The organism is Beggiatoa alba B18LD, assembly GCF_000245015.1.
Lineage (GTDB): Bacteria > Pseudomonadota > Gammaproteobacteria > Beggiatoales > Beggiatoaceae > Beggiatoa > Beggiatoa alba.
The window spans coordinates 2,746,079-2,803,749 of sequence record NZ_JH600070.1 but is presented as its reverse complement, the minus strand read 5'-3'; the positions used below and the strand labels follow the sequence as shown (position 1 = coordinate 2,803,749).

General features: G+C 40.0%; 48 protein-coding genes (1 of these 48 cut by a window edge). 7 read left to right on the top strand and 41 right to left on the bottom strand.

Annotated elements, in window-relative coordinates; translation table 11 throughout:
- The 6 genes from BEGALDRAFT_RS11395 to BEGALDRAFT_RS11370 all read right to left on the bottom strand — a co-directional run.
- Nucleotides 1-969, bottom strand: partial view of a cytochrome c peroxidase gene (locus BEGALDRAFT_RS11395; RefSeq protein ID WP_002690117.1) — the 5' portion only. It extends 825 nt beyond the left edge of the window; only the first 969 of its 1,794 coding nucleotides appear in the window; the start codon lies at nt 967-969; its stop codon lies off the left edge, out of view.
- Nucleotides 959-1,285, bottom strand: coding sequence for a FliH/SctL family protein (locus tag BEGALDRAFT_RS11390; protein ID WP_002690116.1), 327 nt, complete (start codon nt 1,283-1,285; stop codon nt 959-961). The genes BEGALDRAFT_RS11395 and BEGALDRAFT_RS11390 overlap by 11 nt, the downstream gene beginning before the upstream one ends.
- Nucleotides 1,286-1,404: 119 nt before the next feature.
- On the bottom strand, nt 1,405-1,866 hold the full coding sequence (locus tag BEGALDRAFT_RS19550) for an RpnC/YadD family protein (protein ID WP_002690114.1): 462 nt from the start codon (nt 1,864-1,866) through the stop codon (nt 1,405-1,407).
- A complete protein-coding gene (locus tag BEGALDRAFT_RS19545) occupies nt 1,844-2,449 on the bottom strand; it encodes an Rpn family recombination-promoting nuclease/putative transposase (RefSeq protein WP_002690113.1) in 606 nt (201 codons plus the stop codon). Before BEGALDRAFT_RS19545 ends, BEGALDRAFT_RS19550 begins: the two co-directional genes overlap by 23 nt.
- A 3-nt stretch (nt 2,450-2,452) precedes the next feature.
- Nucleotides 2,453-2,830, bottom strand: coding sequence for a hydrogenase maturation nickel metallochaperone HypA/HybF (locus BEGALDRAFT_RS11375; RefSeq protein ID WP_002690112.1), 378 nt, complete (start codon nt 2,828-2,830; stop codon nt 2,453-2,455).
- Between the two features lies 1 nt (nt 2,831).
- Nucleotides 2,832-3,071 carry a HypC/HybG/HupF family hydrogenase formation chaperone gene (locus BEGALDRAFT_RS11370; RefSeq protein ID WP_002690111.1) on the bottom strand — a complete coding sequence of 80 codons (240 nt, stop codon included), beginning with the start codon at nt 3,069-3,071 and terminating at the stop codon, nt 2,832-2,834.
- Between the two features lie 312 nt (nt 3,072-3,383).
- Here BEGALDRAFT_RS11370 and BEGALDRAFT_RS11365 point away from each other — a divergent pair, with 312 nt between their 5' ends.
- Nucleotides 3,384-3,641, top strand: a complete 258-nt coding sequence (locus BEGALDRAFT_RS11365; RefSeq protein WP_002690110.1) for a hypothetical protein — start codon at nt 3,384-3,386, stop codon at nt 3,639-3,641.
- A 138-nt stretch (nt 3,642-3,779) separates the two neighbouring features.
- Here BEGALDRAFT_RS11365 and BEGALDRAFT_RS11360 read toward each other — a convergent pair whose 3' ends face one another.
- Nucleotides 3,780-5,213 carry an FAD-dependent oxidoreductase gene (locus BEGALDRAFT_RS11360; RefSeq protein WP_002690108.1) on the bottom strand — a complete coding sequence of 478 codons (1,434 nt, stop codon included), beginning with the start codon at nt 5,211-5,213 and terminating at the stop codon, nt 3,780-3,782.
- A gap of 69 nt (nt 5,214-5,282) precedes the next feature.
- A complete protein-coding gene (gene gltB / locus BEGALDRAFT_RS11355) occupies nt 5,283-9,746 on the bottom strand; it encodes a glutamate synthase large subunit (RefSeq protein ID WP_002690106.1) in 4,464 nt (1,487 codons plus the stop codon).
- A gap of 548 nt (nt 9,747-10,294) precedes the next feature.
- Between gltB and BEGALDRAFT_RS11350 the strand changes: the two genes are divergently transcribed.
- On the top strand, nt 10,295-11,512 hold the full coding sequence (locus tag BEGALDRAFT_RS11350) for an ABC transporter ATP-binding protein (RefSeq protein ID WP_002690104.1): 1,218 nt from the start codon (nt 10,295-10,297) through the stop codon (nt 11,510-11,512).
- A gap of 57 nt (nt 11,513-11,569) precedes the next feature.
- On the opposite strand, the gene nadA is transcribed toward BEGALDRAFT_RS11350, so the two are convergent.
- Nucleotides 11,570-12,670, bottom strand: coding sequence for a quinolinate synthase NadA (gene nadA, locus BEGALDRAFT_RS11345; protein WP_002690102.1), 1,101 nt, complete (start codon nt 12,668-12,670; stop codon nt 11,570-11,572).
- Between the two features lie 295 nt (nt 12,671-12,965).
- Nucleotides 12,966-13,643: a phytanoyl-CoA dioxygenase family protein gene (locus tag BEGALDRAFT_RS11340; protein ID WP_002690100.1), complete on the bottom strand. Its 678-nt coding sequence runs from the start codon at nt 13,641-13,643 to the stop codon at nt 12,966-12,968.
- 152 nt (nt 13,644-13,795) lie between these two features.
- Here BEGALDRAFT_RS11340 and BEGALDRAFT_RS11335 point away from each other — a divergent pair, with 152 nt between their 5' ends.
- Nucleotides 13,796-14,701, top strand: coding sequence for a type IV toxin-antitoxin system AbiEi family antitoxin domain-containing protein (locus tag BEGALDRAFT_RS11335; protein ID WP_002690099.1), 906 nt, complete (start codon nt 13,796-13,798; stop codon nt 14,699-14,701).
- Entirely contained in the window at nt 14,676-15,566 is an 891-nt protein-coding gene (locus BEGALDRAFT_RS11330) for a nucleotidyl transferase AbiEii/AbiGii toxin family protein (RefSeq protein WP_002690098.1), read from the top strand. The genes BEGALDRAFT_RS11335 and BEGALDRAFT_RS11330 overlap by 26 nt, the downstream gene beginning before the upstream one ends.
- On the opposite strand, the gene BEGALDRAFT_RS11325 is transcribed toward BEGALDRAFT_RS11330, so the two are convergent.
- Nucleotides 15,559-19,044, bottom strand: coding sequence for an FAD-dependent oxidoreductase (locus BEGALDRAFT_RS11325; RefSeq protein WP_002690096.1), 3,486 nt, complete (start codon nt 19,042-19,044; stop codon nt 15,559-15,561). The two genes, BEGALDRAFT_RS11330 and BEGALDRAFT_RS11325, sit on opposite strands and share 8 nt — an antisense overlap.
- A gap of 168 nt (nt 19,045-19,212) precedes the next feature.
- Between BEGALDRAFT_RS11325 and BEGALDRAFT_RS11320 the strand changes: the two genes are divergently transcribed.
- Entirely contained in the window at nt 19,213-20,205 is a 993-nt protein-coding gene (locus BEGALDRAFT_RS11320; protein ID WP_002690094.1) for a Fe(3+) ABC transporter substrate-binding protein, read from the top strand.
- A gap of 54 nt (nt 20,206-20,259) precedes the next feature.
- Nucleotides 20,260-21,978 carry a PP2C family protein-serine/threonine phosphatase gene (locus BEGALDRAFT_RS18305; RefSeq protein WP_002690092.1) on the top strand — a complete coding sequence of 573 codons (1,719 nt, stop codon included), beginning with the start codon at nt 20,260-20,262 and terminating at the stop codon, nt 21,976-21,978.
- A 51-nt stretch (nt 21,979-22,029) separates the two neighbouring features.
- On the opposite strand, the gene BEGALDRAFT_RS18300 is transcribed toward BEGALDRAFT_RS18305, so the two are convergent.
- Nucleotides 22,030-23,985 (bottom strand): diguanylate cyclase domain-containing protein, encoded by a 1,956-nt coding sequence (locus BEGALDRAFT_RS18300; protein WP_002690090.1) that lies wholly within the window; start codon nt 23,983-23,985, stop codon nt 22,030-22,032.
- A gap of 155 nt (nt 23,986-24,140) precedes the next feature.
- Here BEGALDRAFT_RS18300 and BEGALDRAFT_RS11305 point away from each other — a divergent pair, with 155 nt between their 5' ends.
- Nucleotides 24,141-26,321, top strand: coding sequence for a PAS domain-containing hybrid sensor histidine kinase/response regulator (locus tag BEGALDRAFT_RS11305; protein ID WP_002690088.1), 2,181 nt, complete (start codon nt 24,141-24,143; stop codon nt 26,319-26,321).
- Here BEGALDRAFT_RS11305 and BEGALDRAFT_RS11300 read toward each other — a convergent pair.
- The 29 genes from BEGALDRAFT_RS11300 to BEGALDRAFT_RS11160 form a co-directional block, all read right to left on the bottom strand.
- Nucleotides 26,318-26,500, bottom strand: a complete 183-nt coding sequence (locus BEGALDRAFT_RS11300; protein ID WP_040294946.1) for a hypothetical protein — start codon at nt 26,498-26,500, stop codon at nt 26,318-26,320. The genes BEGALDRAFT_RS11305 and BEGALDRAFT_RS11300 overlap by 4 nt on opposite strands.
- 75 nt (nt 26,501-26,575) lie before the next feature.
- On the bottom strand, nt 26,576-27,316 hold the full coding sequence (locus tag BEGALDRAFT_RS18295; protein WP_002690087.1) for a class I SAM-dependent methyltransferase: 741 nt from the start codon (nt 27,314-27,316) through the stop codon (nt 26,576-26,578).
- Nucleotides 27,313-28,263: a glycosyltransferase family 2 protein gene (locus tag BEGALDRAFT_RS11290; protein ID WP_002690086.1), complete on the bottom strand. Its 951-nt coding sequence runs from the start codon at nt 28,261-28,263 to the stop codon at nt 27,313-27,315. The genes BEGALDRAFT_RS18295 and BEGALDRAFT_RS11290 overlap by 4 nt, the downstream gene beginning before the upstream one ends.
- A 19-nt stretch (nt 28,264-28,282) precedes the next feature.
- A complete protein-coding gene (locus tag BEGALDRAFT_RS18290) occupies nt 28,283-29,020 on the bottom strand; it encodes a class I SAM-dependent methyltransferase (RefSeq protein ID WP_002690085.1) in 738 nt (245 codons plus the stop codon).
- 28 nt (nt 29,021-29,048) lie between these two features.
- Complete coding sequence (locus BEGALDRAFT_RS11280; RefSeq protein WP_002690084.1) at nt 29,049-30,224, bottom strand: glycosyltransferase family 4 protein; 1,176 nt, start codon at nt 30,222-30,224, stop codon at nt 29,049-29,051.
- A complete protein-coding gene (locus BEGALDRAFT_RS11275; RefSeq protein ID WP_002690083.1) occupies nt 30,221-32,077 on the bottom strand; it encodes a hypothetical protein in 1,857 nt (618 codons plus the stop codon). Before BEGALDRAFT_RS11275 ends, BEGALDRAFT_RS11280 begins: the two co-directional genes overlap by 4 nt.
- Nucleotides 32,078-32,080: 3 nt before the next feature.
- Complete coding sequence (locus BEGALDRAFT_RS11270; RefSeq protein ID WP_002690082.1) at nt 32,081-32,908, bottom strand: FkbM family methyltransferase; 828 nt, start codon at nt 32,906-32,908, stop codon at nt 32,081-32,083.
- A 23-nt stretch (nt 32,909-32,931) separates the two neighbouring features.
- Nucleotides 32,932-33,963, bottom strand: coding sequence for a CgeB family protein (locus BEGALDRAFT_RS11265; protein ID WP_002690080.1), 1,032 nt, complete (start codon nt 33,961-33,963; stop codon nt 32,932-32,934).
- A 3-nt stretch (nt 33,964-33,966) separates the two neighbouring features.
- On the bottom strand, nt 33,967-35,226 hold the full coding sequence (locus tag BEGALDRAFT_RS11260; RefSeq protein WP_002690078.1) for a hypothetical protein: 1,260 nt from the start codon (nt 35,224-35,226) through the stop codon (nt 33,967-33,969).
- A 6-nt stretch (nt 35,227-35,232) separates the two neighbouring features.
- Nucleotides 35,233-36,417, bottom strand: a complete 1,185-nt coding sequence (locus BEGALDRAFT_RS11255) for a glycosyltransferase family 4 protein (protein WP_002690076.1) — start codon at nt 36,415-36,417, stop codon at nt 35,233-35,235.
- Nucleotides 36,418-36,433: 16 nt separating this feature from the next.
- The gene (locus tag BEGALDRAFT_RS11250) at nt 36,434-37,453 is read right to left on the bottom strand and encodes an SDR family NAD(P)-dependent oxidoreductase (RefSeq protein ID WP_002690074.1); all 1,020 of its coding nucleotides are present in this window, start codon (nt 37,451-37,453) and stop codon (nt 36,434-36,436) included.
- A gap of 28 nt (nt 37,454-37,481) precedes the next feature.
- Nucleotides 37,482-38,681: a glycosyltransferase family 4 protein gene (locus tag BEGALDRAFT_RS11245; protein ID WP_002690072.1), complete on the bottom strand. Its 1,200-nt coding sequence runs from the start codon at nt 38,679-38,681 to the stop codon at nt 37,482-37,484.
- Nucleotides 38,682-38,696: 15 nt separating this feature from the next.
- Nucleotides 38,697-39,470 carry an FkbM family methyltransferase gene (locus BEGALDRAFT_RS11240; RefSeq protein ID WP_002690070.1) on the bottom strand — a complete coding sequence of 258 codons (774 nt, stop codon included), beginning with the start codon at nt 39,468-39,470 and terminating at the stop codon, nt 38,697-38,699.
- A gap of 7 nt (nt 39,471-39,477) precedes the next feature.
- Nucleotides 39,478-40,425: a UDP-glucuronic acid decarboxylase family protein gene (locus BEGALDRAFT_RS11235; protein ID WP_040295552.1), complete on the bottom strand. Its 948-nt coding sequence runs from the start codon at nt 40,423-40,425 to the stop codon at nt 39,478-39,480.
- Nucleotides 40,426-40,463: 38 nt separating this feature from the next.
- The gene (locus BEGALDRAFT_RS18285) at nt 40,464-41,342 is read right to left on the bottom strand and encodes a glycosyltransferase family 2 protein (protein WP_002690066.1); all 879 of its coding nucleotides are present in this window, start codon (nt 41,340-41,342) and stop codon (nt 40,464-40,466) included.
- A 7-nt stretch (nt 41,343-41,349) separates the two neighbouring features.
- Entirely contained in the window at nt 41,350-42,231 is an 882-nt protein-coding gene (locus tag BEGALDRAFT_RS11225; RefSeq protein ID WP_002690063.1) for a glycosyltransferase family 2 protein, read from the bottom strand.
- 11 nt (nt 42,232-42,242) lie between these two features.
- The gene (locus tag BEGALDRAFT_RS11220; protein WP_002690062.1) at nt 42,243-43,766 is read right to left on the bottom strand and encodes an oligosaccharide flippase family protein; all 1,524 of its coding nucleotides are present in this window, start codon (nt 43,764-43,766) and stop codon (nt 42,243-42,245) included.
- Nucleotides 43,763-44,365 carry a hypothetical protein gene (locus BEGALDRAFT_RS11215; RefSeq protein WP_002690060.1) on the bottom strand — a complete coding sequence of 201 codons (603 nt, stop codon included), beginning with the start codon at nt 44,363-44,365 and terminating at the stop codon, nt 43,763-43,765. The genes BEGALDRAFT_RS11220 and BEGALDRAFT_RS11215 overlap by 4 nt, the downstream gene beginning before the upstream one ends.
- A 12-nt stretch (nt 44,366-44,377) precedes the next feature.
- Nucleotides 44,378-45,142: a cephalosporin hydroxylase family protein gene (locus tag BEGALDRAFT_RS11210; protein WP_002690058.1), complete on the bottom strand. Its 765-nt coding sequence runs from the start codon at nt 45,140-45,142 to the stop codon at nt 44,378-44,380.
- On the bottom strand, nt 45,139-46,044 hold the full coding sequence (locus BEGALDRAFT_RS11205) for an NAD-dependent epimerase/dehydratase family protein (RefSeq protein WP_002690057.1): 906 nt from the start codon (nt 46,042-46,044) through the stop codon (nt 45,139-45,141). The genes BEGALDRAFT_RS11210 and BEGALDRAFT_RS11205 overlap by 4 nt, the downstream gene beginning before the upstream one ends.
- Nucleotides 46,041-47,237, bottom strand: coding sequence for a class I SAM-dependent methyltransferase (locus BEGALDRAFT_RS11200; protein WP_002690055.1), 1,197 nt, complete (start codon nt 47,235-47,237; stop codon nt 46,041-46,043). Before BEGALDRAFT_RS11200 ends, BEGALDRAFT_RS11205 begins: the two co-directional genes overlap by 4 nt.
- Before the next feature lie 34 nt (nt 47,238-47,271).
- Nucleotides 47,272-47,811: a dTDP-4-dehydrorhamnose 3,5-epimerase gene (rfbC, locus tag BEGALDRAFT_RS11195; protein WP_002690053.1), complete on the bottom strand. Its 540-nt coding sequence runs from the start codon at nt 47,809-47,811 to the stop codon at nt 47,272-47,274.
- 18 nt (nt 47,812-47,829) lie between these two features.
- Nucleotides 47,830-48,729, bottom strand: a complete 900-nt coding sequence (locus BEGALDRAFT_RS11190; protein WP_002690051.1) for an RpnC/YadD family protein — start codon at nt 48,727-48,729, stop codon at nt 47,830-47,832.
- Nucleotides 48,730-49,962, bottom strand: coding sequence for a class I SAM-dependent methyltransferase (locus tag BEGALDRAFT_RS11185; protein ID WP_002690050.1), 1,233 nt, complete (start codon nt 49,960-49,962; stop codon nt 48,730-48,732).
- Nucleotides 49,963-49,991: 29 nt separating this feature from the next.
- Nucleotides 49,992-50,609 (bottom strand): hypothetical protein, encoded by a 618-nt coding sequence (locus BEGALDRAFT_RS11180; protein ID WP_002690049.1) that lies wholly within the window; start codon nt 50,607-50,609, stop codon nt 49,992-49,994.
- Between the two features lie 20 nt (nt 50,610-50,629).
- A complete protein-coding gene (rfbG, locus tag BEGALDRAFT_RS11175; protein ID WP_002690048.1) occupies nt 50,630-51,712 on the bottom strand; it encodes a CDP-glucose 4,6-dehydratase in 1,083 nt (360 codons plus the stop codon).
- A complete protein-coding gene (rfbF, locus tag BEGALDRAFT_RS11170) occupies nt 51,697-52,467 on the bottom strand; it encodes a glucose-1-phosphate cytidylyltransferase (protein ID WP_002690047.1) in 771 nt (256 codons plus the stop codon). The genes rfbG and rfbF overlap by 16 nt, the downstream gene beginning before the upstream one ends.
- 207 nt (nt 52,468-52,674) lie before the next feature.
- The gene (locus tag BEGALDRAFT_RS11165) at nt 52,675-54,924 is read right to left on the bottom strand and encodes a TolC family protein (protein ID WP_002690046.1); all 2,250 of its coding nucleotides are present in this window, start codon (nt 54,922-54,924) and stop codon (nt 52,675-52,677) included.
- 89 nt (nt 54,925-55,013) lie between these two features.
- The coding region (locus BEGALDRAFT_RS11160) for an SdrD B-like domain-containing protein (protein ID WP_002690045.1) at nt 55,014-57,671 on the bottom strand (2,658 nt) is incomplete at its 5' end.

Sequence of the window (57,671 nt, the reverse complement as noted above, 5' to 3'; positions counted from 1 at the left end):
GTATAAAGTGGGCGAATTACGGCGCACGGTGCGCCCCTCTACACCAACTGCTGTTTTTAATTCATTTGCGGTAAAGCCTTGTTCTGGTATATGACACATGCCGCAAGACATGGTGTTATTTAATGACAAACGACGGTCATAAAATAACTTACGTCCCAATTCAATTTTTTCACGGGTTAAAGGATTCTCCGCAGGAACAGGCAAAGGCGGTAAACCTAACGGTGGGTTTTGCGCAAGAGCAAGTAAATCAAGTTTGGGCTGAACAATCGCCGTATTAGCAGAAACGTAGCGGTTATCTTCTGTATTAGCAATAATATTTTGTTCTTCTAATAATAAAGTTTTAACATCATTTAATAATAAATCAGGGTTTAAAAAAGAAACACTGTAAATATTGCGAATTTGTTGTTGACGGTCAATTAAAAAAACTTTTAAAACATGGGTATAAGTCCCTATAAAACGACCATTTTCATCATAATCTTGTAAAATAGTTTGTCCGTAACCATTTAAAATAGGACGTAATTTATCTAAAGAGGCGGTGGTTAAAAATTGCCAATTTGCTTCTTTTGCAATATCGCCACCTGCATATAAACGCATAATTTCAGGGGTATCATGCAAGGGGTCAAAACTTAAGGTGAGCAAGCGTAAATTAGCTGCTAACTTAGGATTTTTCTGCATTTGCGCGTGAATTTTATGCAGGGTTGCAAACGCAAGTGGGCAACCATTGACATCATTGCAGAGGGTGTACATAAAACTCAGTAAAATAACTTTTTGCGCAAAAACATCATGCAACGCGGTTGTGTCGCCCAAAGCGGTTAAGACTTCGCCATCTGGAGCTGATTTAATCACAGGCAATTGATAACTAGCAGGCTCAGGCAGAGCATAAACGGATTTTTGTGCATAACTACAAACAGAAAACCCGTAAAAGAGGGCGATAAAAAAAATACGGATTGTTTTATTATTAATGCGCATCAATTTCCCGCCAAAATGCGCTGATATTCTCAATACTGTAGAATTTGACCAATAAAGCTATTAATTTCTCATCGCTGAGTTGAAACAGGCGTTCTTTTTCTTCCACCATCAAGGGCGCGAAACGGTTTTCTAACAACACGATTAAGGCTTCGGCTTTGCCTTCCGCTTTACCTTCCACTCTCCCCTTGAAAATCCCCTCTTCGAGTCCTTCTATTCTTCCCTTGAAAATCCCTTCTTCCAGTCCTTCAGCTTTACCTTCGGCTCTGCCTACAGCTCTTTCCTGTTGCCGTATTTGTTGAATCGCATTATCTAACATGGCTTTTGCCTCATATTTATCGTGATAGACCTGTTCTAAACTTTGGTAGTCTTCTGCTTGCCATTGTATAAGACGATGGGAAAAATCGGCGGGAGTTTTTCACTTTAGAAAGAAATTACTTAATGAGTTTCAATTTCTCGCCAAAATGCGCTGATATTCTCAATGCTGTAGAATTTGACCAATAAAGCTATTAATTTCTCATCGCTGAGTTGAAACAGGCGTTCTTTTTCTTCCGTCATCAAGGGCGAGAAACGGTTTTCTAATAGCACGATTAAGGCTTCGGCTTTGCCTTCTGCTTTACCTTCCACTCTCCCCTTGAAAATCCCCTCTTCGAGTCCTTCTATTCTTCCCTTAAAAATCCCTTCTTCCAGTCCTTCGGCTCTGCCTACAGCTCTTTCCTGTTGCCGTATTTGTTGAATCGCATTATCTAACATGGCTTTTGCCTCATATTTATCGTGATAGACCTGTTCTAAACTTTGGTAGTCTTCTGCTGAACGTCGTCCGTGTAGCATTAATTGTGCAAACCAATTGGCTAATAACGAAACGCCTTCTTGTTGTTCAGTCTTGTTGTTCAGTTTCAAATAAGTTTAGTACTTGTGTAATGAGTAGTTCTATATCGTTGGGGTAGGTTTCTGCGAGGAATAGCGTTGAAACCAGATTTTTGATTTGTAGTAGTTGTTCTTGACTATATTCATTTTCAGCGATTTTGAAAAAACGGAAATCAGGGGTATAGCCTTTTAATAAGTCAGGTTCTTCTAAAATTTCTCGTAATCGGGTGGGCTTATTCCATTTCTCTTCGCCATTGTATAAAACAACAGGAAAAATCGGCGGGAGTTTTTTTACTTTGGGACGAGTTTCTGCATAGTCTAGCCAGAAGCTACAGAGGTAGTGCAGAACGCGCAACGCCATGAACCATACAACGGATGATTGAAATTCTAAGAGCACATAAATATAGGCTTCTTGTTCTTTAAATTTAACTTTGTAAATTAAATCGCTTTCGGTTTCTTTGTAGTGTTCAGAGATGAAAGATTTATCGAGACGTTCAGCGGTTTCAAAGTCAATTTCTTGAACCCAAGGTTCTGGGACGAAGGTTTGTAGGAGTTGGCGGAAAAAGGTTTTATTGGAAAAGAGCTTTTTGTAGCCTCGGTCGTGAAGGGTTTGCATGGTTTAATCAGCTTTATTCTCTGGCTGTGCTGAATTATCTGTGATGAGTTCCACGCTGGCTAATAGCATTTCATCGCCGCTAATAACTTGGGTTTGCCACGCGCCACAGTGGGCGCAAAGTAGGCGATTAATACTAACTTCACTTTCAGCTTGGCACTGTTGGCAACGCACTTTAACGCCTAAGGTTTGGCAGATTAATGTCGCTTGTTCGGCAACTGTTCCTGCTTGGGCGATGCTGAAGGCTTGGCGGAGTAGTTCAGGCTCAACCCCGCTTAATACGCCAATTTGTAGGGTAATGCTGGCAACACGTCGGGCTTGATGCGTTTGGGCAATTGCTTCTACTTGATTTAATAAGCTGTAACAGATTGATAATTCGTGCATATTAAAAGGGTTCGTTCGCTTGGGCGTTGGCGATTTCGTCTAATAATTCCCATGTTGTTTGTGCATCTTGTTCGGTCATTTTTTGCAACGCATAGCCTACGTGTACCATGACGTATTCGCCAGCGACTGGCATATCATGTTGTAACATAAATAAATTAATGTCACGTTCGACACCTTTTGCTTGACAGCGGGCATTAAAGCCATTGATTTCTACAACTTGCATGGGAATACCTAAACACATAAAAAAACCTCAGTTTGTTTGCTTAAAAACCCTGTAGAGAGGGAGTGATTGAATTCATAACAGGGCTGTCAAAATTATCACGCTTTACTTATTTTATTTATTTTAATAGATAAATTTTTATAATCATGCTGAAACCGAGAAATTAATATTGCGGTCTCTCTAGCAATTTACATCTGTATTTCGTCAACTTCTCATCTCATTTTGTTTTAACTGTATATTTTATAATGAGTTAGTTTGTAAAAATGATGTTGGTATATCTTTTGCGCTATAGAAAGTAACCCTAAAAATAATTGTGCAAGGAGATATACTAAAATGTATTTAAAAGCTTTTTTCGTTGGTGCTATTGGTTTTTGTTCAGCGCAAGTGGGCTGGGCTGGGGAAGCACAAACGTTAAACACTGTTCCGCAATTTTCGGCTGTTCCACAAATAACAAGCCGTGTGCCATCAATAGAAACAGAGTTGCGGGCGGATATCCCTGATTTTCAAACCTTTCAAGAACGCACCCGTCGCCATTCTGAAGATGTTACGGTCATTGCAGCAGCGAAAAAAAACGTTAAAGAGCCTGTCTAACGATTTCACCTTTGTTTTTGTTTGAAGTGTCATTTTTATGACAGGTAGGTGTAAGATGCAACGACCACGTAATAAAAAAGCCATTCAGGCTACACTCCTCCTGAATGGCTTCCTGATTATCTAATGCCTTTCATCCGTTTACACGCCTAAATAATTTAAAATCCCTTCTGCTGCTTGACGACCTTCATAAACAGCAGTCACGACTAAATCTGAGCCGCGCACCATATCCCCACCCGCAAACACTTTTTTATTGGTCGTTTGGAAAGCAAACTCTTGGCTTGCTGGGGCTTTAACCCGTCCATTGCTTTCTACGTCGATATTAAAGTCTTTAAACCAAGTCGCTGGACTAGGACGGAAACCAAAGGCGATTAATACCACGTCGGCTGGAATAACTTCTTCACTGCCTTGAACGACTTGCGGGCTACGGCGACCGCGTGCATCGGGTTGACCGAGTTCTGTTGTGACGACTTTTACACCTTCTGCTTGTCCTTCGCCGACAATGCTAACAGGTTGACGATTCCATAAAAATTGTACGCCTTCCTCTTTTGCATTCGCAACTTCGCGTTTAGAACCAGGCATATTGGCTTCATCTCGACGATAAGCACAAGTGACGCTCGCCGCGCCTTGACGGATAGCGGTACGATTGCAGTCCATCGCGGTGTCACCGCCACCTAAAACGACAACATGCTTACCTTTCAGATTAATATAACCATCTTGCATTTCTAAGCCTGCGCGAATATCGGCTTTGGTTTCCCAGTTTTCTACATGGCTGATATTGCCGACTAAATACGGTAAGGCTTTATAGACTCCTTTAAGGTTTTCACCCGCAAAACCGCCTTGCATGTAGTTATAAGTACCCATGCCTAAAAAGACGGCATCGTATTCATTCAATAATTGTTGAAAACTGATGTCACGACCAATTTCTGTATTGAGAATGAACTTAATGCCCATGCCTTCCATGATTTGGCGACGAACACGGACGACTTGTTTTTCTAATTTAAAGGAGGGAATGCCGAAAGTCAGTAAGCCACCAATTTCGGGATAGCGGTCATAAACGACGGCTTTAACCCCATTACGGCTTAAAATATCTGCACAGGCTAAACCTGCAGGGCCTGCGCCAACAATCGCGACTTTTTTCCCTGTTTGTACTACTTTAGACAAATCAGGTCGCCAGCCTTGTTTATAGGCTTCGTCGGTAATGAATTTTTCAATAGAACCAATCGTAACCGCGCCAAAGCCATCGCCTAAGGTGCAAGCACCTTCGCATAAGCGGTCTTGAGGACAGACTCGCCCGCAAATTTCAGGCAGTGAGTTGGTTTTATGGGATAATTCTGCCGCTTCAAATAAATTGCCTTCTCTTATCAGTTTCAACCAGTTAGGGATGTAGTTATGAACGGGGCATTTCCATTCGCAATAGGGATTACCACATTCTAAACAACGTCCTGCTTGGTTGCCTGCCTCTGAGTTGTCGAATTGTCCATAAATTTCGTTCCATGTATGAATCCGAACTCGACTTTCGGTTTTTTCAGGGTCTAGGCGGGGTAAATTAAGAAATTGAAAATTGTCGCTCATTGTTGCAAATACCAAATTGAATACGTTCAAAAAGGGGAGCGGGGCGAGGGTTTCGCCCCAACAAACACGTTACGCCGCTTTATTGACCAAACTGTCTAACAGCGAGCCGATTTCGCTTGCCCGTGGTTTAACCAGCCAGAATTTACCCACGAAACTGCTATAGTCGTCTAATAGCGTTTGTCCCCATTGGCTACCCGTTTCGCGGACAAAATCACTAATCATGCCGTATAAATGCGCACTGTGGGCTTGCATGAATTCGGGCGCGAGACGATGCACGTCGATAAGCTCATGATTGTATTTATCAACAAAGGTATTGTTTTGGTCTAGGACATAGGCAAAACCGCCTGTCATCCCCGCGCCAAAGTTAAAGCCTGTTTCGCCTAAAACAACGACAATCCCGCCTGTCATGTATTCGCAACCATGGTCGCCTACGCCCTCAACAATGGCATGTGCGCCAGAGTTACGCACGGCAAAGCGTTCACCTGCTATCCCTGCGGCGTAAAGTATGCCACCCGTCGCGCCATATAAGCAGGTATTGCCAATAATGGCGGTTTTTTGGGATTCAAAACGGCTATTTGCAGGTGGATAAATCACGATTTTGCCTGCTGCCATGCCTTTGCCCACGTAGTCATTGGCATCGCCTTCAAGGTGTAAATGCAAGCCACCCGCATTCCACACGCCAAAGCTTTGCCCTGCTGAACCTTTTAAGCGCACAGTGACTGGTTTGTCGCTCATGCCCAGATTGCCATGACGACGGGCAATTTCTCCAGAAATCCGTGCTCCAATTGAGCGGTTGACGTTACGAACAAGGTAAGAGAATTCACCGCCTAATTTACCCTCTATCGCGGGGAGTATGTCTTTTACCATTTGCTCGGCAAGTTCACCTTTATCAAAGGGTTTATTGGCAGGATGTACGCAGAATTGTGGTTTATCCGCAGCCACATTGGCATCGCTGAGAATCGGGCTTAAATCTAAATGTCTTTGTTTTTCAGTAATACCTTCTAAACGGGTGAGCAAATCGGTACGCCCGATTAAGTCGCTCATGCGTTTAATCCCTAATTGCGCTAATAATTCGCGGGTTTCCATTGCGACGAAACGGAAGTAATTCATGACCATTTCGGGCAAGCCGATGAAGTGTTCCCGACGGAGGACTTTATTTTGCGTCGCAACACCCGTCGCGCAGTTGTTCAAGTGACAAATCCGTAGATATTTACAACCTAATGCCACCATTGGCGCAGTGCCAAAACCGAAGCTTTCCGCGCCTAAAATTGCGGCTTTAATCACGTCTAAGCCTGTTTTTAATCCGCCATCGGCTTGAATCCGCACTTTATCGCGTAAATCATTTGCCCGCATAATTTGATGGGTTTCGGTCAAGCCTAATTCCCAAGGGCTACCCGCATATTTTACGGAGGTTAATGGGCTTGCGCCTGTGCCACCGTCGTAGCCTGCAATGGTGATTAAATCGGCGTAGGCTTTGGCAACACCTGCGGCAACCGTGCCGACCCCTGCTTCTGCGACTAATTTAACGGAGACTAACGCGCTGGGATTGACTTGTTTTAAGTCAAAAATCAATTGGGCTAAGTCTTCAATCGAGTAAATGTCGTGATGCGGTGGCGGAGAAATCAGCGTAACCCCAGCGGAGGAATAACGTAAGGTCGCAATCATTTCATTGACCTTATGCCCTGGTAATTGTCCGCCTTCACCTGGTTTAGCCCCTTGTGAGACTTTAATTTGCAACACTTCGGCATTGACGAGATAAGCAGGCGTGACTCCAAAACGTCCAGAGGCGACTTGTTTAATTTTCGACATCCGTTCCGTGCCATAACGAGAGGGGTCTTCGCCCCCTTCGCCAGAGTTAGAACGCCCGCCTAAACGGTTCATGGCAATGGCTAAGGCTTCATGGGCTTCAGGGGATAACGCGCCTAAAGACATGCCTGCACTGTCAAAACGCGGGAGAATGGCTTCAACAGGTTCAACGTCATCAATAGATATTGCCGTGACATCTGAACGGAGCGCGAGCAAATCGCGGAACGTCATCGGGTCGCGCTCATTCACTAATCGGCTAAACCGTTGATACTCTGAATAATCGCCCGTTTTTACAGCGGTTTGTAAGGCTTGCACAACATCGGGGTTATAAGCGTGATATTCGCCATCATGTACAAATTTTAATAACCCGCCTTGGTCTAAAGGCTTGCGTGGATTCCATGCAAGTTTATGTAATTTGCGTTGGTCGTTTTCTAAATCGTCAAACGTCGCGCCTTGAATCCGACACGTCGTATCTTTAAAGCATAAATCGACCACATCGCTATGTAAGCCAACGGCTTCGAAGAGTTGCGCACCACGATAGCTGGTAATCGTAGAAATCCCCATTTTGGAGATAATTTTGTACAAGCCTTTATTAATCCCATTACGGTAATTTTCTAAGGCTTTCGCGGCATCCATGTTTTGCATCCCGCCACTGCTTAACAAATCAAGGATACATTCATAGGCTAAATACGGATGAATTGCCGTTGCCCCGTAACCGATTAACACCGCAAAATGATGCGGGTCGCGGGCGGTGGCGGTTTCTACCACGATATTGGCATCACAACGCACCCCTTGTGCGATTAAATAATGATGCACAGCCCCAACCGCTAAAACCGCGTGTATGGGTAAATGGTCTGCTTTTAAACCTTTATCGGATAAGACAAGCAAGACTTTTCCCGCTTTTACGGCATTCGTTGCCTGTTCGCACAAGGCAAGAATGGCGGTTTTTAAGTCTTGTCCTTGCGGATAACTTAATACCAGTTTTTCATGGGCATAATCGGGGTCAGTCAACGCTAATAAGCGATTAAATTTAGAGGTTGACATAATCGGCGAGGCGATTTCTAAACGTGCCGCATGGATATCAACTTCTTCAAATAAATTTCGTTCCCGCCCAAAACATGTGCGTAAGGACATCACGATTTTTTCCCGTAAAGGGTCAATCGGGGGATTAGTCACTTGCGCAAATTGTTGGCGGAAATAGTCATAAACTGAGCGTTCTTTTTTCGATAACACCGCCATCGGCGTATCATCGCCCATAGAGCCAACCGCTTCTTGAGAGCTTTCCGCTAAAACGCGCAATACTTGGTCACGCTCTTCTAAACTAACTTGGAATTGCTTTTGATAAATCGCTAACTCTTCAGGGCTTAACTCATTTTTAACTACTTCAGGCGTGGCAATATTTTCGTCCAAGCGTTTTGCGTATTTCTTCAACCAAGTCCGATAAGGCTGACGTTGTTGCAAACGTTGGTTAATATCTTCAGGCAATAACAGCGTACCCGTTTCGGTATCTACTGCCATCATTTGCCCAGGTTTTAAACGTCCTTTCGCAATCACGTTGGCGTTATCATATTCATAAACGCCGATTTCAGACGCTAAGGTAATATAACGGTCTTCAGTAATTACATAACGTGCGGGGCGTAAGCCGTTTCTGTCCATGGTACAAGCGGCATAACGTCCATCAGTCAACACGATGCCCGCAGGACCATCCCACGATTCCATGTGCATAGAATTGTATTCATAAAACGCCCGCAAATTTGGGTCTATGCTTTCCATATTTTGCCAAGCTGGCGGAATTAATAACCGCATGGCGCGGAAAATATCCATACCGCCCGCTAACAACACCTCCAGCATATTATCTAAACTGGAAGAGTCAGAACCACTGAGCGACACTAAAGGGCGAATATCGTCCATATTGGCAATTAACGGTGTAGAAAGCTTATAACCGCGTGCCACTGCCCAATTTCGATTGCCTTGAATCGTATTAATTTCACCGTTATGCGCTAAATAACGGAACGGTTGCGCTAACCGCCATTGCGGCCATGTATTCGTAGAAAAGCGTTGATGATAAACGCATAACGCAGACTCGAAACGCGCATCGTTCAAATCAGGATAAAAAACAGGCAATTTCGCAGGCATCACTAAGCCTTTATAAGAAATTGTCCGACAAGACAGGCTAGGCACATAAAACACCTCATCGCCTTGCGCCATCAAGGTTTTTTCAGCGCGACGACGGGCAATGAATAACTGCCGCTCAAAACTGACATCGTCCCCATTTTCAGGCGCGTTGACAAAAATTTGTGCAATAAACGGTAAGGTTTTTAACGCTTCCGCGCCACACGCTTCTGCATCTGTCGGCACAACACGCCAACCCGCGACAAATAAGCCTTCTTTTTGCAACTCTGCATTTAAGGTTTGTTTAGCAAACTCAGCTTGTTGTGGATTCGTGGATAAAAACACCAAACCAGACGCATACAAAGGTGCGAGGGTAATCCCTTGCTCTTGTGCTAAAGCCCGTAAAAAAGAATCAGGTTTTTTGAATAATAAACCACAGCCATCCCCAGTTTTACCATCTGCGGCGACTGCTCCTCGGTGGGTGAGATTGTTCAACGAAGTAACGGCTGTTTGTACTAACCAATGACTCGCCTTGCCATCCATTTGGGCAATTAACCCAAAGCCGCAACTGTCTTTTTCAAACGAAGGGCGATAAAGTCCTGTCAACATATTCATCTTCACCGAAAGCATTTAAAGAATGGAAATTTAAGGGTAGGCTAGTGGAAAATTAACTATTAGCCTGTTTTTTTTCACTAAAATAGAGAGACCAATACTATGCTATTTTTACTAGGGACAAAACACTTTTATTATAGTATTCCGTTACTTCTATGTCACGGGCAATTTTAAATTCTATACGTTCTAATCCATTATTTTATTATGGCATTTATATAAAAAAGCGTGGCATTATAGAGGATTGTCAATAGATAATCAAAAACCTACTTTATACTAATAAATAGATTAAAGACATTTATGATAAAAATAAGGCTTTTTTACAAATTATCTGATTTTATCAATTTTCCCTTACCTTATAATTGAGCTAAAAAATAAACGAATTCAGAGAGACACTCATAATAAACGACTAAAATGAATTAAGTCAGCAATTCAAGAAATCCTTGTTTCTATGAAAATGAAATGCTTTTCCCTCTATTGCACAACAAACATCAGGGAAGGCTTATAATACGCCATATCGCTTTGTCTTCTTATCCCAACACAAACACACCAATATGCCTGTGATTCGCTTAGAAAATATTTGCAAAACCTATAGTTATTATGAACATGGCGTTGACCGCCTACTCGAAATTCTGACTAAACGTCGTCATCATGAAGAATTTATTGCATTACATCCCTTAAATTTGCATATAGAAAATGGGCAAGTGATTGGGATTATTGGCAATAATGGCGCGGGAAAAAGTACCTTATTAAAAATCATTGCAGGCACATTAAAACCTGATAATGGACTTTGCGAAGTGACGGGGCGAGTCTCAGCACTCTTAGAACTCGGTGGCGGTTTCCATCCTGACATGACAGGACGCGAAAACGTCTATTTAAACGGCACAATGATGGGGCTAACGATTCCAGAAATTGACCAGATTTATCAAACTATTGTCGAATTTGCAGGCATTCAAGAATTCATGGATCATCCTGTAAAAACTTACTCATCAGGCATGTTTGTGCGCCTTGCTTTTGCCGTTGCGACCTGTGTTGAACCAGATATCTTAATCGTTGATGAAGCCCTTTCCGTTGGTGATGGCGCGTTTGCGCGTAAATCATTCAATCGAATTATGCAATTTAAACAAGCAGGTAAAACAATTTTATTCTGCTCACACTCCATGTACCAAATTGAAGCCATTTGTGACCGCGTTATCTGGTTAGAACACGGACAAATTAAAATGGATGGCGTTCCCAGTAGCGTTGTTAGTGCTTACACCGAATCTTTATCACAAAATACCAACGCACAACTACAAGCAAACACAACCCCTGTGGAAAATACGCCCGTTGTCGCTAGTTCTCAAATTGTAGAAGGAACAGCGAAAATTAAAGAGGTCAGCGTGACAGTTGACGGCATGACCGATAAAAAACTCGATGTCTTCAGCTTACGCAGTGAACTTTGTATCACGGTTAAATTTAGCTCTGATATTAGTTTACCCTCACCAACCGTCGGCATTTTAATCATCAACGCGGATGGGCGTTTTATTACCAGTGCAGGCACACAGCACGATGGGCTACCCATTCAACGCGATAGTAACGGCATCGCTACCGTGCGCGTCACCTTCCCCAAACTCGCCTTATTAAAAGGCGAATATTGGGTCGATATTTTCCTACTCTGCGAAAATGCCATTCATGTCTATGACCACGCCAGCACTGTCGCTACGCTCAACGTTCGCCAAAAAGGCTTAGAACAAGGCGTTGTCAGCCTACCACGCCAATGGGCGCAGATTTAAAACGCTGTCAGGACTGGCAGTCCTGTGAGGACTACCAGTCCTAATCCTTCTTAACCGTTACGGACTGACATCAAACATCCGTTGCAACGCTAATTTCGCTTGCTCGGTTTCACTCGGCGCGACTTTAATTTGATTCACTACCCGCCCCGCGACTAAATTTTCTAACGTCCACAATAAATGCTGTGGGTCAGTGCGGAACATCGTAGAACACATGCACACCGTCGGCGACATAAAATGTACATTAATCCCCAAAGGCTTACACTCATGCGCGAGACGATTGACGAGATTTAACTCTGTACCGACTAACCAACGAGAACCCGCAGGCGAGGCTTTCACGGTTTTAATAATGTATTCCGTAGAACCGACTTCATCCGACTTTTGACAGACTTCGAACATCGATTCAGGGTGTGAAATTACTTTCGTTTCAGGATATTTCGCTAAAAAATTATCAATATGTTGCGGTTGAAACATTTGATGTACAGAACAAAAACCTTTCCACAAAATCATTTTTGCCTGTTTAATTTGCTCAGGGGTCAAACCGCCACGTGGTTGATTAAAATCCCACACAACCATCTGTTCTAATGGGATACCCATCTTATAGCCCGTATTGCGTCCTAAATGCTGGTCAGGGAAAAACAGAATTTTCTCTTTTTGCTGAAACGACCACTCTAAAACCTGCCGTGCATTGCTAGAGGTACAAACAATGCCCCCATGCCGACCGCAAAAGGCTTTTAAATCCGCTGCCGAATTAATATAAGTCACGGGCGTAACGGCTGACTCTACATCGATATAACGCGCTAATTCCTGCCAAGCCCGCTCAACCATTGCCAAGTTCGCCATATCCGCCATCGAACAACCCGCTGCTAAATCAGGCAATATCGAAATCTGTTCAGGACGGCTCATAATGTCCGCCACTTCCGCCATAAAATGCACGCCACAAAACACAATATATCGCGCTTTAGACTGCGCGGCTTGTTTAGATAACTTTAAGGAATCTCCAGAAAAATCGGCATATTTAAATACCTCTTCCCGCTGATAATGATGTCCTAAAATTACTAAGTTATCGCCTAAAGTTGCTTTCGCCGCTCGAATACGCTCATCACATTCCGCATCACTTAATGCGACATAACGGTCAATTTCAATTGCAGGAGTACCCATAATCATTCGCCTCATAAGTTAGTTGTGTTTTGCAACTTACTAGCACCTGCCAATCCCTTTAAGAGATAGTTTAAATAACAATCGCTTAAGATTTCACCACACACAACCGATTTAAATTAAACGAGGTGTTTCTAGGTATTCCCACTGTTTCTGTGGAAATAAACAGGTGATAGTTTTGTTTTACAACTTACATGGTAGTGGCTATTACGGTTTTAATCAATGGGAACAGGGCGATTTTTTCAGCAATATGACAAAAATGACGCTTGCGATAATTTTTTTCATCGCAAGACCAATTTCACACCCATTCCCGCCACTGCAACCCATATTCAGGCTGACGTGGCGCGAATAAAAAATGTAAAACCCGCCGTAAACCCTGCCCTGTCGATTTTGAAGACGCATGAAGTAATAACGGACGCATTAACAAAACTGTACCCTGTTCAGCAGGGCATAACACAGGCTCAGGTAAGGTCTGGCGATGTGTTGCAAGTGATTGTAAAGGAATCCGTCCTTGCGTATGCGAGCGTGGAATAACCCGCAATGCACCATCTGCCACAGTGCAAGGGTCAAGATGTACACGAACCGCTAATAATTGCGCCAATAACTCACAAGGAGCTTGCACAAAAAGCCGTCCTTCTTTTTCTGACCACCCTTGTAATGCAAGATGTGAACTCCGTTTGACAACAGGAACGCTTAAATCTTGATGAAACGCAATTAACCAATTACGGGCAAGTGATTTTTCAAAATAAGTACATTGTATTGCGACGGCACCCGAATCAATTAATTGTTTTTCCTTCAGATATTCCCTTAACTGTTGTACCATATCGGCACACCATGCGAAAGAGAGCAAGGAGCGCGTCCCTGCGGAAGTCGCTTGTATGGCAGGAATCTGCGCCAACAGTTCTGTGCAAGTTTGTGCAGAAAAAATTTGCGGGATAAGTGCAAAGCCTTCATTGGTTAGGGTGGTTTTTAACATAGTTTTTATTTTTTAAGATAAATCCTAAGGATTTATCTTAAATTTAAAGGTAAATCTTGTCAACTACCTAATAAATAATAATAGAACTATTGACACTGTAAAAATTATTTACATATAATGTCCTAAGGACATTATATGTAAATAATTAACAAATGAACGCTAAGCATAATAACATAAAAGAAAAAATAATCTACTGGATATTAAATGAATATCCTTTCTCTGTAATAACAAAAGCGCGTCTTTATGAGCAAATTTATTCTTTTACTCCTGAAAAAATAAATTACGCGGATGTTGTAAATAAATTACTAAATATCGGTATCTTGCATGAAAGAGGTGAACCAGAAAAACATATTTACTATCTAATAGCAGGTAAACCAACATACAGTACAAAAGAAATTATTTGCTGCTTATATCCTTATGGATATCTTTCATATATTAGTGCAATGGAATGGTATGAATTGACAGATAAAATTCCTAGAGAAATTATATTTACCGTTTGTAATCAAAAAATATGGCGTGACAATGCGCTGAGAGACATAAAAACACGTTTACCAAATGACACGACAATCCCTTCAAATTTCATCCCTAAATATCCACTTACAAAAACCCAGATAATCAATCAAGAGCAAGTGATTATAGCGCATGAGTCAAACATTATTGAGCCTGTCCAAATAAAGAACACGCCTATCCGAGTTAGTTCAATCGGTAAAACATTTATCGATATGCTAAGAAAACCTGAATTATGTGGCGGGGAGGAACATGTTTTAGAGGTTTATTTAGAACATGGAAAAAAATATGCAAAACAAATTATTACCGCGCTAAAAAATCCACAAAACAAAAAAATTGATATTGCGCGAGTGGGTTTTGTATTAGACAAAATGCTTGGGGTACAACATGAACAGATAACAACATGGCAAAAAGAGGCGAAAAATGAACGCGGTAGCTCTAAAAAATTGAGCCACCTACATGAATTTTCTCCAATTTATGACGAAGATTGGTCTTTATCCATCAATGTAGAATTTGCTCAGCGTTATGTATCTAACACATCAAAATATTGAACAATGGGTTTCATCATCTCCGCAAGCACAATTACCATTTAGGCAAGCTATTCATATTATTTTAAAAGCTATCTCCAATACAGAAACATTACGTCCTTTTATGATTATGAAAGGAGGAATGTTGTTAGGGATTTTCTATCAAAATGACCGCTATACAAAAGATATAGATTTTTCTACAGGGCAAAAATTAGCGGATATTGATGTAGCAACTTTTTTACAAACCTTTAATGATGCAATGGATATTGCTGAAACTGAAGTGAATTATGGCATGAAATGCAAATGTCAATCTCATGAGATAAAGCCAAACGCTATAGGAACATTTCCAACCATTGTGATAAAAATTGGTTATGCGTATAAAAATGGGATGAACTTAAAACAATTAGAGAAACCCTTTTCTACCATTATACAAATTGATTACAGCTTAAATGAACCTTGTTATAACATTGATTCTATTTATATAGATAGTGAAACAACCATACAAGTATATGCACTCATAGATGTTATTGCGGAAAAGTTTCGTTCTGTTTTACAACAAAAAATTAGAAAAAGAAATCGAGAACAAGATATTTATGATTTAAATTTTTTAATTGATAATTTTCAAGACGTTTATACTGATATGAAGTATAAAATACTCGACACTTTACATAAAAAAAGTATTGGTAAAAATTTAGAGCCGTTACTGCATCAAAATGGAATGCGTGACCCTGAAGTTAAACGGCGTTCTGGTGAGAGATATCAAGACTTAACCACAACAGTTGAATCTCTCCCAGCCTTTGAACCAACATATGAGAAAGTCACTCAATTTTTTGAATCTTTGCCTTGGGACAAATTTAACCAACAAACGAATAAATCGCTGATTAAATAAATCTATCAGTCCCATCAGACAAAATATTGAGATTATTATTACTCCCCCACAAATACCCCAGCCACTGCTGACTTAAATATTCCTGTACCGTATTTTGTTGTAAACGGGCGGTTAAATTATCAATATCAATCCATTCTAAGGGTTGTTCTTGCCACGAGCAGGCGAAAACGGCTTTCGTACGTTGTCCTGTCGTTGGGTCTATTTGCCATTGTAAACACTGTGCACAAACGCCTTTCAGCATACATTGCATTGTGCTGTACACCGCACCTGTAAAAGTCGTATTCGGCGCGAAATAATCATGTAATTCACCACAGCGGGCATTTTGTATGCTGTGCAATAAATCCGCACCACCTAAAACTAAAACGCGATTAACAGTTGATAATAATGGATTTTCTCCCGCTTGTGCGTAGTGGCGTAAAGCGTCTAATAATGTGCCTATCACTTGTTTATCTGTTGCACGACAGCGAGGCAATGGGGTTGATGTTGTCGTTACCCAGATAAGCCTATCGCTAGCGGTTTCCAGTTCTGTTTGACAAGCAATGTCATTGGCATCTGTCACAGCAACCAAGCAAATGACTCGATTCCCCGCTTGGCGTAAGGCTTGCCCAACAGCGCAGGCGTTGACAATTCCCGCTTGTTCCGCAAGCAGTAAGACAGTTTCATTCCCTGTCCCAATATGAGTACGCACACCTGTTGGTCCCATGACTGCAAGGGCTTGTCCGACGGGCGTTTGTGCAATTAAACGTGAGCTTGTGCCTGTTTCTTCAATTAAAAACGTGATTTCGCCTTTATCCGCATCAACTGTTAAGGCAAATAAGGCGAGGGCTTCGCTGTGTAAACGAACTCCTGCGATAACAGGGGCGAGGCTTTCGTAATTTTGGACGCGGAAAAATTGCCCCGCACGGTAACGACGCGCAGCCAGTGGCGCGTGAACGGTGAGCGCGACCGCGTGCGGGCTACGGCGTTGTGTTTTAACAACATAGCTGTGTAATTGGGTTTGTAAGTGGGTGCGGAAAGTTTGGTAAGCCTGTTCGTCGCCTTTATCGTGAACACGTTCGGCAAAATTAGCGACGATGTGCGGGTAAATTTTTTGAGCGGAGGCAATGGCTTTTACAACGCTACCATGAAAAACGGGATGTGTGTCACCGACTAAAGACACGCGGTGTCCGTCGGTTTGGTAGGAAGTAAACGCGCCAAACTCTGCAGTTTTACAATGGCTCGGTTGTGAGTTGGCAACTTGGAAACCTTGCGTATTTTGCTGATATAAGCGGTATTGAAAGCCATCACGTTCTAAACTGCCTTGATGTTCAAACGCATAGGCAACATTGGGACGTGCGCCTGTCGCAATAAATGCAGCGCGAGCGGGCAGGGTGAGGCGTTCGCCATTGCGTTGAAAATGTAGGGCTTTAAGATGTCCCGCTGTGTCTAATTCTGCGTCGATAGGCTCGGCATTTTCTAAATAAAAAATGCCCTCAGCTAAGGCTTTGTCTAATTCTTCGTGATTGCGAATATAGGCGGGAGAGTCTTGCAAACGGCGACGATAGGCAATCGTTACACCACCCCATTGGTGCAGTAAATCGCGTAAATTTGGGGCAGTATTTTCCGCTTGAGCGCGGGCTTTTTCAGCACGAACAGCACGGGCATGACTTAAAAATTCGTCTAAAATGGCTAAGTCAGTCGTTTTTAAGCCTTGACGTAGTTCATTTTCCCCTAACTGCGTGCTTAATATTTCATAACGACTTAATATTTTTTCAATTTGTAATAAATAATAGGCTTGTACTTCGGTTGCCGTATCCGCGCCCGTCAATCCACCCCCAATAACAACAGCGGGGAGACGAATTTGTAAATTCGCTAAACTATCGCGTTTTCCTGCGCCTGTCAGTTGTAATGCCATTAAAAAATCATTGGCTTGACGCATTCCAACCGCGAGACTATTAGGAATATTCAAGGCTTGCGGTAATCCTGCACCGACGGCGATAGCCAAATGGTCAAAACCCAATGCCCACGCCTCTTCTATCGTCAATGTGCCCCCAAATCGCACGCTACCAAACACTTGATAATGTGAACGACGCGACAGTGATAAATAAATTAATTTTAAAAAGTTTTTATCCCAACGCACGGTTATTCCATATTCGGCGACACCGCCAAAACCGAGCATAATCCGTTCTGCAAGTGGTTCTTGTAACTGCGCATAATCACGAATGGGCTGCGTTAAATACTCAGTCGGTAACGGCTCGATTTTTAAACCATCCACGCCAACAACGGCAAAGCCTTCCATTAATAAATGATGCGCAAGGGTAAAGCCCGCTGGGCCTTGTCCTGCAATCAGCACTTTTAAACCATTGTAATTACGTGGTAAATATTGTTTTTGGCGTAAAGGATTCCAACGGGTGAGTAAATCGTAAATTTCCACACCATAAGGCAGGGCTAATACATCGGTTAAAATGCGGGTTTCAATTTGGGGAATATCGACGGGGTCTTGTTTTTGATAAATACAGCCTTTCATGCAATCGTTACAAATCCGATGCCCTGTTGCAGGACAGAAAGGGTTATCAACCATCAACATTGCAAGTGCGCCGATAGTTTGCCCTTCACGCTTTAGCGTGTGCATTTCGGAAATTTTTTCCCCTAAAGGACAGCCTGTTAAGGTCACGCCCAGCGGGTCAATTTTTAATAACGGCTCGCCTTTTTTCTCAGGAAACCCTTTAGAACAAAAATCGCCATCATGGTCATGACAATACACGCAATAATCAACTTCGCTTTGCACCGCTCGCGCTGAGTAACGTGCATCGGTTAAATTAAAGCCTTCGCGTGGATGTTGTTTTGCACTGCTTAAACAAGAAACACCTTGATGTTGAATCGGAATTGTTTGAATTAATTGGGCATGATTGCGTTGTTGCGGTAATTGAAAACTCACCCAGTTTTTAACAAAATTCTGTCCTTCAGGCTCGCGTAATCCGTGCAAACACCACCGCGTTAATTGCTCAATTTCTGCTTGATATAAAACAGTATCGCTTAAATAACGCTGTCCTAACTGTGCTGTTGCTAATTCAATATCTAACGAATTTAATTGATATTTCTCAATCTCATCTTTTAACCAAGCCTGCAAGGTAGAAAACGCGGGCAAAGGCTCTGCTTTACTTAACCGCCGTCGCGCCCGTCGTTGTACAAACCATTTTTTAAAGGCAAAAACAGGTTGATGGCTTAAAGTCGCCTGATTAGCCCCATTTAATGCGGTTTCAATCCCAAATAAACGCGCGAGAAAATTTTCCAAATACGGTGCGCAGGCTAACAATAATGTACTGATTTCTATCGGTGTAAAAAGGCGACTGGCTTGGCGATAGGCTAATAAATCCGCTTTTAAATCAGGTTGCTGAATTGCCAACTCATCTAAAAATTGCTGGTCAAAACGGTAAAGGGTTTCTAAACGGAATAAATCCGCAAATTGAAAACCATGAAAAGAATGAGTCACAGACATAATTAATTACGCAACGATGAAGAGGAGAGAGTGAAACAACTATTAATAACCTGAATTAAGCATTCTATCGCAAGCTATCAAGCACCTATCGGGTGTTTTTTGACAAGACAGATGATAATGATTATCATTTGCTGTAAAGTAACATCATTGAATTGAGCCTAAAATATCATGAAAATACAAACGGTAAGCGGTCTAATTGGCATTTTTATCGGATTCATCTTACCGTCTGTGAATGCGAGTGATGCCATCATTGTCTATTCTGCCCGCATGGCACACCTGATAAAACCCTTATTTGATGCCTACACCCAAAAAACAGGCGTTGCCGTTAAATTTATCAGTGCTAAAGAAGAAGAATTACTTGACCGTCTCGTTATAGAAGGCGAAAACACCCCCGCCGACTTACTCTTAACGGTTGATGTGGGCAATTTATGGCTAGCAACAGAAAAAGACGTATTACGCCCAATAGACTCCGCCCTCTTAGACAAAAATATTCCCCCACATTTACGCGACCCTGAAAAGCGTTGGGTAGGTTTATCCGTGCGAGCACGCCCCATTATGTACAACACAGAAACCATTAAGCCTGAAAACTTAAAAGATTACGCTGATTTAGCCGACCCCAAATGGCACGGCAAACTTTGCTTGCGTACCGCAAAAAAAGTTTATAATCAATCGCTTGTTGCCATGTTTATCGCCCGTTACGGCGAAGCACAAACCCGCAATTTGCTCACAGGTTGGGTCAATAATCTTGCTCTTCCCGTTTTAGCCAGTGACACACAGGTCATTGAATCAATTGCAAATAGGCAATGTGAAATCGGCATAGCCAACACCTACTATTTAGGACGATTACAACACGATAATCCACAATTACCCGTTGCGATTCATTGGCATGACGGGGTACACATCAATATATCAGGCGCGGGTGTCACGAAATATGCCAAACATCCTGAACTCGCAACCCAATTATTAGAATGGTTATCCAGCGAAGAAGCCCAAGACCAATTTGCTGAATTGAATTTCGAATATCCTGCTAATCCACAAGTAAAACTCTCTCATATTGTTGAAAAATGGGGCAAGTTTAATGCAGAAACCTTACATGTTTCAGAAGCAGGACGACTCCAAGCCCAAGCCACACGCCTAATGGAAGAAGTGGGTTATCACTAACAAAACAAAAGCGTTACAAAGGAGGGTAATCACTTCATTTAGGAGTTATTCATCATGTTAAAACGTTATCTTGCTATTCGCCTGACATTACAAGGGCTTACTTTTATTGTTATCACCTTATTACTGCTGACATTTTTACAACTGGCTAACTCTGTCGATGCAGAACAGCATCAATATTACCGTTTTCAACTCAACCAATTTAAAACAACGCATGCCCAACTCAATCAAAAGATAATCGAGTATCGTTATGAATTATTAGCTTTTCGGGATGATTTTGATAAGGTATTAAATACATTACAGCAACTCCACACAGAATTAATGCAACGTCCTCAATTTATCGATGATATTGCACAAGTTGCCATACAAGAAAAATTGACGCAACAAACCGATTTATTGCTTGAAAAACAAAGTTTAATTGTGGATTTTCGTATTCAAAGTAAACAATTAAAAACGGCACTGAATTATTTAGAAGTCTTAAATTCACAAATGGCAGGCGCGAGTTTTCAACAAAATGAATGGTTTTTAGAGTCCACCTTAAATGAACTATTAACCAAAATTGCTTTATTTAATACCGCTAAAGATGCTGAATTAGCACAAAATTTATCCGCAGTTGTAGAAAACGCAACCGCATTTAAAGAAGATTATGAAAAGTCTATTAATCGTCGCTTAATGGATGAAGTGATTAATAATGTCCAAATTATCTTAAAAACTAAGCCATTAGTTGATAAAATTACCGCACAATTATTGGCATTACCGATAATTATTAACTTAGAAAAGATAGAAAATTTATACGACAATGCTTATCAATCTGCCTTAAGCCAAGCTAATACTTATCGCGTTACTGCCTATTTACTTTCCTTATTCCTCCTTGCATGGATTGCATGGTTATTTATTAATCATCTCTATAAAATTAAAAATGCGCTAAAACAAGCTAATATTGAAATTAATTCGCTTAATCAGCAATTAGCAAAAGAAAATGTCCGTTTAAGTGCAGAATTAGATATTACCCGCCAATTACAACAAATGATTTTACCAAAAGCGCATGAACTAGCGGCGATTGAAGATTTAGAAATTGCAGGCTTTATGCAACCTGCGGAAGAAGTTGGGGGAGATTATTATGATGTTATTCAACATCATAATCGGATAAAAATTGGAATTGGTGATGTAACAGGACATGGCTTAGAAAGTGGTGTTTTAATGCTGATGGTACAAACAGCCGTGCATACGCTCTTAATTCATAACGAAAAAGACCCCGTTAAATTTTTAGGAACGTTAAATAAAACCATTTATAACAATGTCCAGCGGATGAATTGTGATAAAAACCTGACGTTATCGATTATTGATTATTATGACGGTCAATTGTATTTAAGTGGGCAACATGAGGATGTGATTATTATCCGTGCTGGCGGAAAAATTGAACGGATTAGCACAACCGATTTAGGCTTTCCGATTGGTTTAAGCGAAGATATTACGGATTTTATTGCGCAAACTCAGATTACGTTAAACCCGAATGATATTGTGGTGTTATATACAGATGGGATTACAGAAGCATTGAATCCGCAGAAAAAACAATATGGGATTAAACGTTTATGTGAAGTCGCTAGTTGTTTCTGGGAATGTTCCGCCGAAATTATCCGCCAAAATATTATTAAGGATGTTGAAAAGCATTTAGGCGGATTAAAGCAAATGGATGATATTACTTTGATTATCATGAAAAAAAGAGATTTGTTAGCGACTTATCCGCCTTTGTGTGCCAGTGAAAGTTTTGCGTAAACAGTAAAGTGTATCGAGACAGCTTCATACACTTTACTGCATAATGAGCTTTTATATTATCTTATTGTTTATTTGCTGTTTTATATCTTCACTGGTTTGTGTATAAAACCGATACGTCCCTTTTCCGCTTCGTTTAGCGGAGTACATGGCGTTATCAGCTTGTTTAACAATATTTTCTATGTCGTAGTTGTGTCCATCGAAGAAGGTAATGCCAATGCTAACCCCGATACTGGCTTCTTGTTCTTTGTAAATATAGGGTTTGGTGAGGTTTGCAAGAATTTTCTCGGCAATCGTCACCGCGTCTTGTTCTCGCATTACTTGTTCAGCAATCACAGTAAATTCATCTCCGCCTAAACGACAGGAAACATCACGGTCACGTAGGCAATTTTTTAAGCGTTTCGCGGCTTCTTGTAGAATGTAGTCGCCAAATTCATGCCCTAAGGTATCATTGACTTTTTTAAATCCGTCTAAATCAAAGTAGAGGAGTACGCCTGTTTTTCCGCTAGAACGGGCTTTTGCCATGACTTGTTTTAAACGGGCTTGGAATAGACGACGGTTGGCAAGTCCTGTTAAGGGGTCATAATGGGCGAGTTGGAGTAGTTCTTCTTCGACTTGTTTGCGTTCAGTAATATCAATCATTGTGCCTTCGTAGTAGAGTACACGCCCGTCATTGGCTTGCACTAAACGGCTATTTTCTGAAATCCACATAATATCCCCATCATGGCGATAAACTTCTGATTCAAAGTTATAAACGGCTTTCGTTTCTTGTAATTGTTGATGAAATTCTGCGCGTCGTTCTGCGTTGATGTATATCACTTCGATATCGGGTACTTTTTCCATCATTTCTTCAGGGCTGGCATAGCCATACATTTGTGCAAGGGCAGGATTGGCTTCTAATATTTTGCCTTCTGGGGTAGTTTGGTAAATGCCTTCTATCGCGTTAATAAATATCGCTTGGTACTTTTCCATGCTTTGCCGCAGACTTTCGGTGCGAGCGAGCACTTTTTGTTCTAGTCGGTTGTTCGCGTCTTGTAGTGCGGCTTGGCTGGCGAGGAGTTGTGTTTCTAGTACGCTGCGTTGATTGACAACTGCCATCAGAATCAGGGTTGAGATGCAAATCACGCCAATAAAGGCTTGTAAAATAAGTAGGGAGTAATCTAAGGAGTGATAAGTAAAAGGCCCCGATTGGGAAAGGGTTGCTAAGATAGCGATGGTACTCATCACGACGATAACAAATAAGGTTTCGCGTTGTCCAAAGCGAAAAACTGCCCATAATGGAAAGGGCATTAATAAAAAAGTGAGTGGATACGCGCTGATACTGGGGTCTATCGAATGCCCAAAGACTAACCAAACAACTAGCGATAAACTTGTAAACAATAGAATAATTTCTGTCCGTTTATGGCTATACCAAGCGCGTTTTTGTTCGGTGTATCCTGTAATAATAAAGGGGGCTATGACGAGAATACCGACTAAGTCGGCTAATCCCCATGTCCACCATACTTGTAAAGGTGTTGTGGCATGAATTGTGTTAAACAATAAACGAAGACTAATGCCTAAACTAGCACTTAATAAGCTGATGAGTAAGGCACTACCGCAAAAAATGCCAACGTGAGCAGGACGGCTGAATAGGCTTTGTGGTTGACGCAAGAGATAACGGACTAGCCAAACGCCAATTAATAACGATAGGGTATTACTACTTGCCGTTAATAATTCTAGCCATGATAAGGGTTTCATTAAAAAAATGTGTTCGAACATTTCCCCGATAAAAATCGCAAATCCAAAGCGATACCCCCAAAGAAATAAGGCAGCATAGCCAATACCTGCCGCTGCCCAAATGGGTGTTACCCAACTTTCTATTGTCACAACCTCCAACGCTAATGCGCCAAATAGATAATAAGATAGGCTTACTAGGCAAAAATTAACAACGGCTTGTAAACGAGTTTGTGGCAAAAATGACAGTGATTCTAATGAATGAGATGCATCTGACGAATGGGTTGTATAAGACATAGCACGAGTTCCTACCCAAAATAATAAAAATAAAATAAATCACAGCGGGTCGAGCTGTTTTTCTAACTAATATTCTGTTATTAGGTACTTCTTAATACACCTTGCTTACATTGTACACATAAGCCGAACCATAAGAAAATCATAAGATAAACCCTATGAATATGCTGAATGAAATCTCTATTCCTGCTATTTTTTTACTCCGTGATACCATCATTGTTGATACTAATGAGCAAGCAACAACATTAACGGGCTTTGCACAAGAAGTATTACAACAAAAAGATTTTATTCAGTTATTTCCTAATACGTTTCATGAAAAATTAAAAGCGCAACTCGCTAGTTTTACGCAACCATTAACCCAAGTTGTGCGTTTTGAAACGCAAATGTTAAGGCAAAATCAGGAGCTAGCTTGGGTTGCGATTTCTTTCTGTCCTATTTTGCACGAGTCACAACTGACTATCCTAGTCCTTGCCATTTGTTTGGAGTCTATGGGGCAACACAATCGAGAAACAGAACGTTTAATGTCTGCGCTTGCTGACAGTACACAACAACTAATGCTCACTAATCAACGCTTAGAAATGGAGATTAAAGAGCGTGAACAGACTGAGGAAATGTTTCGTTCGGTTGTTGAATCTGCTTATAGTGGAATTATGATTGTTAATCAACAAGGTATAATTACCTTTGTTAATTCACAAATCGAAAAAATGTTCGGGTATTCTCGTCAAGAACTCATTGGAAAACCACAAGAAATTTTGATGCCTGAACGCTTTCGCCATCGCCATGTTCATTACCACAGCCATTTCTTACAGCGTCAACAAGCTCGTCATCTAGGGGCTGTCCGTGATTTAAGTGGCGTACGACGCTCTGGCGAGGAATTTCCGATAGAAATTGGGTTAACCCCTTTAAAAATTCGTGGGGAATCGATGGTATTAGGCGTTTTATTAGATATGACGGAACGCTGTGCGATTGAACAACAAATCCGTTCACTAAATGCCGAACTTGAACAACGGGTTAAAGAGAGAACAACCGAGTTAGAAAAGAAAAATCGAGAATTGACTGAGCAAATCGAGGGACGTTTACTTGCCGAAACAAACCTAAAAGCAGAAAGAACATTGCTGACTAAGCGTGTGATGGAGCGCACCAAAGAGTTAAGCACGGCTAATGCAAAACTTGCCTACGCTTTACGCGCAAAAGATGAATTTCTCGCCGCGATGAGTCACGAACTGCGTACCCCGCTAAATGCCATTCTTGGCATGTCTGAAGGCTTACAAGAACAAGTGTATGGTGAGCTTAATACGAAACAACTCAAATCATTACACACGATTGAAGAAAGTGGACGGCATTTATTAAGCCTTATCAATGATATTTTAGACTTGGCGAAAATAGAAGCAGGAAAATTAAAGCTAGAAATGAACACGCTATCGATAGAACAAGTCTGTCAAAGTAGCGTGCGCATGATTAAACAAGCTGCCCTGAAGAAACGTATCAAAGTCTCTTTACAATTCACCGACACGAACTTGCTCATGTTTGGCGATGAACGTCGGATTAAACAAATCCTAGTCAACTTACTCAGCAATGCGGTGAAATTCACCCCCGAAGACGGCACAATAGGGCTAGATGTACACACCAATATTGAAAAACGGACTATCCAAATCGTGGTTTGGGATACTGGTATCGGCATTGCGACGGAAGACTATCCGCTACTGTTTCAACCTTTTGCCCAATTAGATAGCAGTCTATCGCGCAAATTTTCAGGAACAGGCTTAGGACTTTCATTAGTCAAACGCTTTGTAGAAATGCATGGCGGGAAAATTGAAATTGAAAGCCAAGTCGGTATTGGAAGCCGTTTTACTGTGTCCTTTCCATGGCGATTACTCGTTGAAACACCAGCAACTGATTTTTTACCTGACAGCCTCAATAAAAACAGAGTGCGAGAATACGGACAGCGAGAAAAAGCCCCATTAGTCCTGATTGCAGAGGACAACGAAGAAAATTTAGACACAATGGCACGCTATCTCTCCGCACGTGGCTATCGTCTTCTGACCGCACGCAATGGATTAGAAGCCTTAGAACAAACTAAAAACCAACATCCCGATGTGATTTTGATGGATATTCAAATGCCTGTTATGGATGGACTAGAAGCAACCCGCCAAATCAAAGCAGAACAAACGACAAAAATGATTCCCATTATTGCGATTACCGCGCTTGCAATGCCAGGGGATAGAGAATGGTGCTTACAAGCGGGTGTGGATGAATACTTAAGTAAACCTGTTAGCTGTCGTCAACTACTCATGACGATAGAAACCCTCATTCATCCCAACACCTCGCCAAACACCTAAAATGTAGCATGATCAACAACGGCAGTTAAATGGCGTTCACCCTCTAACAACTGCTTATTCAACGCCAGAAAAAAACGACGACTTTCGACACAATCACAATAATCAAATCCAGTCAACAAAGTACACTGTTGCCCACACCCCTGCCGACGCGCAAAGGCTAACTGCTTTTCTTTATCCATAACCCACCGCCATTCACAAAAAAGAATCCCTTAGCGATAACCTGAGATTACCACCGCGCTATGAATGACTATTATCTATGATTTCACCAGCTTTGCATAAATCGTATGACGAAAACGTGCTAAAAAACTGAACTTATTCACTAAACGCTCATAAAAAACCCCAAGCCGAAACGCCAACGCATTAAATGCCAAATAACTGGGATGTGATTCAAATAAACGCACTTCGCACTGCTGAAACCCCACTTGCTGGGCTTTCTGACGAATCGCGGAGGGTGTATTCATCCGATAAAATGTCAACCAAGGTTCATGACTTTCCTGCGCCATTCCCCGCGCCCGATTTGCCACCAATTTATGAAACCAATGCGGTGTGAACGCTGCAATCAACGTCACATAATGCGCCCAGTTTGCCGTCCGAAACAAATAAACGCCATTTGGCTTTAAGACGCGATAAACCTCTTTTAAAAACGCCTCAGGGTTTTCTACATGCTCAATCACCCAATCAGAATAAACCGCATCAAAAGACGCATCGGGAAATGGCAATTGAATCCCATTATTCACATAAGCCTCATCTAAATCTGTATTTTGCAAAACAATTGGGTCAGGGTCTATTCCCACTAATCGCTTTACTTGCCCTTTTAATCGCCGCTCCTTTTCCTTAGCAGTTGGCCCTGCTCCAACGTTTAAAACGACAGCACTCGGCAAATCGATACTTTCCCGTATCCACTGATAAAAGGGATAAGTACCATCTAAATAACGATAACCATCAGCTTGAAAAGGGTAATAATAATCTAATAATTTTATAACACTGGGTTTCATAATCGCCCTAGCGAATGTGAGAGGAGAAAACGTAACCATTTAACGGGAAAAAATTCATAAGGACTCGCAACCTCATGGGCATCATGTAACATCTGCCAACGTTTACGCACAACGGCATAAGCTAACCACTTAGTATTTTCTAAACTGACTAAATAGCGAAATCGCCACCATTTCGCGGTATAACGATAATTTTTACCGTAATACTCCTGAATATTCGTGGCATGAATACTATGCATTAACTTCAAACGTCGCCATGTAAAATGAGCATACTCGGTCGGATAATCCTTCACCCGCTCATGACGGACATTAATCACAGGTTCAGCGACATACGCAACAGACCATTGCCGAGCCAAACGCATCCACAAATCAACATCCGCTAACAAGCCAAACTGCTCACGCATTCCGCCCAACTGCTCCCAACAACGTCGCCGTATCATCGCAGTCCCTCGCATAGGGACATAAAAACCCTGCAATAACTCCTGCTCGAAGAAAGGGCGACCTTGCATACAAGGCTGAAAGTTTTTATTTTGTTTTATGTGGGAGTAATTAGGATCACCCTCTTTCTCATAATCGTTAAAGACAAATCCCGTATTGGGATAAGTTTCCATCACGGTTAACCAATGCTGAAAACAATCCATACGATAGGTATCATCATGATGTAATAAAGCAATATAGTCACGAGAACAATGAGATGCGGCAAAGTTCGCATTCTTTGCCATTCCCATATTATAAGGTGTACGAATTAAACGAATTTGAGGATATTGAGCTGCTAGGGTTTGCAAGACATCCCATGTTGCATCCGTTGAGCAATCATCACTGATGATAAATTCAAATCCTTGAATATTCTGATTTAAGATTGAATTAATCGTTGTTTCGACAAGATGTGCATGATTATAAACTAACATGCAAGCCGAAATTTTTTCACCAGATTGGATAGTAACAGTCATTACAAGTCGACATTAAAAATCAATTAACAGCACCAAAGGCTTTTAATTGAGGGGCTAAGTTTTCTTCTAATTGTGGCGCATGTGTTTTTTTAGCAATCAACATACCACCATAAATATTAGAGCGTTTTTTCAATAAATCATGATTACCTAATGCGATATTAACCTTATAAAGCAATTGATTAACCTTTTCTAATGCCCGTTCACGATATAAGGGATAAGTCAAAATGGACAGGAGCGCAACAACTGCATTATTTTTAAAGAAAAATCCACCATAGAACTTATGATCAAGCACAGAAAAACCTGACGCTTGTAACAGTGCAAAAATAGTATGTTTAGTATGCACTCGCACATGAAAATCAGCAGAATCATTTAAATAAGGGACGGTAAGAATTAATGTACCATCCGCTTTTAAAATTCGGTTAATTTCTGCAAGGGCTTGATAATCTTGTATCAAATGCTCAACAACTTCGCACATAATGACACAAGCAAAATGTCCATCTGCAAAAGGTGTTCTCTGTGTAATACTTTGTTTATAGAAACGTTCTTGCTCTATCTGAGGAAAGTCAACAATATCTAAAAGATACGCATCTTTTCCTAATCGCCGTAACTCTGAATAATCTCTTAATAAGTAATCTCCAATCACAAGAATACGTCCTTCTGCGGGTAAATGTTCCATTGTCCGACGATGAGGAACATAACTAGAAGGAAAATCCAGATGGCTTTTAGTTGGAAAAAAACGTCTAAATAGTTTTCTCATAATTATTTAAATTTTATTCGTTATTCAGCTAGTTTCGTTTATTAATCTGATGTAAAAAATTCACTAACCGTTCACCATAATCATCCCATGTTTGCCCCTGCTTCACGGATTCATATGCGGCTAACCCCATAGATTTAGCATTATCTTGATGCTCATAGAGATACAACAATTTTTCTTTTAAAGCCTCAACCTGTCTAATAGGCACGATAAAGCCATTTTCCCCCTCAATCACTAAATCGCTTGCCCCTACGTTTTCTGTCACGATAACGGGCAATGCACAAGCCATTGCTTGAGGAACAACCATTCCAAATCCATCCGTAATTGAAGCAAGAACTAAAACAGAACCTTGCGCATATAACGCAGCAAGTTCCCGTTGCGGAAACCCTCCTTTAAAAAAGATATTATCCGCTTGATATTTTTGAATAACTGACTGTAAATTAGACGTTTCTAAACCGCCACCAATAAACCATAACTCAGAATTCGGCAGTTTTAACTCGCTAAAAGCCTGTAATAAATACTGAACGCCCTTACGCTGGTCTATCCCACCACATTGAATAACCCGAAAAACAGTATCTTGTTTCTTAGCAGGCTGAAACTGTTGCAAATCGACACCACATTGATTAACAAAAATTTTTTCGGCAGGAATTCCTTCTGCTATCATGCTTTTTTTAGCTGGATTACTTAACACCATGATATGGTCAGCCGCTTGATACTCTGCATTTTCCCGCTCGATTACCCAATCATAATGCTTCTGTAAGTGCGCAAGGCTACCGCCCCACAGTTGGCATTCATCCCGTAACAAATCGAATTCCGTTTTAGGATGAAAACTACCACGCTCCACTAAGGTTGTGATGCCATGCTGTTTTGCACGCTCTATGGTTTCTAATGAATACGTTGTTAAACCAATAAAAACATCTGAATCTAAAGGCAAATAATGTGGGAGTCGTTTTGCAAAGAATAGAATACTGGAGCGAGTAATCTGGCTACGTGTTTGAAAAGAAACCCATGGAAACACTTTGCGCGTTACTCGCCCATAAATCCCGTTTAGTAACAAAGAAGTAACCTTATCGTCTGTAATCTGCCAGCGACGGGTCATGAATTTAGGATAATCATTAATCAACCGATGCAACACACCTAAACGTTGCAATTGATACGCTTCATCAAAAATCCAAAAACGGTTATAACAAGAGGTTGTGACTTTCATGCGTTACCATTATCTCTATTGGGAATCATGGAATAACAAAGCAACAAAATAAACCCAACTAAACAAGCGATTAATAATAAATGTGCTTTACTCAATACTTGGTTATTCATTCGTGTCAACGTCCCCATCCCTCTTGGTGGTGCAAACGCAAACCAATGCGCCTCATCAGTATCACTCGCAATAATCTGAAAAGATGTCGTTGGTGTTTTAATTGGGATGAGTTGCCATGTTGCTGTGTTGACGGGAGGAATATCGATGGTTTTTCCATCTGAGGTTAAAAGTTGTAACCGATTTTTTTGACCATCAATAGACCCAATCACAGGGAGATACAATGTACTTTGTGCTAAAGAAATTGGTTCACTGATAAATTGTGTATTAGCAGAATCAATGACTTGTTGATGATAAGACCCTAAAACATTTTCCCCCTTAAAGGTCTCAATATCCTGCGGTAAACCATTATTTATAAACAAACTATTAAGAATAGTTGCTCTAAGTGGTTGTGGAACTAAGAAATCATATGGTAAATGCTCTCGTAATTGCGAGAGTAATGTCGCTAATTTCTCAGACTGATAATAGGGAATCGCTTGATCCGCAAGTTTTTCTTTAGATTTTAAAACTTCAATATCATTCGTGATTAAATAACTACGTACATTTTGTAAATAAGCCTTGTTATAGCTAACTTTTGCCGTCATCGGAATCAATAAAGAATATAAAGCAAGAATAATAATTCCTAACGTTGCCAAAGTTTTCCACGTACAACTAAACATAAACTGCGTAATATTTAACCAAACCTGTTTAAAGACTTGTGCTTGTTTCAAGCAAAAAATTTCTAATATCAAATAGTTCACTAATAACCCTAAGGCTAAAATATCCCGATAACGTCCACTCGGTTCAACGCCATTTTTACCCGCGACGTAAGCCATGCTAAATGCCTGCGCAAGCACCCAAAATCCTAAACCTAATAAAAATAACTCAGCAGTTGTTGGCAACGTTCTATAACGAATAAATTTAAAAATAAAGAAAATAAAAGGTAAATAGAAAAATATCCCTAAAAGAGGAAATGTAATAAACGGAAAAGCTAAGGCTTTACCAAATGCCATTAAGAAGAAAATAGGATTTGTTGCAGTACGAACGTTGGGTAATTCTACAAATAAAACCCAAAGTAATACGGTTGTTACTGCACAAAGAATAATACTCACCAAGTAGGAAAATCGATTTGTTCTATCAAAAAGTGCTCGATATGCATTAATGAGCATAATAACGGGAAAAACTAATAATCCTGATAAAATACTAAAAAAGGCACATAAACCGCAAAAAAAACCAAACCACCAACGAAGCGAAAAGGTTTTATGTAGCAAAGTTCCCCAAAGGGATAAGAGTGTAAATAAAATTAAAAACGCAAAACAAGATTGAAAACCAAAGAGAATATTATCCCACGCGTGCGGAAATGCCCAGATTAAGACAACGCTAATTAAAATATGATTTTTATTAAAAGTGTGTAAATGTCGCGTTAAAATTAAAATCAGAGTGATTGCAGCTAAAACATAAATAGCTGCGCTTGCCGTCATTTCCACTAAAGCATCCCATTGATTATTATTAATAATAAGCAAAAAAATGCTAAGCAATCTAGGGAAAATAATAATGTGTGCGTTATATGGTGTAAAAAAATTACTAACAGATAAATCCCCATTAAAATAAGGGATAAAAACATCAATACCAAAACCATCCCATGAATCTATAATTGGGATAGGAGAGCCATAAAATTGCACTAATGTTAATCTTGCCGTGAAGATAATTAACACAGCAACGAATAAACGCAGATAAAAACCAGTGTTATCAGAGAAAATAGTCATAAGTTAGGCAGTATGATATTCATATAAAATATAAGAGGATAAATCCTTAGGATTTCCAAGCTTTACAAACATCCCATTATTCAATAGATGCTGATGAATATCGAAGGGATTAATACCTTGTTCCTGCAATAAAGAGGTATGATAATCCAATAACAATTTTTTAATCTTGCCTTGCTGAATAAAAGGCGATAATACATCTACCACTTTATGTTCAAACCCTTCCACATCTACTTTTACAAAATCAATCTGTTGAAGTTGTGATTCTGTAAAAATTGTCTCAATAGCGACAAATTTCACTAATTCAGTTTCTTTTGCAAATCGATAATGATGGACGATACTAGAAGCCCCTGTATTCAAGCTAGGATATAGCTTCATTTCAATCGTACTATTAGGGTCTCCCCCTAATGCATTGTTATAAATTTTAAAATTTGTAACTTGATTTAATCTCAAGTTAATTTCAATCAAATCACGTAACCGAGATTGAGGCTCTATGGCAATCAATAGCCCATTATCACCCACTAATTTTCCAGCTAATGCAGAAAAAAAGCCTTCATTTGCCCCAATATCTAAAACAATATTACCTGTTTGAATTTCCGCTTTAAAAATTGCAACAGTTTCAGGTTCATATTGTTCCGTTGTAATCAATTCATGCCCTAAATGTGAAAAAGGGTCTAAATATAATTTTAATCCGAGTTCTGTTTCAATAATTCTACGACGTTCATCTGGGGCTAATAAACGCACAAAAAAAGTTGCTAATGGCATAGGGCGGAGCTTAAAAAGCCATGCAAATTTCTGTGTTAAGTGTTGTAAGTAATGTTTGTTCGTTTCCACGCTTAGGCTCTTTCTTGGTAAGTTTATAAATAAGCAAGCATTTGTTTTAATCGCTCATGATGGCTATAACCGCTGTTGATACAGCGAACACGGGCAGCACTTGCAATGGCTTGTCGTTCCGTTTCATGGCTTAAGTAATAACGAATTTTTTCTAAAAGTTCTGATTCTGATGAGAAATAAACAGCTTCTTTATCTTCCTCAAATAAACGTAAATGTTCCTCTGTTCTTTCTGCTAGCATAAACCCGCCACAAGCTGGGATTTCCATCGTTCTATCGGTTTGTAAGTCTCGATTAGCTTTTCGCAAAAAACATAAATTAATTTTAAATGCCGCTAACCCTTTTAAATAATTTTCACCATATAATGGTTTATTTTCAATCAATAAATTTTCTGATTGTCCTTGTAACGTTTGCCAGTGTCCTGTTCCCCAAACACGAACTTTTATGCCATTTTTTGCTAAAAATAATAAACTCTCTGCTCGTTCTTTTTCGTAAGACCCAATAAAACCGACATCCCCCCCTAAGTTTTGTTGTTCTTCCGCACTCAACGCTCTTGGATAATGGGTGTGTGCATCGTAAGATTTATCGATAAAAACGACTTTTTTAGCTCCTAAACTGGGTAGCTCGTTTGGTTGGCAATTATAGCTTTTGGTTGTAAAAACAATGTCATATTCTTTTAGCCCCCACGTATAAAACCAACAGCGGTTATGACGGGCAAACATATCATCTTCGGAAAAAGAAACGAGTTTGCTATGTGGCAGTAGTTGTTTTAGGCGACGTAACGTTGCAGGGGCGACAGTATTGCCTTTTTCAATCCAGATAATGTCGGGCTGATGTTGCTGGGCAAGTATGGGTAATTGTTGATTTAAATGCGTTAAATCTCGTTGAAATCCTAATTTCCATAAAACTCGGTCTATGAATAATGGTTTTTTTCTAACATCTTCAACAGGAACAGCAGGATAAGTAATCACTGTATATCCTAGTTCCTCAAACGTACATTTGCGTTGATAGGAACGTCCATCCGCATTGAGTCGGTCAGAGATAAAAAGAATTTTCATAAATTAACTCATTAAGTTAGCGACATCATAAATATACATTTGTCGCTGTCCTGTATGGAGTGAATCAACACAAATATAACGCCCTGTAAAATCCCAACGTGGATGTAAATCGCAACGCATCGGGGAATCTGCAAACTCAGGCGGTGTATGCAATTTATCGACGATAATCAGTTGTTTTGTTTGCACATTGTATAGGTAAAGCCATTGATTAAATTCATCATCTTGATAAGTATCAGTCACTAACCATTGGGGATTTTGCGGATTCCATGAGGGATGCCCATCTACTTGTAAACAATGTTCTGCAAATAAATGAGCATTTGTCTGTAGCGCGTCATTGAGCAAGATATAACCTTGTCCGCTGATTTTTCTGGCTAATTTCCCTTTTACAAAACGATGATAAAGCGGTAATAATGGTTTAAACAGTAATTTGACTAAGCTACGATGTTGTCTTAATTTATTCAATGGGTTAGGTAATCCACCCCATGCAATAACTTGTTGATTACCCCGCCAATTAAAGTGTGTGACTTTGCCACTATTGAGTAATAAACGAATATCACGCCCATCTTTTTGTGCAGAATATAAACGGGAAAAAATCCCGCCATCATCTAACACCCAGCGATGCAAAAATAAAAAGCGTTCGCCATCAGGGCTAAACATTAAATGTTCTAGGTAATGGTCGCCAAATGCCATCGAGGACAAGTGTTCTGTCTCATACATTTGTTGTGTACTGATAAGGGGTTGCAAGGATTTTTGTTGAAAATCAAGCCAAAAAATGCCATCGCCTGCAACAAGTTTTTGATTTTTTGCTGTGTTTTCTATGCCTGCATAAGCATAACTACGACGCGGAAAATATAAGCGTTCAAAATCAACGGTTACTGCTCCAATACCTGATGGATGTACACTATAAATAGGATAAGGCAGAATTGTCCGTTGTCCCGTTTCTATCTCTAAAATAACAGAAATAAAGCGATTTTCTTCACGATCATTAAAAATGATATACCGGTCATAGTCAGGACCTAACCATTGCAACATACAGCCTTGTTGCCAGTTAAAGGCACGAGTTTCTGCGAGTTTATAAAACTGGTTATCCGTTAGTGACCAATATCCTACGGTTGCAATATCTTCATCGGTAGGTAAGCGGTCAGTAAAATTCGTTTGTAAACAAAGCAGACGACTCGTCGATTTATCTAATGGCGATTTATCGTAATAGCCAAAAAAATGATGTTGTTGACCTGTTGTCGCAAAGCAGGGAGAAATAGGCATAAGTTGTTATGAATGGCGAAAACAGTAGTTAAGTGCATCCATCACCCCCTGCGCATTCGCTTCGGGTGTCCATTTTGCTACTTCTGCTAAACTGGCTTGTCGCATTGTGGCACGCAACTGACTATCTTTTTGTAATTGAAGCATATAATTAGCTAATTGGTTCGTATCGCCAACGTCAAAAATAAAGCCGTTGTGTGCTTGTTTGACTAAATCAATAGCCGTTCCAACCCCTTGAGAAACTAATGCAGGTAAACCAAAGACTAAGGCTTCATTTAAGGCTTTTGGCGTTGGGTCATATTGTGAAGGCAGGACAAAAACATCAGCGAGGGCGAGATATGTAGGAATTTCACTGGAGTTTTTGAAGCCTGTAAAAATAATATTTTTTACCCCTAACTGTTCAGCTTGTTGGGTTAATTCAGCCCGTAAAGGACCATCTCCGACAAAAATTAACCATGAATTAGACAAATTTGCTTGTGCAAAAGCGGTAATAATATCTTGTGGTCTTTTCCGTTCTGTAAAACGTCCGACAAAGAGAAAGACACAGGCATCTTGTGCTATTCCTTGTTCTTGGCGTAATTGTCGCGCTTGTTGTACTGCTTGAGGTTGAACCGCTTGTAAGTAGGTATTGTCAACAGAACTGAGTAGCGGAAAAAGTTTGGCATCCGTCGCGCCAAAATATTTAAAATATTGACGATTTGCTTCACAACTGTACATTACCGCATCACAACGCGCTAATAGCCATGAAAGCAGATATTTTTTAATTTTACGACGAAAAGAGGTAGAAGGATTACCTAGCGTTGCCTCAGCACGCAAAATAACTTTTGTCCCAGAAATTTTAGCGGCTAATAATGCAATGTAAACACTGATAAAATTGTAGCCTGTTATCAAAATCGCATCGTATTTTTTACGTCCAATTTCTAATAGTAAGCCTGGGTTTATTCGTTCAATAATCGCTTTTTGATCATTAAACGTCATATTCCACATAAATTTATAGTGATAACCTTCTAAAAGTGGAATATCCCACTTAATCACCGTATTCCATTCTTGTTCATACTTTTCCTCTATTCCCCGTTTTGCTAAATATAAAACGGTTTCATCAATATCTGGATAAGCATGTAATGCACGATAAAACGGCACTTGATAAGGCACAGGATGATAAGGTAATAAGGCAACTTTATATTTTTTGGTCATTTTTAACACATTGCCATTATTCAAATAAATTCACATTATCCCGCACCCATTGAATGAGCTTGTTCACCCCTTGTGTGGTGCTAATTTGCGGTGTCCAGCCTAATGTCGTTTGAATTTTCTGCAAATTACAAACAAAAACGGGTTGGTCGCCTGGTCGCCATGCATCGAAAGTCAGCGGGATTTTTTTCCCTAATCCTTGTTCCAATAAAGCAATTAATTCCAACAGGGACATTGTATTATTAACGCCCCCACCGACATTAAACGCTTGTCCATTGGCTTTATCGGGTGCATTAATCGCACTTTCATAGGCACTGACTAGGTCATCAACATGCAAAACGTCGCGTATCTGTTTGCCATCACCATAAATCGTAATGTTTTTATTCAAAACAGAGGCGATAATAAACCATGCGACCCAGCCCTGATCTTCTACCCCAAATTGACGTTGCCCATAAATACAAGATTGACGAAACACAGTCGTTTTTATCCCATAAATGCGAGAATAGTCAATCATATACTGGTCAGCCGCACCTTTAGAACAGCCATAAGGAGAATGAAAATCTAATAACTGTGTTTCATCAACCCCATGCGGCAGGTTAGCATATTCATAACGTCCATTACGCTCAACTGTGCCTAAATGCTCCATTTTGCCAAAGACTTTATTTGTGGACGCATACAATACAAAGGCGTGTGGCGCGTGTTGGCGAATCGCTTCTAAAACGTTAAACGTGCCCAACGCATTAATTTCAAAATCTTCACGAGGATTCACCACAGATGTTGTAACGGCAACTTGTGCAGCGAGATGTAAGACAACATCGAAGGATTGTTGCTGAAAAACAGCAGCTAACGCAGGATAATCACGAACATCAACTTGTTTAAAATCAATCGGAACTTGTTGTGTAAGCCAAGCTAAATTATTCGGTGTCCCTTTACGCGACAGATTATCTAAAACGGTGACTTTCCATCCCTTTTGTGCAAATGTAAATGCGGCATTCACCCCAATAAACCCTGCACCACCTGTAATTAACATTGTTTTCATGCAATTATCCCGTGCTATTTGCTGTTTTTTATTGTTGATCAGTAAATGTTTTGGCAAATATATCCCAAAAAATTTGTTTTACCGAGGATTCACTATAATTTTCTTGAATTGTCTTTAAAGCATAATGGCGCATTGAGTCGTAAAGCGACTGATTTTCTAAAAGAATGCGAATAGCACGCGCCATATTTTGGGGGGTAAAATCGACTAAAAATCCATTTTTCCCCGTTTTAACAAACTCCTCAGGCCCACCACAAGTTGTCGAAATAATAGGACAACCACAAGCCATTGCTTCTAAAGCGGCAATACCTAAACCCTCTTGATGTGAGGGCATGACAAAGACATCTAAGGAACGATAAAACTCGCCCAATGCTTGGCGGGGACGCTCGCCCAAAAACTCAATATAAGGGGCAATCTCTAAGGCTTCTGCTTCTTGCTGTAATTTGGCTTGTTTATCAACTTTTGCCCCAATCAATGCCAACGTCACATTTAAGCCTTGCTCACGGCATAATTTAAGGGCAGCAAACAAAAGTTGAATATTTTTACGGGGGTCATCAAACCGACCTGAAAAACCAATCCGACCTTGTAAAACATGCGTTGCTGCTGGAAAAAATAAATTCGCATCAATTGGCATCGGCATTCGTGTCAACTGGGCTTTTGGTTGAATTTCCTGAATTTGCTTTGCGGTATAATGGCTTAAAACTAAGGTCTTTGCGTTCTGCAATACCTGTTTTTCTAACGCCAAACACCAAGGCGTATCTAGCCATGTATCTAACCAACGACGATACCACGGATAATGCTTTGCTCTATCTTGTTTATCGGCTAAATAAGGGGTTGCAATCCAAGCAAGACAGGGTTTATTCAATGCAATGGCAGGATTTGCAGGTAAAATATTACCTGATACAACAACAAGATAATCATGCTGTTGTATCACTTCTGACCAAATCGCTGAGGATAAATAACGGGTATATTCTAATTCAGGAAAATACACCCCAATCTCATAAGCAGGCACATCCTCTAAAACGGTTGTTTGACGATACTGTGGCGTTTTAAACAACAATTGCCAACTGGGCACAGATAAATCGGGGGCTAAGTTATAAGATGTATAATAAGCAAGACTGACTGAATAATGACGTTCGCGTAACAATTGAATCATTTGTTGAGTCATGGTTAAGACCCCGCCCGCATAAGGGTAAAGCGTCAAAATCAAGACTTTTTTCTGACTTTCCATGTATGTTCCACACGCTCAACGGCTAAAAATTAAATTATAGGTCTCGCTACCTACGATACCCCGTTGTTCTGACTGATAAGTTTGAACAAAGCCTGCTTGCGTTAAAATTTGCTGAACTTGGGGTAACGTTTGATAACCCACCTCGATGAGGATAGATTTTAAGCGACTATCTGCCAACGTTTTCGGCATTCCCTCCAAGATATCAACTTCTATACCATCTACATCAACTTTTAAATAATCAGGTGATTCCCCTACCTGCGCAATAAAATCATCTAAAGCAATACTATAGGTTTTATAATGGATTAAGTCATACTTGGGACGATTAAGCACACAAGCATAATTTGTCGGCTCACGTGCATTAATAAATCCTGATTGTTTAGCGATACCAATATAATATTGCTCAACCTTTTGAATATTATTCAATTGTAAATTATTGGCTAAATTAAAACTTGCCAATAAATCCAAATCGAAACAAATGATTTTACGGGGTGCATTCGCTTTTAAAGCGGCATAAAGGGTTTCATTGCCGAAACTTGCACCAATGTCAAAAAGTACACAATCCTTATCAAATTTATCAATCCAATCTAAAGTTTCAGGCTCACGTTGTTCCCAATGTTTAAATTGGTCATAAACGCCCACTTGATGCAACGGGATAATGATTTTAATCGGCACACCGCGCACGCGGGTTGTTGGTACAGGTAAAATCCGTGTAAAAAAACGGAAAAGCCACCTAGAAATATTTGTTTTTTCTATAAACTTTGAGAGCAACAAATTAAGAGAACGAAACATAAAGGCTTTACCGTTTTAATAAATTATCAAAATAAGCGATAGTTTTAATTAAGCCCGCTTCTAACTGAATGCTGGGTTGCCACCCTAATTTTTCTTTTGCCAAACTGATATCGGGCTGACGTTGCAAAGGGTCATCACTGGGTAAGGGCTTAAATTCTATTTGTGAACGTGACCCCGTTAACGCAATCACTTTTTCTGCTAATTCTAAAATAGTAAATTCGTTAGGATTTCCTAAATTCACAGGACCTGTAAAATCATCCGATGTGCCCATTAAACGCACAAATCCCTCAATTAAGTCATCAACGTAGCAAAATGAGCGCGATTGTTGTCCCTGACCATAAACGGTAATCGGCTGATTTTGCAACGCTTGCACAATAAAATTAGACACAACTCGCCCATCATGCGGGTGCATGTGAGGACCATAAGTATTGAAAATGCGGGCAACTTTAATATTCAGTTTATGTTGACGGTAATAATCGAAAAATAAGGTTTCAGCGCAACGCTTACCTTCATCATAGCAAGAACGAATTCCCACAGGGTTTACATGTCCCCAATAATCTTCTTTCTGGGGATGAACAAGTGGGTCGCCATACACTTCACTGGTGGAGGCTTGAAAGATTTTAGCTTTTACCCGTTTTGCCAAACCCAGCATATTGATAGCACCATGCACGCTGGTCTTTGTGGTTTGAACAGGGTCAAATTGATAATGAATGGGTGAGGCAGGACAGGCGAGGTTATAAATTTCATCAACTTCGACATAAAGCGGGAAAGTCACATCATGACGCATTAATTCAAAGTGAGGATTATCCAATAAATGCAAGATATTATCTTTTGAACCTGTGAAGAAGTTATCGACGCATAAAACATCGTTACCCTCATTTAATAAGCGTTCACATAAATGTGAACCTAAGAAACCTGCACCACCTGTGATTAGAATTCGTTTTCTAAGTTGCATATTGCTCATTTATTTTCTAGGTCCTAATAGTTTTAGTTTTATAAATTTGATTTCAAGTTCCTTCTAATTCTGATTAACTTGTACATAAAAAGTAAGAGAGTAGCAAATATTGGGTACTGTTTTTTAAGTGGGAAAATAGCGTATTGAGTCAGTTCTGTTTGCAATTGCCTTATTTCTGACTTGTTCTCTTGCACGTATTTTTTGAAATCTATTTTTGATTTTACCTCAGTTTTTTCATAGTAATCTAAAGGTTTTAATATAAGCCGATATTTAAATTGGCATTTACTTGTATATATAACCTTGTGATGTAGCATGATTTCCATCAAAAACCTAGTATCTGAGGCAACCGCATTATCAGCTTGGAAAAGGTTAAATAATGGCTGACGTTGGGTTAAAATGTGTCGGCGGTACATGCCAAAAATTGCTGAACAATTAATCCAAAGAAAAAAAACAGCCGCATTGTATAGCTTAGGCATATAAGACCTTGGACGAAAAAATAAAGCTATTTTACTTTCTCCACCCGTTATACGTGAATTTTCATCAATTAATACATGGCTAGCATAAGCAAAGTCTATTGTAGGATTACTGTCTAAACGATTTACTAAACATTCAATATAGTTCTCACTCCACTCATCATCAGCCACCCACATGAAGTATTTTCCTTTAGCTTGTTGTAATACAAACTCAAAGTTTCCCGCCATGCCTAAGTTTTGGGATTGTTGAATAAAGCGAATACGTATATATTCTGCACAGATTTTTGGTGTCAAATCCTTCGAGGCATCATCGGAGATGATTATTTCAAAATCAGAAAATGTCTGCGTTAATAAATTATCCAATGTACGACGTAGATATTTTTCACTGTTATATAAGGGAATCCCTATACTAACAGTAGGTAACGATATTGTTTTAATGGTCATATGGAAATCATTTAGTTTTTTTCAAACGCCATAAAAACCATCTTTTAAACTCCATGATGGAGTAGAGAATTCGGACTACAAAAGCAAGCAATGGCGAGTATTTCACTAGAGGTTCTAAGATGTATTTTTCAGGTGTAACACCTGAAAACGATTTGATTGTCTTATCTTTATTTTTATATTCTTCGCTACTGTAAAACTCGGAGGTGTGTTTTAAAATACGGTACTTAAACTCACACCCTTTGACATATGCAACGTTATGCTTCAATAAAATATCAACAAAAAACCTTGTATCAGAATATGTGACAACATCGTTTAAGAGTTCAACTATTAAAGGATTTCTTTTCTGAAAAAGACTCTTACGATACATTCCATAAAAAGCTACAGTATTCGCTCTCAATCTAAAAATGCTGGCATTAAACCATTTTGGGTAAGAATAACGAGGTATCAAAATAGGCAACACTAGCTCTTTTTCAAAGGAATACAAGTAGTTTGACTCTGCATCAATACCAATATAATTAGAATATACAATATCCACATCTGGATATTTGGAGAGCGTGTTTACCAATGACTCAATATAATTTTCACTCCACTCATCATCATGAGCAGCCCACATAAAATATTCACCTTGGGCTTTCTGCAAAACAAACTCAAAATTTGCAACCACACCTATATTTTCTAATTGCCTAAAATAAATAATGCGCCTATCCCTATTAGCATACTCCTGACAAATCTTCGCTGTTTTATCTGTTGACGCATTATCAGAAATAATCAATTCAAAATCAGTAAAGGTCTGTTGCAATAATAACTCTATAGCATTAGCTAAATACTTTTCTCCGTTATAAACGGGTAATCCAATACTGACAGTTGGTTGAGTGGAGGCATTTGTCATATTTATAACTCTTATATTGGTAGGAACTTATACGTTTTAATTCTGCTTAAGAACCTAAAACACACTTCTCTCATTTGTGGTGTTGATAAAAGAACACCTATGAAAAGAGAAACGAAAATACTCGTTAGCATAATCAATTGTACTACAGTACCATGATTATTTATTATTAATAACCATTTATATATTCCCGCTATCACAGATACTACGAATAAAGGCACAAATACATCCGCAATATACCATTGCCATTTTTCCGTTGGTAATAAACGACGGTGCATAAAATGTATGCCAACTAACACATAACTGCTATTAAGTAATAACCATGTAATAGCTGCGCCAATCGCACCATATAGAGAAGCTAACAGAAAAAGCAAGGGTACAAGTATAACAATGGCTATCACATTCACATAAAACGCAAAACTCGTCCATCCATAAGCCAGTTGTAAGGCATACGGCACATGCATAATACCATTAGACATATTTCCTAAAATTAATAGACTCACCAATAAATAAGTTTGTTCGGCTGTTTCTACATTTTGTGTCCACAATAAGAGAATGTCATAAGAGAAAAAAGCAATACCAACAGCTAACGGAAATATAACAACCGCAATCAGTTGGCTACTATGATGATAAAGTCGTTTTAGCTCTTCTTCTGCATTCATCGCAACCAATTGGCTAAAACGCGGAAAAATAGCAGAGGAAATAGGTGTAATCGCTCTGAACAAAGAGCCAGCAACCATGCTGGCTAAACTGTAATAGCCAAACATTTCAAGTGTTAGCAATTTACTTAAAATAACTTTGTCTAATTGTGTTAGCACAAGTGAGACAAGCGTAATTGCATTCATACCAACCATAAACCGCCAAATATCACGAAAAAGGTATAATTGAAAACGGGCTGGTTGTGGGAAAGAGGGTAAATAACGCCATAACCCTATTGCTAATAAAGCGGTGTGAATGATGCTAACAATTAACTGCCAAGTGAAAAAAGCTTGTAGTGTTGGAGAAATAAGCCATAAAACCAGTACCGCGCCAAAACCGCGCAAAGTAGCGGTTGTAATCATTACACCATTAAGAAAAACCAATTTTTGTAAACCAACAATCCCGCCTGTATAAATTCCCTGTACCCAGTGAAATACCACAATCAATCCCATCATTATAATGGCATGTTCAATCGTTTGAGTATTTAATGAAACTGATTTTAACCAATGGGTTGAAATAAAACTGGCTAATAAGATAATAATACAGCCAATAGCAATACCGATTAACCAGTAAATAGTTGTTATTGTTAGTACTAAATCTCGTGTTTTCTGCGCACTTTCTGTTTGAATAGATAGTTTTGCAATTTCTCTGTTAAGGGTTGCACTGAGTCCCATATCCAGCAACGCAAACATAGCCGTTAATGTCGTAAAAAAACCAATTAATCCATAGGCTTCTATGCCTAAAAAGTGAATATAAATAGGTATAAAAGCCAACGACATCAGCGTTGCCCAAGCATTCCCTACATAATTTGCAATGATATTGAGTTTTAGGGATGTCAAGATGATGGGGAAAGTAAAGAAATAAGGAGAGCCACGATTTTTTCAGGCTCATTGATATAGCGTTCGTTTAAATCTATTTCTACAAGATTGTTTTTTAAGCGCATAAATAACCACTGATTTCCTGTTGTAACCACACCATAAACGTAGTTAGGTTGTTTACCTGCTTTTTGGTTGAATAATGTAGCAGCAACCATTTCAGCAATACATTGAGCCAATCCATTTTTTAAATTGTCGTTTTTTGCTTCTACTAGCACCATGATAGGTGCATCTACATAGAGTTGTTGTGGGGATGCACTTATTAAGAAATCACAAAAACCATTCAAGCCTTTTTCAATATCCACATTGAAATCAACACCAGAAAATAAGCTAACCCGATTATCGAGCATTTTCCTAACTTCAATGAGAATAGGCGCGATCAACATTTCCGATTTTGCTTTTTCTGTCCCAATTGCTAATGCTAATGGAATATTGTTTTCGAGATATTTTTTGAAAAACGGGTCTATAGTAGTCGTTTTTTCTGGAAATACTAAAATCCCTTCTTTAAGGGTTAAATTGAAGAGGTGGGTCAGTTGCGTAAAGGTGAATTCGCTGTAGGACATATAGATATAGCATTATTTCCGACGTAACCATGCTTGTGGCCAATGCGTGATATTATTTGTTAGTTCACTTTCATTAAAACCCCATTCAGGCTGTTCAATCACAAATTCAGGATGCGCTTTTACAAATTCTTTTGCCGCTTCTGTTGGATTATCAGAAATCCATTCAGGCGTTCCACGGGGAACATCATATAAATATTGCATACTACCATCTGTTGCAACGATATAAGAGTTTGGAGAAACTAAAGCATAATAAGCATTTAGTTCGGCTAATACATGCGCTTTGATATGATTAGAATCTAAAATGACTAATACCGTTTCGTGTGGCTTAATCAGTGATTTAACTGTTGCAACGATATTTTCTGCAATGGAACTCCCTTCAATCAACGTAATGTAAGGGAACAATTCATGAGACTCGATAACTTGTCGGTTATGAGGACGTATTTCAATATCCACCCCAATAATCCTGCCTTTACCCATTATTTTACAAAGACTTGCATAATAAATAAGTGAGCCACCATGAGCAATACCTGTTTCTACAATAACATCAGGTTTTACACGATAAATAACTTCCTGAGTGCGAATCATGTCCTCAGGAATTTGGATAATGGGACGACCTAACCAACTAAATGTATAGGGATACTTTTGATTCCAACCAACTTTCAGCCACTGGTGTGAAATAAACTCAAATGCTTCTTTAGAATATAAATCTAACATCTGTTCTTTTTCGTTATTATTAATAACAAGGGTTTTTTCTTCTGTATCAATAACCAATTTCATAATCTAGTTTTCCACCAATTTATTGTTTGTTCTAAACCCGTAGTCAAGTCGTATTGTGCTTGCCAACCTAACTCTTGTTTTAACCGCATTGTATTAGGCAATAACAATGTAGGTTCATTTGCAGTACTTGGCAATATACCTAATTTTAATAAGTCTGGTCGTCCTATTTGATGTGCAATGGTCGTTACTATGTTTTTTATACTTGTTGGTTGACCAGAACCAATATTAATCGCACCGATTAAGTGACTGTCTAATAGTGTGACAAAAGCATCAGCAACATCTTCTACATATAAAAAATCTCTAATTTGTTCACCGTGAGAACAATTTGCAGGTTGTCCTCGAAGGAGAGAATTAATGACAGAAGATACTAAACGTGCAGGATATTCATATGTACCATATAAAAAAAATATTCTTCCCCAAGCACTACTTAAATTATGCACTGTACTAAATGCCTCTAATGTTTGTTGCAAAGCTTGTTTGCATTTTCCATAAGGAGTAGAAGGTACTAAGGGTGTTGTATTTTCAGAACAATAGCCATATTGCCAATCATATTCTGCACAAGTGCCAGCAATTACCACTCTTTGTCCATTTTCCTGAGCAAAGAGGCGTAGTAATTCTATACTTGATTGTAACCAAACAAAATTTTCTTTTGCTGTCCAATATTTGCTAGGAATCGCATACCAAGCAAAATGCAATAAGTGACTTGGTTTTACAGTTGTAATTAATTTTTTTAATTGCGCGCTTTCTAATAGGTTAACTTGATGCCAATAAAGATGCTCATGATACAAACAAGGATCAGTGTGTGAGTGAACGGCATGAACCTCATATCCTTTATCTAATAATGGGATAATGCATTGTCGTCCAATAAATCCTGTTGCACCAGTCAGTAGGACTTTCTTCATAACTGTGTCATATTTGCATCTAAAAAATTTGCATCTAAAGAAAGCTCCCTACATTTTGTCTTTATTTCATCTAAATAATTTGGATTCATCACAATAATAACAAAGCTATTTTGTGAATTGGATTGTAAAACTTCGGGAGGATAAATTTTATGTGCCGTGTGAGGTACAAAACAATATTGTTTGCTAGTATTTATATCAACACAATAATCAATTAAACAATTAGTTGGATCAAGTAAATTTGAAAACACAACTCCTTTAGTTGACATTCCCCATATAACGATAGTCTGCTTTTCTTTTATAGATAATAACGTACTTCTTACTTTATCAATGAGTTCTTTTTCTCTTTCTATATATGATTTTAGATGTTCAATAATATCCGTCGTATCTTTCCATCCTTTATATGTCGTTAAAGGCATACTTTTTGTAGTTGACTTGAGCCAAAGGTATTGATTATTGAAAGCACTGTATGTTTTCTCCACAGAAAACCCAGCTCTCTCTAATGTATGAGACAAACTATCGGCTGTAAAATAATTGCAATGCTCATAACAAAAGTCCCAAAAGGCATTATTATCAAGAATCCATTTTAAATCAGGTACTTCTATAAATACGGGGATATTTTGAAATTTATTCAACGCAAGATGAATTTGTTTTAAAAACACAACTGGGTGATATATGTGTTCTATAACATGACGACAAATGACAAGATTGGGCTTCTGTTTAACATAATCTGCTTTAAAAATGTCATCTATAAAGTAACATTTTTGCTCACCGTCGATATCTTTTACCGTACGTTCATAGCTTGGGTCTATACCAATTCCAGTAATGTCAGGATATTTAGCACACAATGTTCTTAAAAAATGTCCTTTTCCACAGCCTATGTCTATTACAGTACCATTTTTAATTGGAAACTCTTCATAGAGAAAAGAAGCTATTTCTTGGTAATAAGATTCAAAAACTCGTGAAGGAACTGAATTATTGTAATTTTCATCATATTGCATCAATTTTTTATCAAAACAAGAGTTGTATGCAAATCCACATTGAGAACATATAGTTAATAAAAACTCTCCAATCTTTGCATCTTGTGCTTCATTTGCATGATGATAAACATAATTTTGCATTGTAACTAATGCATCACGGTGTATAGTTGGTAGCACATTAGAGCTATTACAAATGGGACATAATTCTCTTGTCATTTTTTCACCTTCTAAAAACTGTTTATATATTTCACTAATATTCAGTTGCAATCCACTCTAAAAACCCTCTATCTCTCTCAGAAATAATAGGGTTTTCAATCAACCATTGAATACCTACGAGAGGAGAATCCCACCGAATCCCCCGCGCACTCTCTGCATGATAAAAAGCAGACATTTGATAAAACACTTCGGTATTATCCACTAATGTTTGGAACCCATGCGCGAAACCCTCGGGAATATACAGCATTTTATGATTATTTGCCGTTAATTCTACCGCAAACCAGCTTTTAAACGTTGGCGAATCAGGGCGAATATCTATAATCACATCATAAATTGCCCCTGCGGTACAGCGCACAACTTTAACTTCTTCATGCGGTTTTGCTTGGTAGTGCATACCGCGCAATGTGCCTTTTTTGTGGTTAAACGAAATATTACATTGTACAAGTCGCGGATTTAGTCCTTGTGCGGTAAATTCTTGTTCACACCATGCCCGTGCAAAAAAACCGCGTTCGTCAATGCGTAATTCAGGTTCAATAAGATATGCACCTGCAAGCGTGGTTTGTGTAAATTTCATCTAATTGTTAATAGTTGTTTAATTGGGCTTAATCGCTATCGTATTCTGAAAAACAGCTTCAAGCGAAGTTGCTTCTAGTAAAGCCATTGACCATTGACGTAATGTGTCTATGTCTGCATGAATAATCTGTTCTTCCAACGCTTGCGGTAGTTGACCAAACTTGTGTGTCAATCCCTGTACTAAGAGTTCTACAAGTGTTTCTTGTCTGCCTGCTTGTCGTCCTTCTTGCAGCCCTTCTTGCAGTCCTTTTTGCCATCCTCGTTCAATACCAATTTCATAAGAAGGTAATTCGCTTAATTTCATAGTGCTTAACATTTCTTGTTCCTCTTTCACCAATTTTTGTAAATTTCGGTTATCCGATAAAATTTCTAGCATTGTCAAATAATCGCGGAATTTACTTAAATTATCAGCGCAAATATTATCCAGTCGTTGAATGATTTCTTGCACAACTGAACGCGGCGGGCGGTCTTTAAAATCACACAAAATTGCCATAACCAAAGCATCAGGATTATTTTGTGCAAGAAACTGTTGGCAATCCATACGGTGCATATCGATAATGGTATAGCGATAGTGTAGGTTATCTCTTTGGATATTATCCGCCATTCGTAATGGATTGCGTCCGATATAAATAATATATTGTTTAATCTCTTCTGCGGGATAGGCTGCACTGATTTCACAGAAATAACGTAACATGCGGATAGGCATATTATTTTCGTTATTGTTTTGAATCTCAATGTGCAGTAGGTAGCGTTCAGGTTCTTCTACTTGTACCACTAAATCTGCTCGACGGTCTTCTACCCGTTGATATTCTGTTTCTACTAATTCTACTTTCTCTACTTCTAAATCAAATAAATAACGTGCCATATCGATGGCGAGTCGTTTTAAAATATGTTTAGAAACGATGTCTTTTTCAGCCATTTAGAGAATAGTTAAGTGTGGAATAGGGATAATAAACTGTCCGCCCCAGTCACGAATATGTGCCATCTGTTCTATGATTTCTGTTTTTAAATTCCATGGGAGAATGAGGACATAATCGGGGCGGGTTTCTTTTATTTTTTCAGGCGCATAAATAGGAATGTGTGTGCCGGGTAGAAAATGGTTTTGTTTATGGGGGCTACGGTCAACGGTGTAGTCAATGAAGTCGCTACGAATGCCACAGTAATTTAATAATGTGTTGCCTTTAGCGGGCGCGCCATAGCCGACAATGGTTTTTTTAGTGCGTTTTGCGTCAATTAAAAAGTGAAGAATTTGGCGTTTTGTTTCGCGAACTTTTTCAGCAAAGGTTTGATAGGTTGTAATTTTATCTAGTCCTGCTTGTTGTTCTAATGCTTTTAGCGCGGTAACGCTGGGATGTATCGGTAGTTGTTGATTTGTTGTATGACGGGCGTAAATGCGTAATGACCCGCCATGCGTGGGTAATTCTTGGACATCAAAAAGAGTTAAGCCTTGTTTTGCAAAAATTTGTTCTACCGCAATGATTGATAGGTAGGAAAAATGTTCGTGATAAATGGTGTCAAACTGGTTATGTTCCATTAGGCGCAATAAATGGGGAAATTCCATTGTAATAATGCCTGTGGGTTTGAGTGCGATTTGCATACCCGCAACAAAGTCGTTGATGTCAGGAACATGAGCTAATACATTGTTTCCTAATAGGAGGTCAGCTTGTTGTCCTTGTGTTTTTAAGGCTTGCGCGGTTGTTGTGCCGAAGAATTTGACTAAGGTGGGGATTCCTTTTTGTTCGGCGACTTTTGCAACGTTAGCAGCGGGTTCTATGCCTAATACGGGTATATTTTTTTCTTTAAAGTATTGGAGTAAGTAGCCGTCGTTACTCGCAATTTCTATGATTTGGCTTTTTTCTGTGAGTGAAAATTGGGCGCACATGTCGTCGGTGTATTTTTTGGCATGTTGTAACCAACTTTCTGAGTAGGAAGAAAAATAGGCGTAGTCGCTGAATATTTGTTCAGGTGTTTCAAATTCAGGGAGTTGTACTAAAAAGCATTTTTCACAGACGTAGGCATGAAGGGGGTAAAAACGCTCCATGAGGTTCAGTTGTGTTGTTGTTAGATAGGCGTTAGATAAGGGGGACATGCCTAAATCACAAAAGGAGTGGTGTAATGAAGCTCCACAAAAACGGCAAGAATGTTGTGTCATGCGTTAATCCACTGTGTTTTTTGCTTTAGTTAGTTTGAGTTGGTTTTTAGTTGTTTTTGACTTTCAAGAAATACGTAGTTAATCGCAGCAAATAATTCATTTAAGTTTTCTATTTGGTATCCACTTTGATTTTTAGTGAGTTGTTGCTGTTGTAATTTTGCAAACTCCCAACGTTCCGCGTTAGTAACTATGCCAAATAAAGTCTGTTCTGGTATTTGGTTGAGTTGTTGTATTGCGACTAGCTCGGCTGCACATTGTCCCCACCCTTCACTAAAATTATCTTTTTTTGCTTCTACAACAATGAAATAAGGTTGTTCAAAAACAATTTTGCCTAGTGGTGAACGTTTCGCAATTAAATAATCAGGTATGTCTGTGAGTGTCTCATTTTCTCCTAAAGGATGATGACTCCACAGCATAAAATCAGTTTTGTAAGCCTTCCAAATTTCACGCAAAATGGGGTAAATGATATTTTCACAGAGTGCGTATTCAGAACTATCAACGACAAGTTCTGTTAAGTTAAATGTTAATTCAGCCCGTAAGTAGTCGTTAACAGTAAATACTTGAGGCTCAATAAAGTTTGTTTCTTGATAGGACAGGTGAAACGATTGCACAACTTGACTGAGCGTTTTATATGAAGTAAACGACATGTTTTTTCTCTATTTATCAATTAACTTAGTTTTTGATAATTAGCAATTTGTGCTCGAGTGATAGTTTCCATGTCGGCTTGGTGCAAGTAGTGTTGATACCATTCTACTATCCACGTTAGGCTGGTTTCTAGTGACAATTTAGGTTGCCAGCCTAGATAAGTTTTTGCTTTTGTTGAATCTAGTTTTAAGTAGTGGGCTTCATGGGGATGTTGTAAATTGTCTGTTTGCCATGTCGCGCCACTGCCCCAAATCTGGGCTAATTTTTCAACTATCCATTGAACGGGGCGGCTGTCTTTTTCTTCCGCACCAAAATTCCAGCCTTCGGCAAATTTTGTCCCTTCCAAATATAATTTTTCTGCAAGGAGTAAATAGCCTTGTAGGGGTTCTAGGACTAGTTGCCATGGGCGGATAGCGTGTGGGTTGCGAATTTGGACAGGACGATTTGCGATAAAGGCTTGTAGAATATCTGGTATGAGTCTATCTTGCGCCCAATCGCCTCCACCTATCACGTTACCCGCTCGAACACTGGCGATGGCAACGCCATGTTGTGCATAATTTGCGGGGTGAAAAAATGAATTGCGATAAGCCATTGTAACTAATTCTGCACAGCCTTTGCTGTTTGAATAGGGGTCATATCCGCCCATTGGTTCGTTTTCGCGATAGGCCCAAATCCATTCTTGATTATCATAACATTTATCGCTGGTGACAATAACGACAGCTTTAACGCTGTTTGTTTGTCTAACGGCATCGAGTAGATGTACTGTTCCCATGACATTGCTGGCATAGGTTTCTACAGGGTTTTGATAGGAGTAGCGAACCAGTGATTGAGCGGCAAGATGGAAAACAATATCAGGTTTATATTTTTGTAAACAGTGGGTTAATGCGGTTAAATCTCGAATATCCCCAATGGTTGTTTGCATCTGTTGGGCAACATGTGCCAATTCATATAAGTTGGGTTGAGTTGGAGGCGGTAAAGAGTAGCCGATAACATCAGCCCCTAATTGTTGTAACCATAGCGCAAGCCAACTGCCTTTAAAGCCTGTATGTCCCGTTAATAGGACTTTTTTGTGTTGCCAAAAAGCAGGATTTACCAGACTTTCCATGGCGCGTTCCCTGATTGCCATAATTCTTCTAATAAGGTTTTATCCCGCAAGGTGTCCATCGGTTGCCAAAAGTCTGTATGTAAAAATGCAGAAAGTTGTCCTTCTTGGGCTAAACGTTCTAAGGGTTCGCGTTCCCAGACGGTCGTATCATCTTTAATATAATCAATTATTTTTGGGGATAGGATAAAAAACCCGCCATTGACCCAATTACCATCGCCTTGTGGCTTTTCTTCAAAGCTGGTGATTAGGTGTTTTTGGATGTTAATCGCACCAAACCGACCGGGTGGTTGGGTTGCAGTCAAGGTTGCAAGGGTTTTTTGCGTTTTATGAAATGCTATTAGTTCGGCAATATTAACGTTGCTGACACCATCACCATAGGTAAAACAGAAATCTTCATTTTCTGTTAAGTATTGACGAACTCGTTTTAAGCGTCCCCCTGTCATGGTCTTTTCACCAGTATCAACCAGTGTGACTCTCCAAGGTTCTGCACTATTTTGGTGAACTTCCATATGGTTATTAACCATATCAAAGGTTACATCGGATGTATGTAGAAAATAGTTCGCAAAATATTCTTTGATGATATATCCCTTGTATCCTAAGCAGATGATGAAATCATGAATACCATACGCTGAGTAGATTTTCATGATGTGCCATAGGATGGGATGTCCGCCGATTTCTACCATCGGTTTAGGGCGTAGATGGGTTTCTTCACTGATACGAGTTCCTAAACCGCCTGCAAGAATAATAGCTTTCATTGTGTTTTATTGTTTTTGGTAAAACGGTGAGTTTATTAAAACGGCAATAAGACTATGTGAAATATTGTTTAGAACAAGCAAAAAAAACTACAAGCGTGGGGATTATACCGATAAAAGTTGTAAATTCACTAGGGATAATTACAGAGGAGATTTAGGCGGGTTGCTAGCCATTAAATCCCTTAATGGCTAGCATTTAAAGCTAATCAACTAATTTTTAACGCTATTTTCTTCCGTTTTAGGTTGGATTTTCAGCGTGGGTAGTTTATCTCCGTAATAGCTTTCTTCTTCCATTTCTACCGCTTCAAGTTTTTTCACTTCTAATAATACCCCTTCAGCACGGCGTAAATTGGCTTGGGCAATGTTGTAAGTGATGTAGGCGGTTAAAAAGCCTTCTTCGCTACTGGCTAATTCTTGTTGGGCATCTAGGTAATTTTGTAAGTAGTTGGTTTGTTCGGCACTGCTGAGTAAGTCACGACGTTCTTTAAGGGTTTCCCGTTTGGCGTGACTGGCAAGCATGGCTTGGTATTTACTGCTTAAGTCCCGATAAGCGGTATCTACTTCACGGCTGGCAACTTGAACTTCTAAGAAGACGGTGTCGATAGTGGTGCGGAGTTGGTTGACGAGTTGGCGGACTTCTAAACGGCGACGTTGTTCGCGGGCTTTAGCGACGTTGTTGCTTAAGGGCATGTCAAAGAGTAAGCCTGCGGTAAAGCTGGGTTTGCCTTCGTTAAATTCGTCGTCTATGGCGTTGCCTGTGTCTTTGCCTTCGGCTAAACCGTCTAAATATGTGCCTAAAACGAGGTTTAATACGGGTAATACTTCGTTTTCGCTCATGCTGGCACGCATAACCCCAGCGCGGAGTTGTTTAAAGGCTTGGTTGATTTCGGGGCGTTTTTCTAAAGCGAGTTTCACTGATTGGGACATGTTGGCGCGGGCAAAGTCTTTTTCAGGAAGGGTCATGGGGATGAGTTCGAAATCTTGTTTCATGATTAGGGTGGGGTCGTTAACCAGTGAAACGAGTTTTGCTTCTGCATTGCGAACGGATTGTTCATAGCGGATGCTGTCGGCACGACGGGCGGTTAAGACGGCTTCGGCGTTGATGACTTGGCTACGCAGGGCATCGCGGGATTTGAGTTCTTTAACGGTGCTTTCTGCTTCGGCTAATAGGCGTTTTTTCTGTAATAAGGTGGCGCGTTCAAGGTATAAGCTCCAGTAACTGCGTTCGATTTCTAGTAAATGGGCTTGTACTTGGCGGGTGAATTCGTCCATTGAGATGGATTGGTCAACTTTGGCGACTTCGATGGTGGTTTCGTTGTATTCAATCCCCGCGCCGTTTAGGAGGGGTTGGCGGTAGGTTAAAGCTAGACGGGCGTTTGCTTGGGGATTGGGAATTAAGTAGTCGGAGTTATTTTTTAATGTGCCAATTTTTTGTGAAAGTTCAATTTCTCCCCCTGTTGTCAGTGGTTTACGTGCGCCTGCTTCTAAGCTCCATTCTTGTTCTTCAAAACGTCCTGTTGTCCGTCCTGTGCGTAGCGTGCTGCCGAGTGCTTCGTCTAAATCGTTGTATTTGCCTTCGACAAAGGCGTGTGTGTCAAATTTGCCTTCGGCTTCTTGGATAGCGGTTTGACGGATTAGCGGTAATTCGCTGAATACTTTAATTTGGCTTGAGTTTTTGGTTGCGCGGAGGAGTAGGTCTTCTACGGTAAAGCGAACGGGGTTGGAGCTGGTGTTTAGTTGTTCTTTGGTTAGGCGTTCCCACCATAAGTCGTATTCAAAGTTTAAGGGGGGTAAGGGGTCGCTGGGGGCGAGGCGGTTGGATATAACGGTGTTAGTTGCTTCTGGGGTGGCTGAATCAATGTTGAGTTCGACACGGCGGTTTAAGTTCCTGCCTTCGGCAGTGGCGTTGCTGGCGATGGGTTGGGTATCTCCTGCACCGCTATAGGTTACAGCCGTTGTGGGAAGGTTTAAGGCTTGTTGTACGTAATCGGCAACGACTTTCGCGCGGGCTTCGCTTAAGGCTTGGTTGTCGCTATAAAGTGCATTGGATTTTAACGGGCGGTTGTTTGCATGACCGATTACGTGAATTTTAATATTGGTTTGACTGCGTAATGGGGTGATGACTTGGTCTAATTTGGTTTTTGCGGCTTGGTCTAATGCGGCAAGGTCGCCCCCTTGGTAATTGACGTGTAATACGAATTGTTGCGCTGGATTGGGGTTTGCGCTGGGAGCTTGACCTGCTTTGTCAGCGGGGACAACGGTTAAAACGCCGTTTTGTGTTTCTAGTACAAAATCATAGCTGTAAGCGTCATAGCCTAATTGTTCAGCGAGTTGTTGGTATTCTTTGCGGATGGGGTCGCTGATTTGGTCGTAGCGTTTTTCGTAAGAAGGGGAGGAACTGCACGCATTGAGCACTAAGACACTGAGCAGTAAAGGGGTATAACGGTAGGTTGGAAGCATTGTTTTTTGTCCTTATTTAAATTAAAAGCGATAGCAAATAACATGCTGTCTTTTTATAAGACAGCATGTATTAGAAATAATTAAGATAATTAGAAGTTCGCTTGAGTCGTTGTGCTAGAGGATGCGACGAATTGGTAGTTATCAAAGTCGTTCCACTTTACGGCGAGCGGGTTTGCATAGACTTGATGCAAGGCTTTTAGTAATAACGGTGGGCTGAGTTCAATGACTTTAGGCACGGTCATATCGTGGCTAAAGAATAGTTGCGGTGTCAGTGCAGGCACAAAGAAGGTACGCACATCAAAGATACTCATGGTGTTGTCGTTATACAGCGAACTGAGTTGAACAACGCGCATTGAATGTGGTGTGTCGTGCAGGATGATGCTGGGGAAGGATGCCATCCAGTTTCCGCCTGTATCGCCCATGACGGTTTGAGAGCCTAGTTCTAAGCCGTTTTCACCGTAGAGGATGACTTCTAACGTTGTTCCAGGGGCAACCATACCGCTATAAATGGGGTAAATGGGTAATGGCGGTAAACTGTATTGTAAATCGCTCCGTTTAAAGAAGAATATATCTTCTCCACGATTAATAAGGCGGTCAGTAAAGATATTGTATTCATAGCCTAATACGCGGTTTACATCGCCCGCAGACACAGCAGAACCGTTTTGGAATTCAACTTGTGCGATATTGGTCACAGCGGTATTACTTAAACCAACGGTTGACGGTGTTACTAATGTGACTGTTACCGTTTTTTCTGCATGTCCGTTAAGGGTCATTGCATCAAAAATCACATTGCCTTGTGTATCTAATTCTCCGCCATCGCTAGCACTGATAAAGATGCTACCTTCAGGCAGGAAGTCTGTAATGATGACTTGTTTAGCGGTCACATCGCTAATATTGCTAATCGTGATGCTGTAAGTGGTTTCTTGCCCTGCGATAATGACCTCGCGCCCGTCTGTTTTTTCAATTAACAGCGTCGCTTGTTCGGTCTCTGTGTCACCGTCGCCGCCATTGTCACCATCATCAGTACCGCTACCGTTTCCGTTATCATCTTGTTTGATATAACCAAAATCCATTTCATCATAATAACGGTCTTCGGTAATATCTAACGTGGTGTGTCCAACGCCGATAGATTGACCTTTTTCAATGCCTTTTAAGTCATTAGAAATACCGCTAATCACTTCCAGCTTGTAGCGTCCTAATTCCAAGTTATCAAACTGATAATGTCCGTTTTCATCGGTAATTGTGATGAAGGTTTGATTATCTTCAACGGTGTCGAGGTTGTTGTCTAAACCGCCCCACGTAAGTTGTACGGTGACACCTGCAATGCCTTTTTCATTCTCATCTTGAATGCCGTCGCCATCTTCATCAAACCAAATATAATCACCGATTTTGATAGTTGGACGGTATAAGCCAAAGTCCACCGTATCAATAAATTGGTTAGAACCGAGAGTGACAGGGTTAAAGCTGGCAGGGGTGGTAATGCTCATGCCTGCGGGGGCTTCAATGGAAACTTTATAAAGTCCAGCGTCTAAGTTATCAAATAGATATTTGCCGTTACTGTTGGTTGTCGTGGTTAACGTGATGTCGTCAGCTGTACCGAATACACCATCTTTACCCGCACCTATTAAGGTGACAGTAATACCCGCAACAGGAGATTCATCCGTATCTTGAATGCCATCTTTATCCACATCATTCCAAACATAATCGCCAATCGCACTGTCAGGACGGTATAAACCAAAGTCCACCGTGTCGATATTTTGATTCTGTCCTAAATTGACAGGATTAAAGCTGTTAGGTGTGGTGATTTCTGAGCCTGTTGGCGGTGTGACAGAAACGCGATAAATCCCTGCGTCTAAACCATCAAAACGGTAGAACCCGTTATTGTTAGTCATTGTCGTTAAAGTAAAGTCGTCAGCTGTACCGAATACGCCATCTTTACCTGCACCTATTAAGGTGACAGTAATACCCGCAACAGGGGATTCATCTGCGTCTTGAATGCCATCTTTATCCGCATCATTCCAAACATAATCCCCAATAGAGCTGGTAGGTTTGTACAAACCAAAGTCAACTGTATCAATATGTTGGTCTTTACCTAACGTCACAGGATTTAAGCTGTTAGGTGTCGTGATTTCTTTATCACTTGAAATCGAGACTTTATAAATCCCTGCGTCCAAGTTATCAAACAGATATTTGCCGTTACTGTCGGTTGTTGTGGTTAAAGTGGTGTCGTCAGCCGTGCCGAATACGCCATCTTTGCCCGCACCCGTTAAGGTCACAACTACACCAGAAACAGGACTTTCATCAGAGTCTTGAACGCCGTCTTTGTCCTTATCATTCCAAACTGTGTCGCCGATGGAACTTCTAGGGGTGTATAAGCCAAAATCAACTGTATCAATGTGTTGGTCTTTACTTAACGTGACAGGATTAAAGCTGTTAGGCGTGGTAATTTCTTTATCACTTGAAACATCAATCGAGACTTTGTAAATCCCTGCGTCCAGATTATCAAACAGATACTTGCCGTTACTGTCGGTTGTCGTGGTTAAAGTGGTGTCGTCAGCCGTGCCGAATACGCCATCTTTACCTGCACCCGTTAAGGTCACAACTACACCAGAAACAGGTGTTTCATCAGAGTCTTGAACGCCATCTTTGTCCTTATCATTCCAAACTGTGTCGCCGATGGAGCTGTTGCCTGTTGGTTTAGTCAGACCAAAATCAATGGTATCAATTGTTTGATTATTGGCTAAGGT

What these genes read in the sequence shown, in the direction of transcription:
- rfbG (WP_002690048.1), bottom strand. Translation starts at nt 51,712, where the DNA reads ATGGAAAGTCTGGTAAATCCTGCTTTTTGGCAACACAAAAAAGTCCTA.
- BEGALDRAFT_RS11350 (WP_002690104.1), top strand. Translation starts at nt 10,295, where the DNA reads ATGCCTGTGATTCGCTTAGAAAATATTTGCAAAACCTATAGTTATTAT.
- BEGALDRAFT_RS11320 (WP_002690094.1), top strand. Translation starts at nt 19,213, where the DNA reads ATGAAAATACAAACGGTAAGCGGTCTAATTGGCATTTTTATCGGATTC.
- BEGALDRAFT_RS11305 (WP_002690088.1), top strand. Translation starts at nt 24,141, where the DNA reads ATGAATATGCTGAATGAAATCTCTATTCCTGCTATTTTTTTACTCCGT.
- BEGALDRAFT_RS11290 (WP_002690086.1), bottom strand. Translation starts at nt 28,263, where the DNA reads ATGACTGTTACTATCCAATCTGGTGAAAAAATTTCGGCTTGCATGTTA.
- BEGALDRAFT_RS18300 (WP_002690090.1), bottom strand. Translation starts at nt 23,985, where the DNA reads ATGTCTTATACAACCCATTCGTCAGATGCATCTCATTCATTAGAATCA.
- rfbF (WP_002690047.1), bottom strand. Translation starts at nt 52,467, where the DNA reads ATGAAAGCTATTATTCTTGCAGGCGGTTTAGGAACTCGTATCAGTGAA.
- BEGALDRAFT_RS11180 (WP_002690049.1), bottom strand. Translation starts at nt 50,609, where the DNA reads ATGTCGTTTACTTCATATAAAACGCTCAGTCAAGTTGTGCAATCGTTT.
- BEGALDRAFT_RS11335 (WP_002690099.1), top strand. Translation starts at nt 13,796, where the DNA reads ATGAACGCTAAGCATAATAACATAAAAGAAAAAATAATCTACTGGATA.
- BEGALDRAFT_RS11370 (WP_002690111.1), bottom strand. Translation starts at nt 3,071, where the DNA reads ATGTGTTTAGGTATTCCCATGCAAGTTGTAGAAATCAATGGCTTTAAT.
- BEGALDRAFT_RS11200 (WP_002690055.1), bottom strand. Translation starts at nt 47,237, where the DNA reads ATGACAAGAGAATTATGTCCCATTTGTAATAGCTCTAATGTGCTACCA.
- BEGALDRAFT_RS11235 (WP_040295552.1), bottom strand. Translation starts at nt 40,425, where the DNA reads ATGCAACTTAGAAAACGAATTCTAATCACAGGTGGTGCAGGTTTCTTA.
- BEGALDRAFT_RS11390 (WP_002690116.1), bottom strand. Translation starts at nt 1,285, where the DNA reads ATGTTAGATAATGCGATTCAACAAATACGGCAACAGGAAAGAGCTGTA.
- BEGALDRAFT_RS18290 (WP_002690085.1), bottom strand. Translation starts at nt 29,020, where the DNA reads ATGAGAAAACTATTTAGACGTTTTTTTCCAACTAAAAGCCATCTGGAT.
- BEGALDRAFT_RS11205 (WP_002690057.1), bottom strand. Translation starts at nt 46,044, where the DNA reads ATGAAGAAAGTCCTACTGACTGGTGCAACAGGATTTATTGGACGACAA.
- nadA (WP_002690102.1), bottom strand. Translation starts at nt 12,670, where the DNA reads ATGGGTACTCCTGCAATTGAAATTGACCGTTATGTCGCATTAAGTGAT.
- BEGALDRAFT_RS11215 (WP_002690060.1), bottom strand. Translation starts at nt 44,365, where the DNA reads ATGTCCTACAGCGAATTCACCTTTACGCAACTGACCCACCTCTTCAAT.
- BEGALDRAFT_RS11185 (WP_002690050.1), bottom strand. Translation starts at nt 49,962, where the DNA reads ATGACACAACATTCTTGCCGTTTTTGTGGAGCTTCATTACACCACTCC.
- BEGALDRAFT_RS11240 (WP_002690070.1), bottom strand. Translation starts at nt 39,470, where the DNA reads ATGTTTCGTTCTCTTAATTTGTTGCTCTCAAAGTTTATAGAAAAAACA.
- BEGALDRAFT_RS11225 (WP_002690063.1), bottom strand. Translation starts at nt 42,231, where the DNA reads ATGACAAATGCCTCCACTCAACCAACTGTCAGTATTGGATTACCCGTT.
- BEGALDRAFT_RS11265 (WP_002690080.1), bottom strand. Translation starts at nt 33,963, where the DNA reads ATGAAAATTCTTTTTATCTCTGACCGACTCAATGCGGATGGACGTTCC.
- BEGALDRAFT_RS11245 (WP_002690072.1), bottom strand. Translation starts at nt 38,681, where the DNA reads ATGGAAAGTCAGAAAAAAGTCTTGATTTTGACGCTTTACCCTTATGCG.
- BEGALDRAFT_RS11330 (WP_002690098.1), top strand. Translation starts at nt 14,676, where the DNA reads ATGTATCTAACACATCAAAATATTGAACAATGGGTTTCATCATCTCCG.
- BEGALDRAFT_RS11340 (WP_002690100.1), bottom strand. Translation starts at nt 13,643, where the DNA reads ATGTTAAAAACCACCCTAACCAATGAAGGCTTTGCACTTATCCCGCAA.
- BEGALDRAFT_RS11300 (WP_040294946.1), bottom strand. Translation starts at nt 26,500, where the DNA reads ATGGATAAAGAAAAGCAGTTAGCCTTTGCGCGTCGGCAGGGGTGTGGG.
- BEGALDRAFT_RS11280 (WP_002690084.1), bottom strand. Translation starts at nt 30,224, where the DNA reads ATGAAAGTCACAACCTCTTGTTATAACCGTTTTTGGATTTTTGATGAA.
- BEGALDRAFT_RS18295 (WP_002690087.1), bottom strand. Translation starts at nt 27,316, where the DNA reads ATGAAACCCAGTGTTATAAAATTATTAGATTATTATTACCCTTTTCAA.
- BEGALDRAFT_RS11275 (WP_002690083.1), bottom strand. Translation starts at nt 32,077, where the DNA reads ATGACTATTTTCTCTGATAACACTGGTTTTTATCTGCGTTTATTCGTT.
- BEGALDRAFT_RS11325 (WP_002690096.1), bottom strand. Translation starts at nt 19,044, where the DNA reads ATGTCTGTGACTCATTCTTTTCATGGTTTTCAATTTGCGGATTTATTC.
- BEGALDRAFT_RS18305 (WP_002690092.1), top strand. Translation starts at nt 20,260, where the DNA reads ATGTTAAAACGTTATCTTGCTATTCGCCTGACATTACAAGGGCTTACT.
- BEGALDRAFT_RS18285 (WP_002690066.1), bottom strand. Translation starts at nt 41,342, where the DNA reads ATGACCATTAAAACAATATCGTTACCTACTGTTAGTATAGGGATTCCC.
- BEGALDRAFT_RS11365 (WP_002690110.1), top strand. Translation starts at nt 3,384, where the DNA reads ATGTATTTAAAAGCTTTTTTCGTTGGTGCTATTGGTTTTTGTTCAGCG.
- gltB (WP_002690106.1), bottom strand. Translation starts at nt 9,746, where the DNA reads ATGAATATGTTGACAGGACTTTATCGCCCTTCGTTTGAAAAAGACAGT.
- BEGALDRAFT_RS11210 (WP_002690058.1), bottom strand. Translation starts at nt 45,142, where the DNA reads ATGAAATTGGTTATTGATACAGAAGAAAAAACCCTTGTTATTAATAAT.
- rfbC (WP_002690053.1), bottom strand. Translation starts at nt 47,811, where the DNA reads ATGAAATTTACACAAACCACGCTTGCAGGTGCATATCTTATTGAACCT.
- BEGALDRAFT_RS11255 (WP_002690076.1), bottom strand. Translation starts at nt 36,417, where the DNA reads ATGACCAAAAAATATAAAGTTGCCTTATTACCTTATCATCCTGTGCCT.
- BEGALDRAFT_RS11375 (WP_002690112.1), bottom strand. Translation starts at nt 2,830, where the DNA reads ATGCACGAATTATCAATCTGTTACAGCTTATTAAATCAAGTAGAAGCA.
- BEGALDRAFT_RS11360 (WP_002690108.1), bottom strand. Translation starts at nt 5,213, where the DNA reads ATGAGCGACAATTTTCAATTTCTTAATTTACCCCGCCTAGACCCTGAA.
- BEGALDRAFT_RS11250 (WP_002690074.1), bottom strand. Translation starts at nt 37,453, where the DNA reads ATGAAAACAATGTTAATTACAGGTGGTGCAGGGTTTATTGGGGTGAAT.
- BEGALDRAFT_RS19545 (WP_002690113.1), bottom strand. Translation starts at nt 2,449, where the DNA reads ATGCAAACCCTTCACGACCGAGGCTACAAAAAGCTCTTTTCCAATAAA.
- BEGALDRAFT_RS11190 (WP_002690051.1), bottom strand. Translation starts at nt 48,729, where the DNA reads ATGGCTGAAAAAGACATCGTTTCTAAACATATTTTAAAACGACTCGCC.
- BEGALDRAFT_RS11260 (WP_002690078.1), bottom strand. Translation starts at nt 35,226, where the DNA reads ATGCCTATTTCTCCCTGCTTTGCGACAACAGGTCAACAACATCATTTT.
- BEGALDRAFT_RS11165 (WP_002690046.1), bottom strand. Translation starts at nt 54,924, where the DNA reads ATGCTTCCAACCTACCGTTATACCCCTTTACTGCTCAGTGTCTTAGTG.